The organism is Janthinobacterium sp. CG_23.3 (assembly GCF_046115965.1).
Lineage (GTDB): Bacteria > Pseudomonadota > Gammaproteobacteria > Burkholderiales > Burkholderiaceae_D > Janthinobacterium.
Genome location: NZ_JBJXIB010000006.1, coordinates 1 through 57,516, shown reverse-complemented (window position 1 = coordinate 57,516; position 57,516 = coordinate 1). Strand labels below are relative to the sequence as shown.

Here is a 57,516-nt window from a genome sequence, read left to right as displayed (position 1 = left end):
CGCTGGACCCGGCCGCGCCCGGCGCGCTGTTGTTCAGTGGCGGCGAGCCGAGCAAGGCGATCGGCGCGCTGTCGAAGGATCGCCACATCGTCGTGTATTGCAGTTGCCCCAACGACGTGACGGCCGCCCATGTCGCCCAGCAATTGCACGCCCATGGTTACCACCGCGCCAAACCGCTGCAGGGCGGGCTGGACGCGTGGAACGCGGCGTTCCGGCCGCAGGGCGCCGCGGTCAACGCGGCGGCTTGAGGCAACCGGGGCCAGACCCGGCTGCCGCGTAGGTCGGATTAGCGTCGCGTAATCCGACGCCGAGCCGCTGCCGACGCCAGCCGGCTTACGCCCAGTCGGGCTAACCCGACCTACTAAAATCGCGCCAGCGGCATCCTTGGCGGCGCCCGGCGCGCGCCACCTCGTTCGCTATCCCGCTAAGCTCATTTGAAACCAAGCGCAAAGGCCGGGGTCAGACCCCTAGGGTCTGGCCCCAGCCTTCGGCGTCGCTGAATATTTAGTTTTTGGTAGTTTTACTACTGACATATCAACGTAGTTTTGTCGTGTTTTTGGCGGCTACGGCCATGATATGTACTAAAACTACAAAGATAGCTTGCGTCGTTACCAAGAAATCCATTAAGCTTGGCTTCCCACTTCTTAATTGACATCATGAGCGCTCAGTCCAACTCCGCCTTGCATACTTCGCCTTCCACCTTCATCGATGGTCCGCGCCTGTTGGCGGATGTTGGCGGCACCAATGCCCGTTTCGCGCTGGAGACGGCGCCGGGCGACATCGGTTTGGTGGTCGTACTGCCGTGCGCCAACTACGCGAGCCTGACGGACGCGCTCAAGGCATATTTGGCGTCGCCGGAGGTGGCCGCCGCCGGTGGCGCCGCGGTGCGCAACGCGGCGGTGGCCATCGCCAATCCGGTCGACGGCGACTTTTTGCAGATGACCAACCACCACTGGTCGTTCTCGATCGAGGCGATGCGCCTGGAGTGCGGTTTCGACAACTTCGTCGTGGTCAACGATTTCACCGCGCTGGCGCGCTCGCTGCCGCATTTGTCGGCCGCCGACAAGCGCCAGGTCGGTTCCGGCGAGGCGCGCGCCGACGCCGCGCTGGGCCTGATCGGCCCCGGCACAGGCCTGGGCGTGTCCGGCCTGATCCCGTCGCACGGTTACTGGAGCGCGCTGCAAAGCGAGGGCGGCCATGTCAGCTTTTCGCCGGTTAACCAGACCGAGATCGCCATTTTGCAATTCGCCTGGCGCGAGTTCGAGCACGTCTCGGCCGAACGCCTGATGTCCGGCGTCGGCCTGGAGTTGATCTACCGGGCGCTGGCCGACCGCGCCGGCGTCGCCGCCGAGGCGATCGGCGCGGCCGAGATCACCCGGCGCGCGTTGGCCGGCGAGTCGGCGCTGTGCGACGACGTCATCGAGGCGTTCTGCGGCATGCTCGGCACCGTCTGCGGCAACATCGCCGTGACCTTGGGCGCGCACGGCGGTATCTATATAGGCGGCGGCATCGTGCCGCGGCTGGGCGAGCGCTTCGACCGCTCCAGCTTCCGCGCCCGTTTCCAGCAAAAAGGCCGCTTCGTGAAATATCTTTCGCAGGTACCAACCTTTGTTATCACCGCGCAATACCCCGCCTTCCTTGGGACATCGGCTATCTTGTCGGAAAAACTGGCCGGCGGCTGAGGTCGTCCCCGGCAAGCGTTTACCCGTTTTTGCGCTTTCTCCGCTTTTATCAGGTACAATTGGCGTCGTTGGATGAAATTGCGTCTCTCGTTCGCACTTGCCTGAACATCGCGGAGCGAGATCGCGTTCCACTTTGAAATCAACGGCCCAGCACTGATTCAATAGAATCCGGGCCGTAGTTGGCAGGGTACTACTCTCCTTCTGTAACAGTCCCGCTCTGCGCGCATCGGCCAGGGCGTCGGAAAACAGCTTCAACGAGCAATCCAGCAAGGCGGCGTCCTCCGATGCCAGTGTCCTGTTTTCGTTGAGATGATTTGTTTTGATTTCTTTCTTTGCATACGATTTGCAATACACATCCGCACAGAGTTGCTATGAATACAATTGAGGCGAAAAAAGTCCTCGAAACCGCTTTGCTGTGCGCGCGCGAGTCCTTGTCGATCCACAGCCTGAAAAAGCTGTTTGTCGACGCCGATGACAGTGGTCGTGCGCGCGGCGTGGGGGTGGGCGCCGACACCATCAAGCAGTTGCTGGAGGAGTTGCGCCGCGATTGGGCCGGCAAGGGTATCGAAGTGGTGAGCCTGGCCTCGGGCTGGCGTTTTCAAAGCCGCCCGGAAATGAAGATGTATCTGGACCGCATGACGCCGGAGCGTCCGCCGAAGTATTCCCGGGCGACGCTGGAGACGCTGGCCATCATTGCCTATCGCCAGCCGGTGACGCGCGGCGACATCGAGGAGATTCGCGGCGTCGCCGTCAATTCGCAGACGATCAAGATGCTGGAAGACCGCGGCTGGGTCGATGCCATCGGTTACCGCGACGTGGTGGGGCGGCCGGCCTTGCTGGCCACCACCAAGCAGTTTTTGGAAGACCTGGGTTTGAATTCGCTGTCCCAGTTGCCGCCGTTGCAGCACATCAGCGAGATGGGCGGCAGCGGGCTGGAGATGGAGGCCCTGGAGGCCGCCCTGCAAGAGAATTTTGATAAGGCGGCGACCAACGACGCTGTCAAAGTCGATAAGACTGCGACGCACGACGTCGCGGTGTTTGAAAAGGCGACGCCGCGCGAGGTTCCAATGAGCGACGCCGACGCTATCGCCGCTGCAATACGCGACGCTGCAATACACGACGCCGCGGTACGCGACGCCGCAATGAAAGACGCTGTAATACAAGGTGGTGCAGGTAGCAATACGGCTGTGACAGATGTGACAGCAAGCCCTGATGCCGGCCCCGATGCTTCAGCTGATGAAGCCTTCACTCACGACCCTGCGCCAGAATTAACGGTTGACGCTGCGCCAGGTCAGCACAACCAAGAAACTAATAATGACTAATCCGAACACTCCCGAGACAGTTACCAACGCCGTGATGGGTGCCGCCGATGGCGCCGCAGACGTTGTTGCCAAGCCGAAGCGACGCACCAAGGCGCAGATCGAAGCCGACGCCGCCGCCGCGGCCCTGGCCGGCGACGCGCCCGCCAAACCGAAGCGCCGCGCCAAAGCCGACGCCGGCGTGGTGGAAGCGGCCAGCGCCGACGCGGGCGCCGCCGACGCCGTCGCGCCTGTGAAAAAACCGCGCGCCAAGCCGGCCGCCAAGGCCGCCCAGCCCGACGCCGAAACCGCCGGCGCACCCGCCGCGCCGGCCCCGCGTCCGCGCCCGGCCCGCGAAGCCAAGAAAATCGAAGTCGCCGCCGAAGCCGCCGAAGCGGCTGTCGCCGACGCCGCGCCGCGCCAGGAGCGCCAGGAGCGCGCCCCGCGCGGCCCGCGCCAGATGCGCGCCGAGCAAGCCGACCGCGCGCCGCGCATCAATCTGCCGCGCAACGCCCAGCCGCTCGACGCGGCGCAACCGGCGCCGCTGCTGGAAACGCTCGACGCCGAAGGCAATGTCGTCGCCCCGACCCGCCAGGAGCGCGCGGCGCGCAACGACGTGCGCGGCGCCGGCAAGAACGCCGGCAAAGGCAAGGGCAACAAGGGCAAGGGCCGCGACGCCGGCCAGGCCAAGCCTAGCGACGCCGACGACGTGTTTTCCTTCGTCACCTCGGACGCCTTCGACAGCGACGAGCCGGCCAAGGGCCGCCAGCCGCAAAAAGCGCTGGTGCGCCGCGACCTGACCTCGGACGACGACGCGCCGAAGCTGCACAAGGTGCTGGCCGAGGCCGGTCTCGGTTCGCGCCGCGACATGGAAGACTTGATCATGTCGGGCCGCGTGTCGGTCAACGGCGAGCCGGCCCATATCGGCCAGCGCATCCTGCCCACCGACCACGTGCGCATCAACGGTAAATTGATCCAGCGCCGCGTCAGCAAGAAGCCGCCACGCGTGCTGGTGTACCACAAGCCGGCCGGCGAAATCGTCAGCCACGACGATCCGGACGGCCGTCCGTCGGTGTTCGACCGCCTGCCGACCATGAAGGCCGGCAAGTGGCTGGCCGTCGGCCGCCTCGATTTCAACACCGAGGGCCTGCTGCTGTTTACCACCTCGGGTGACCTGGCCAACCGTCTGATGCACCCGCGCTACGGCATCGACCGCGAATACGCGGTGCGCACGCTGGGCGAGCTGGAAGAGGGCATGCGCCAGAAGCTGCTGGCCGGCGTCGAGCTGGAAGACGGTCCGGCGAACTTCTCGAAGATCGCCGACGGCGGCGGCGAAGGCATCAACAAGTGGTATCGCGTCATCATCGGCGAAGGCCGTAACCGCGAAGTGCGGCGCATGTTCGAAGCGATCGGCCTGACCGTGTCGCGCCTGATCCGTACCCGTTACGGCGCGATGACCTTGCCTAGCAACTTGAAACGCGGCCGTTGGGAAGAAATGGAAGAAAACACGGTGCGCGATCTGCTCACCGCCTACGGTATCGAGAAAAAGATGCCGGCATCGGGCGATCCACGCGCCGCCGCCGCCGCCAAGGGGCGCCCGGCGCGCGAATCGGACGAGCCGAACGGCAACCGCATCGACGCCAGCAACCGCAACGCCGATCCCTACCCGTCGACCGGGCGTGGCGTCGGCCGCGGCCAGCCGCAGGGCCAGTTCCAGGGTTCCGGCCGTCCGGGCGGCCAGGGTCGTCCGGGCGGCCAGGGTGGCATGGGCGCCGGCATGGGCCGTCCGGGTGGCGAAAGCCGCGGTCCGGGCCGCGGCCAGTCGTCGGGCCAGTTCGCCGGCCAGCCGCGTTCCTCGGCGGCCGCGTTTGAAGGCCAGGGCCAGGCTCGTGCGCAGGGCCAGGGCCGTCCGCAAGGGCAGGGTCGTCCAGGCGGCGAGGGTCGTCCAAGCGAAGGCCGCGCCGGCGAAGGCCGCGCCGGCGAAGGCCGCGCGCCACAGCGCACCCGCCAGCCTGATCCGCTGCAAACGACGTTTGGTTTCGCCAACACCGGTCCGCGCCGCGGCGGCGCCGGCGCCGGCCAGGCCCGTTCCGGCCAGCCCCGCGGCGGCATGGATCACAATCGCGGCGGCATGGACCAGGGCATGAAACGCGGTTCGCGCAAGCCGTAAAGGCAGCGCCGGCGCGGCTCGCGGCCGCGCGGTTGACATCTTCGTCGGTGTTGTATGAATGCCCTGGACGGAGTGCGCGGGATTGCTTCGCGCTCCAGAAGGGGTTATAATCTGCAGCCTAATAAAAGTTCTCCGCAAAGTAGCGTGGCGGAGAGTGCTTTCATCTGGTTGGGGAAATACAAGAAGGTGGGCAGATGCCCATTTTTTTTTTGTTGAACCGTTTGTGATGGTCTGTTTGATAAGATAACGGCTATGATCTGGAGAATGACTTGCAGCGTTTGGGATTAATAGAAACGACAGTTACAGGACTGGGCTACGAGCTGGTTGATGTCGAACGAGCCGAGCGCGGCGTGCTGCGCGTGTTTATCGATTTCACCGCCGCCGACGCGGCCGAAAAAGGCCCGATCACGGTCGAGGATTGCGCCACGGTCAGTCACCAGTTGTCGCATGTGCTGACGGTTGAAAACGTGCCGTACGAGCGCCTTGAAATTTCTTCCCCGGGCTTAGACCGCCCGGTGCGCAAGCTGGAAGATTTCGTGCGCTTCGCCGGTTACGAAATCATCGTCAAGCTGACGGTTGCCATGCCGGGTACGAACAACCGGAAGTCGTTCCAGGGGATCTTGCAAGAACCCGTGGGCGATAAATTGTCGTTAGAATTTGAAGGTAAGGATGGTCCGGCGATGTTGGAGTTTACGCTCGCCGATGTGGATAAGGCACGTTTGGTGCCGCAGGTGGATTTTAGGAGTCGCAAAGCATGAGTCGCGAAGTTTTATTATTGGTTGACGCGCTGGCGCGTGAAAAAAATGTCGACAAGGATGTCGTATTCGGAGCGCTGGAATTCGCGCTGGCGCAAGCCACGAAAAAACGCTACGAGGGCGAGGTCGACATTCGCGTCTCGATCGATCGCGACTCGGGTGTGTTTGAATCGTTCCGTCGCTGGCACGTCGTGCCCGACGAGGCCGGCCTGCAACTGCCGGACCAGGAGATCCTCCATTTCGAAGCCAAGGAACAAATTCCCGACATCGAAGTAGACGACCATATTGAAGAACCGATCGAGTCCGTCGAATTCGGCCGCCGCTTCGCCCAGGACACCAAACAGGTGGTCTTGCAGCGCGTGCGTGACGCCGAGCGCGAACAGATCCTGGTCGACTTCCTCGAACGCGGCGACGCGCTCGTGACCGGCACCATCAAGCGCATGGAACGCGGCGACGCGATCGTCGAGTCGGGCAAGATCGAAGCGCGCCTGCCGCGCGACCAGATGATTCCGAAAGAGAATCTGCGTATCGGTGACCGCGTTCGCGCCTTCATCCTGCGCATCGACCGCAATATGCGCGGGCCGCAGGTGATTCTGTCGCGCACCGCGCCGGACTTCATCATGAAGCTGTTCGAACTGGAAGTGCCGGAAATCGAGCAGGGCATGCTGGAGATTAAATCCGCCGCCCGCGACGCCGGCGTGCGCGCCAAGATCGCCGTCTACACGGCCGACAAGCGCATCGATCCCATCGGCACCTGCGTCGGCATGCGCGGTTCCCGCGTCCAGGCCGTCACCGGCGAGCTGGGCGGCGAACGTGTCGATATCGTGTTGTGGTCGGAAGATCCGGCCCAGTTCGTCATCGGCGCGCTGGCCCCGGCCAACGTGTCCTCGATCATGGTCGATGAAGAAAAACACGCGATGGACGTGGTCGTCGACGAGGAAAACCTGGCGATCGCGATCGGCCGCTCCGGCCAGAACGTGCGCCTGGCCGCCGAACTGACCGGTTGGAAGATCAACATCATGACGGCCGAGGAATCGGCCGACAAGTCGGCCCAGGAAACGGCTGCCGTGCGCATCCTGTTCATGGAAAAGCTCGATGTTGACCAGGAAGTGGCCGACATTCTGGTGGAGGAAGGTTTCGCCAGTCTGGAAGAAATCGCCTACGTGCCAATTTCCGAAATGCTGGAAATCGAATCGTTTGACGAAGATACCGTCAATGAATTGCGGACCCGGGCGCGCGATGCGCTGGTGACCGAGGCGATTGCCTCGGAAGAAGGTCTGGAAGGCATGGACGAGGCGTTGGTTGGTCTGGAAAGCATGGACCGCATCACCGCCGGCAAGCTGGGTCTGGCTGGTATCAAGACCGTTGAAGCATTTGCAGCACTGGCATACGACGAGTTCGGCGCAATCCTGGCCTTGTCCGCGGACCGTGCGCGTGAACTGATTACAAGTGAATTTAAAGATGTGACCGACGATGAGATGAAGTTGGTTGACTCGAAATACGACGATCGTGCCAAGGCCCTCCAGGCCAAGGCATGGAGTCTGGCCGAATCCGCAAAGGCTTAATTTGAGTATCTTTATCATCTCCGCGACACATAGAAAAGAGGACTGAATGGCGAGTAACAACGTAGCCCAATTTGCCACCGAACTGAAGATGCCTGCAGATTTGCTGCTGACGCAGCTGCGTTCTGCCGGCGTCGAGAAAAGTTCGACGTCAGATCCATTGTCGAAAGATGATAAGGACAAGCTTTTGGATCACCTGCGCCGCACGCACGGCGCAGTGGCAGACACTGAGAAAAAGAAAATCACGCTGACGCGCAAGGAAACCACCGAGATCAAGCAAGCCGACTCCACGGGCAAGTCGCGCACGATCCAGGTAGCCGTCAAGAAGGTACGCACCTTCGTGCAACGCGACGACGTGCCGGCACCGGTGGTCGAGGCTGCCGCCCCGGCCGCGCCGGTGATCGACGCCGCCGAAGTGGCGCGCCGCGAAGACGAGGCGCGCCGCCAGGTCGAGCTGATCGCGCGTCAGGAAGCTGACCTGCGCGAGAAGCAAGAGCGCCTGGCCAAGCTCGACGCCGAGAAGGAAGCGCAAGCGAAAGCCACGCAAGCGGCCGAGCTGAGCGCCAAGCGCGAAGCCGACGCCGAAGCGAAGAAAGCCGCCGCCAAGGCAGCGACCGCGGTCGCCGCCGGCGCGCCTGCCGTCGCCGACGACGCCGTCGCCGAAGAGAAGAAAAAAGCCGCCGCCGACGAAGCGAAGAAAAAAGCCGCCGTCGCCGCGAAAGAAGCCGCCGACAAGGCCGAAGCGACCGACCGCGCCCGCAAGGCCGTGGCGGACGAAGTCGCCCAGATCAAAGCGATGATGAACGCGCCGCGCCGCGCCATCAAGGCGCCGGAGCCGGTGCCCGTGGTGGCCGCCGTCAAGCCGAAACCGCCTGAAGGCACGCTGCACAAACCAGCCGACAAGAAACCGGGCGACAAGCCTGGCGACAAGAAGCCGGTTGTCGCGGACAAGAAGTCGATCAAATCGGCGAACGTGTCCTCGACCTGGTCGGACGACGCGAAAAAACGCGGCACCACCGGTGGTCCCAAACCGCGCGGCAACAGCGGCCCGTCCGGCCGCGACGGCTGGCGTGGCGGTGCCAAGGGCCGTCGCCCTTCGCACCACGACGACCGCGAAACGAATTTCCAGGCGCCTACCGAAGCCGTCATCAAGGACGTCCACGTGCCGGAGACGATTACCGTCGCCGAACTGGCCCACAAGATGTCGGTCAAGGCTTCCGAAGTCATCAAGCATTTGATGAAGCTCGGCCAGATGTGCACCATCAACCAGGTGCTGGACCAGGAAACCGCCATGATTTTGGTGGAAGAAATGGGCCACAAGGCGTTTGCCGCCGAGCAAGACGATCCTGAAGCGCTGCTGGCCGATATCGGCGAGCACGCCCACTTCGAACTGAAGCCGCGCGCGCCGGTCGTCACCGTCATGGGTCACGTCGACCATGGTAAGACCTCGCTGCTCGATTACATCCGTCGCGCCAAGGTCGCCTCCGGCGAAGCGGGCGGGATTACCCAGCACATTGGTGCGTACCACGTTGAAACGCCGCGCGGCACGATCACCTTCCTGGATACCCCTGGCCATGAAGCCTTTACGGCGATGCGTGCCCGTGGCGCGAAGGCAACCGACATCGTGATTCTGGTGGTTGCCGCCGACGATGGCGTGATGCCGCAAACCAAGGAGGCGATCGCCCACGCGAAAGCCGCCGGCGTGCCGCTGGTCGTGGCGATCAACAAGATCGACAAGCCCGGTTCGAACCTGGACCGCGTCAAGCAGGAACTGGTTGCCGAACAAGTGGTGCCGGAAGAATACGGCGGCGAATCGCCGTTCTGCCTGGTGTCGGCGAAAACCGGCGCCGGTATCGACGAGCTGCTCGAGCAAGTGCTGTTGCAAGCGGAGGTGCTGGAATTGACGGCGCCAATCGACGCGCCGGCCCGTGGCCTGGTGGTCGAAGCCCGCCTCGACAAGGGCAAGGGCCCGGTTGCGACGATCCTGGTGCAGTCCGGTACCCTGAAGCGCGGCGACGTCGTGCTGGCGGGTTCCTCGTATGGCCGCGTGCGCGCCATGCTGGACGAAAACGGCAAGAGCATCGCCGAAGCCGGTCCGTCGATTCCGGTCGAGATCCAGGGCCTGACCGAAGTACCGGTCGCCGGTGAAGAAGTGGTTGTGATGGCTGACGAGCGCAAAGCGCGCGAAATCGGTTTGTTCCGTCAAGGTAAGTTCCGCGACGTCAAACTGGCCAAGCAGCAAGCGTCGAAGCTGGAAAACATGTTCGACCAGATGGCCGAGGGCGAAGTCAAAAACCTGCCGTTGATCATCAAGACCGACGTGCAGGGTTCGCAAGAGGCGCTGGTGCAATCGCTGCAAAAACTGTCGACCTCGGAAGTCCGGGTTCAGGTGGTGCACGCGGCGGTCGGCGGTATCACGGAATCGGACGTCAACTTGGCGGTTGCCTCGAAAGCGGTCATCATTGGCTTCAACGCCCGTGCCGACGCGCAAGCGCGCAAACTGGCCGAGTCGAACGGCGTCGACATCCGCTACTACAACATCATCTACGACGCGATCGACGAAATTCGTTCCGCCTTGTCGGGTATGTTGTCGCCGGAGAAGCGCGAAAGCGTCATCGGCCAAGTCGAGATCCGCCAAGTTATCCTGGTCTCGAAAGTGGGCGCGATTGCCGGTTGCCTGGTCACCGACGGCGTGGTCAAGCGCGGTTCCTCGGTACGTTTGTTGCGCAACAACATCGTCACCTGGACCGGCGAGATCGACTCGCTGAAACGTTTCAAGGACGACGCGAAAGAAGTGCGTTCGGGCTTCGAGTGCGGTTTGTCGCTCAAAGGCTACAACGACATCGAAATCGGCGACGTTCTGGAAGTGTTCGAAGTGCAGGAAATCGCCCGCACACTGTAATAGCACGCTTGGTGCGGGCCTATTCTGGCCCGCGCAAACACGTAGGGCGCACGAGCTTGGCGGCAACCCGCCACAGCGACTGCGCCCTGCGGCACTTTAGAAAGCAGTCATTATCATGGCCAAACATAGCAAAACCATGCCAGCCCGCGGCTTGCGCGTGGCCGACCAGATCCAGCGCGACCTGGCCGAAATCCTCGCCTACGACTTGAAAGACCCGCGCGTCGGCATGATCACCGTCACCGAAGTGCAGATCACGCCCGACTACGCGCACGCGAAAGTGTTTTTCACGATGCTCAAGGACGGCAAGGAAGACATCAAGAACACCGTTGAAGGCCTGGCCGCCGCCGCCGGCTACGTCCGTGGCCAGTTGGGCAAGCGCCTGCACATCCACACGCTGCCGGCCTTGCATTTCGTGTACGACTCGTCGACCTCGCGCGGCATGGAAATGTCGCTGCTGATCGACAAGGCCAACTCGGTGCGCGCGGCCGACGCCGAGCCGGATGTAAAGCCTGAGCTTAAGCCGGAAGCGGCCGACGGCGCCAAGGCGGCGGACGCAGAGTAAGCGCCGGGCGCCATGAAAGCTACTTCCCCTAAAAAGATCCGCGACCTGGTCGACGGCGTGCTGCTGCTCGACAAGCCGGTCGGCTTTTCCAGCAACGACGCGCTGATCAAGGCCAAGCGCGTGCTCAACGCCAAGAAGGCCGGCCACACCGGCACGCTCGACCCGTTCGCCACGGGTTTGCTGCCGTTGTGCTTCGGCGAGGCGACCAAGTTCTCGCAAGACTTGCTGGAAGCGGACAAGACCTACGAAACCCTGGTGCACCTGGGACAGAACACCGACACCGGCGACACCGAGGGCGACGTCATCGAAGAACGTCCGGTCGACGTCACGCGCGAGCAGATCGAAGCCGTGCTGGCACGTTTCCGCGGGCCGATATGGCAGACGCCGCCGATGTACTCGGCCTTGAAGCGCGACGGCAAGCCGCTGTACGAATACGCGCGCGCCGGCATCACGCTGGAGCGCGAGGCGCGCCCGGTGACGATCCACAAGCTCGAATTGCTCGACTACCAGGCGCCGTTCCTGAAATTGTCGGTGACCTGCAGCAAAGGCACCTACATCCGCGTGCTGGGCGAAGACATCGGCAACGCGCTCGGCTGCGGCGCCCATCTGAACGCGCTGCGCCGCACGCAAGTCGGCGCGCTGACGATGGACAACATCATCACGCTGGACGCGCTGATCGCCCACGCCGCGCCGTTGGGCCTGCTCGCGCCGGTCGACGCGCTGCTGTCGTCGTTCCCGGCCGTCATGTTGACGGCGGAGCTGGCCGCGCGCTTCCTGCAAGGCCAGCGCCTGGCGCTGGGCAAAGAGGAAGCGGTGAGCGTACCGGCTGAACTGGGCCGCGTGCGCGTCTACGAGCGGGGTGACGCGCCGCGCCTGCTTGGCACCGGCAACATGCAGGAATACGCGATATTGGCGCCCGAGCGCCTGATCGCCACCGCCCACCAGTAAAGTATTTCGTAGGTCGGCTTACGCCGTTCCGGCTAAGCCGACCTACGGAAGCTTGCCTTGGCGGCATTGGGTTTCCGAAGCCGCGTAAGGCAAGGGCATCACGCCGCGCCGCGCTTTTTTGTACCTATTTGCACGCGATTCTTGAAAGTTGAAAGGGCGTTGCGGCACATCATGCTATACTACGCGGTTCCGGAATTAGGCAAGCAGCTCGCTCTACGTACACACCCGTACACACCCCGCAGTTTTTCAGCAAACACTACGACCATGTCAAATACAAAACGCGCAATTCGTAACATCGCCATCATCGCCCACGTTGACCACGGCAAAACTACTCTCGTCGACAAGCTGCTGCGTCAGTCCGGAACTTTCCGCGACAACCAGCAGGTTGACGCACGTGTCATGGATTCGAACGACCTCGAAAAAGAACGCGGCATTACGATTTTGTCGAAGAACTGCGCGGTTGAGTATCAAGGCACCCACATCAACATCGTCGACACCCCGGGCCATGCCGACTTCGGCGGCGAAGTCGAACGCGTGCTGTCGATGGTTGACTCGGTTCTGTTGCTGGTCGATGCCCAAGAAGGCCCGATGCCGCAAACCCGTTTCGTCACGCGCAAAGCGCTGGCGTTGGGTCTGAAGCCTATCGTCGTCATCAATAAAATCGACCGTCCAGGCGCGCGTCCGGAGTGGGCCATCAACGCCACGTTCGAACTGTTCGACAAACTGGGCGCGACCGAAGAGCAGCTGGACTTCCCAGTGGTGTTCGCTTCGGCCCTGAACGGCTACGCCAGCCTGGATTCGGAAGTGCGCGAAGGCGACATGACGCCGCTGTTCGAAGCCATCCTGAAGCACGTTCCAGCCCGCGAAGACGACCAAGACGGTCCTCTGCAATTCCAGATCACTTCGCTGGACTATTCGTCCTACGTCGGCAAAATCGGTATTGGCCGCATCACCCGCGGCCGCGTTCGCGCGCTGCAAGACGTGATCGTCATGAACGGTCCGGATTCGACCCCGATCAAGGCACGCATCAACCAGGTTCTGAACTTCAAGGGCCTGGACCGCGTGATCGTTGACGAAGCCGTCGCCGGCGACATCGTGCTGATCAACGGTATCGAAGAAATCGGTATCGGTTCGACCATCTGCGCACCTGAAAAACCAGACGCGCTGGAAATGCTGACCGTCGACGAGCCGACGCTGACGATGAACTTCATGGTCAACAACTCGCCACTGGCCGGCCGCGAAGGCAAGTTCGTTACTAGCCGTCAATTGCGCGACCGTCTGGACCGCGAATTGAAAGCCAACGTCGCCTTGCGCGTCGCGCCAACCGACGACGACACGATTTTCGAAGTGTCCGGCCGCGGCGAATTGCATCTGACGATTCTGATCGAAAACATGCGTCGCGAAGGTTTCGAGATGGCCGTATCGCGTCCGCGCGTTGTGTACAAAATGGTCGACGGCGTGCGCCACGAGCCGTTCGAACTGCTGTCGGTTGACGTCGAAGAAGCCAACCAGGGCGGCGTCATGGAAGAACTGGGTCGTCGTCGCGGCGATCTGCAGAACATGGAATCGGATGCCAAAGGCCGCGTTCGCCTGGAATACCGTATCCCTGCGCGTGGCCTGATCGGCTTCCAGGGCGAATTCATGACCCTGACCCGCGGTACCGGCTTGATGAGCCACATTTTCGACGAGTACGCACCGGTCGACAATAACAAGGGCGAAATGGCCGGCCGTCGCAACGGCGTGCTGATCTCCCAAGACGACGGCGCCGCCGTTGCCTACGCCATCTGGAAACTGCAAGACCGCGGCCGTATGTTCGTGGTCCACAACGACCCAGTCTACGAAGGCATGATCATCGGTATCCACTCGCGCGACAACGATCTGGTCGTCAACCCGATCAAGGGCAAGCAATTGACCAACGTGCGTTCGTCCGGTACCGACGAAGCGGTGCGCCTGGTGCCACCGGTTCAAATGTCGCTGGAATACGCGGTTGAATTCATCGCCGACGATGAGCTGGTTGAAATCACGCCGAAGAGCATCCGTCTGCGTAAGCGTTTCTTGAAAGAGAACGAGCGCAAGCGTAGCTCGCGCGAAGGCTAATCGCCTTTGTCTGCCGTCCCGGGGCTTGCCCCGGGAATTCCAGCCCGCTGTTCCCGCATTGCCTCAACGGCCTTGCGGGGCAGCGGGTTTGACGTTGTACCACCCTTTTTTGTAGTGAGTGTATTGTGACCTCCCGTATCCTGCCTTCCCGCCGCATCTCCGTCGCTCCGATGATGGACTGGAGCGACCGCCATTGCCGCCTGTTCCACCGCCAGATTACGCGCCACACCTGGTTGTACACCGAGATGGTGACCACCGGCGCGCTGGTGCACGGCGACGTGGCGCGCCATTTGCAGTTCAACGACGAGGAGCATCCGGTCGCGCTGCAACTGGGCGGCAGCGATCCGGCCGACCTGGCCACCAGCGCCAAGCTGGGCCAGCAGTGGGGTTACGACGAGATCAACCTGAATTGCGGTTGCCCGTCGGAGCGGGTGCAGAAGGGCGCGTTCGGCGCCTGCCTGATGGCCGAGCCGCAACTGGTGGCGGACTGCGTGAAGGCGATGCGCGACGCCGTGAGCATCGACGTCACCGTCAAGCACCGCGTCGGTATCGACCAGTTCGAGTCCTATGATTTCGTGCGCGACTTCGTCGGCACGGTGGCCGCAGCCGGTTGCACGACGTTTATCGTGCACGCCCGCAACGCCATCCTGAAGGGCTTGACGCCGAAGGAAAACCGCGAGATTCCGCCGTTGAAGTACGACTTCGCCTACCAGTTGAAGCGCGATTTCCCGGACCTCGAATTCATCATCAACGGCGCCATCAAAACCACCGAGGAAATCGATTTACACTTGCAGCACGTCGACGGCGTGATGCTGGGACGCGAGGCGTATCACAATCCGTATTCGATGGCGCAGTTCGACCAACGCTACTACGGCGACGAGAGGCCGACCAAGACGCGCGAGGAAGTGCTGGCGGCGATGATTCCGTACATCCAGGCGCAGTTGGCCAAGGAGGACAGCCGCGGCTTGAGGCTCAACAGCATTACGCGCCACATGCTGGGCTTGATGCAGGGCTTGGCCGGCGCGCGCGCTTACCGGCAAACTATGTCGGACTCAAAAAAGCTCGCCAGCGGCGACGCCAATCTGTTGCTGGAGGCGGCCGCCCGCGTCACGCACAACGACACAATCTAGGAAATATCACGGCGCGGCCCGGCTCCCGGGACTGCGCAGCCCGCGCGCGTTCGCGCGGCGGCGCCACCGAGCTTGGCTTTGCGCCGGCTACCGCGTTTCCGGCCTTTCCGCGGCACATAAATTCCCTGTATTTCCGCCTTTTCCCGTGCAAGCATCGGTGGAGGTTCAGTTTCTCCGCAGAAAGTATGTATGCGTTTTTCCAATGTTTTTGTGCTTGCCATCAGGAAAAATTTGCATCTATAATTCAATAACGACAAACATTATTTGCAATGTTTTCATTTAATGCAGCGCTATTTCAGCGCGGTTTTTATGCGGATGTTGCGCCTATTTTGCATGTCCCAAGTACCCCAGGCTGCGTCTGGCCGGCTGCCCTTGCGTCGCACCATGCGCCAAGCGGATTGCCGGCAAGACGTGGCCTTCGTCTTGTATCGCAGCCGTACGTCGGGCAAATTCTATCCACGTGTCACTTACGAAGAGTCGAAATGAATTTAGCAAAAATGAAGGTTGGCACCCGCCTGGGTCTGGGGTTCGCACTGGTGTTGGTGCTGTTGATCGCGGTGACGGGCGTCGGCATCAACCGTATGTCGCAGATCCAGGACCGGCTCGACCACGTGGTCGGCGTGAACAACGTCGTCACGCGGCTGGTCATCGACATGCGCACCAATGTCAGCGACCGCATCACCTCGCTGCGCATTTTGACGCTGATGACGGACGCCGGCGACATGGAACCGGAAATGGCGCGCATCAAGGGCCAGAGCGCCAAATACGACGAAGCCGAGCAGCAGTTGCAGGCGCAGTTCGCGCTGCACGCGTCGGCCGAGGAAAAGGCCTTGCTGGCGGCGATCAAGGAGCACGCGGCCGTGGCGATGCCGGCCATCGCCAAGGCCTCGCAGTTGTGGCTGGCCAACCAGGCCGAAGACGCGACCAAGGTCATGATCAAGGAAATCCGTCCGCCGCAAAAGAAATGGATGGAGGCGCTGGAACAGTTGGCCGCGCTGGAAGACAAGTTGAACGAGCAGGTGCTGGCCGACGCCCGCGGCGCCTTCGACAACGCGCGCACCTTCATGATTATGCTGGGCGTGCTGGCGGTGGCGCTGGGCATCGCGGCGGCGCTGGTGATTACCCGCGGCCTGCTCAAACAGTTGGGCGGCGAACCCGATTACACGGCGTCGATCGCCGGCAGTATCGCCAACGGCGATTTGTCGGTGTCGATCGACACGCGCGCCGCCGACAATACCAGCCTGTTGGCGGAAATGAAGGAAATGCGCAACAGCCTGGTGGGCATCGTCGGCCAGGTGCGTGCCGGTACGGAAACCATCGGTACGGCGTCGCGTGAAATCGCGGCCGGCAATATCGATTTGTCGTCGCGCACCGAAATGCAGGCCAGCTCGCTGGAGAAAACCGCCCTGGCGATGGAGGAGCTGACCTCGACCGTGAAGCAAAACGCCGACAACGCCCGCGAAGCCAATCTGTTGGCGGCCACCGCCTCCGACGTGGCGCTGAAGGGCGGTTCGGTGGTGTCGCAGGTGGTCGACACGATGAGTTCGATCAACGATTCGGCCAAAAAAATTGTCGACATCATCGGCGTCATCGACGGCATCGCCTTCCAGACGAATATTCTGGCGCTGAACGCCGCCGTCGAAGCGGCCCGGGCCGGCGAGCAGGGCCGCGGCTTCGCCGTGGTGGCGTCGGAAGTGCGCAGCCTGGCGCAGCGCAGCGCCGGTGCAGCCAAGGAAATCAAGATTTTAATCGACGACTCGGCCGAGAAGGTCGAGCGCGGCACCCGGCTGGTTGGCCAGGCCGGCGTGACCATGGGCGAGGTGGTGGCCAGCGTCAGGCGCGTCACCGACATCATGGGCGAGATCGCCAACGCCAGCGAGGAGCAGAGCGCCGGCATCGAGCAGGTCAATCAGTCGATCATCGACATGGACAGCATGACGCAGCAAAACGCGGCATTGGTGGAACAGGCCGCCGCCGCGCAAAGCTTGCAGGACCAGGCCTGCGAACTGGCAAACGTAGTCAGCATCTTCAAGCTGGCCGAGGGCGAGGAGGCGGTGCGCGCCGCGTTGCCGGCGCTGGCGCCGCGCGCGCCGGTGAAGCCGCTGGCGTTGCGCGCGGTGGCCCGGCCGGCCGGCCGCCAACCGCTGGCGGTGGCGGCGCCGTCAACCCGGCCGAAGAGGGCGGCTTCCGGCGCCGGCAGCGACGACTGGGAACAATGCTAAGCACCGGCAGCAAAGCGCGTGCATGAGCAGTAAGAGTTCGCTTTAATTAAATACTTGAGGAAACAAATGTCTATGAATACATCCAGTGTAATGGCCGCCTTGCTCGTGTCCTTGTCTTGCACCGCGTCGGCCGCCGACACATCCGCAAGTTTCGACTCGAAAAATTGCAAGGCCGACTATCCGAAGGCGTCGCTGATGAACGAGGAGCAGGGCACGGTATCGATGATGTTCCTGGTCGCCGCCGACGGCAGCGTGGTCGAGTCGAAGCTGGAGAAAACCAGCGGCTTCAAGAATTTGGACAAGGCCGCGCTCAAAGCCCTCAGCGCCTGCAAGTTCAAGCCCGGCAGCAAGGACGGCAAGGCCGACCAGAGCTGGACCAAGGTGGACTACGCCTGGAAGCTGGACTGATTTCCCGGGCGCCGACGTGCTTGCTTTGCTTTGATCGTTCCCGGCGCCTTATTTCCTGCTCGCCTCCATGGCGCGCTTCCCCGCGCGCCACTATCTGTTACCCTATCTTCCCATATCTATCCCGCCGGCACGATGCGCCCGGCGCCACGTTTGAAATGGGTCGCCATGATGAATAGAACCGTTACCCTGGCCGCGTCCGCGCTTGCGGCATGCACGCTGTCGGCCTGCGCTGTGTTACCCAGCGAGCACGATCCCGCCAAGGACCAGCAATACGTCTCGATGGTGAATAGCTTGAGCTGGATCAATCCAATGACCGGCAAGCGCGACGGCCTGCGCTCCAGCTGGCCCTTGAAGGCGCATAAGGGCGAGGTTGAAATCTTCCCGCTGGCCCAGATCAAACATTGCGAGGCGGCCGGGGCGCCCTGTGCCTGGGGCGTGATGGTGGCGCAGCGTAAGCTGAACCGTTTCACCTATGCGCCCGGCGGCGTGACGCTGGAACTGGGCTTGGCGCTGGACGTCGACCGGCGCCAGGAGATTCACCGTGGCACGTTTAACGCGGCGATGGCGATTCCGTCCGATATCGCCGCCTTGCGCTGGAAGAAGGACGAGCAACGTACGCTGAACTTGCAGTACGGCCGGGTGGAGCGCATTGAGTTCGACTACGGCGTGCGCTTCGAAGTGTGCGCGCTGCGCTACGACGCAAGCGGTCGTGCGCTCGACATCTGCGAAATCCCTTATATTTAACTCTTGTAAGAGGGCGCGCCGCAAGGCGATGATGGCGGCGCATGGGATATCCTTCGTAGATGGGGGTCATATGAACAAGCAGAAATCGAACGGCGGCCAGAGCAAGCAATCGGCCGGCGAGGCGGCTAGTCGCGGGTCGGAGCAGGGCGCCAGTAGCGACAAGAGCGATAAACGCGGTAAGGAAGCGGCCAGCACGCCCAAGTCCGGCGGCAAGGGCGGCGGCGCCAAGCAAAAGCGCAAGCATTAAACTTGCGTAGAGTCGAATGTAAGCAACTGTAAATGTGCGGCGTCCGGCAAATTTTTCTTATAGTATTGCTTGTTAGGATAGGAGAATTTGCCATGAAAAGCCTGCTGGCCGCTGTGTCGCTCGTCGCTCTGGGTGGCTGCGTTGTGGCGCCGCCTGGTCCCGCTTATTACGGAAGCCGTTGGGCCGAGCCTTTCGATCCATACCAATGGCACACCGTGTCGGCCGTGTCGGTGTACGCGCCGCAGCGAAGCTACGGCAACGCACCCGTCTATGTGCAACAAACTGTGTATTTGCCGCAGCCACTGTATGCGCCACAGCCGTACTTTTACACGCCGCCGGTAAGCATCGGACTGGACTTCATGTTTGGATGGAGCGGTGGCCGGCATGGCGGCAGGCATCATGGTTGGGGCGGGCGCGGCTACGGCCACCGTTAAGGCCCGCGCCTTACTCTCGGGGTGCAAGCTCGGGGGCGGGTTATGCCAGTGGTTTTTCTAGTCTAGGCTCAGTGCGCGAAAAACACGACGGCTTCGTGCAGCAGCGGCGCCGAGCACAGAATATAGGTCGCAGCAGCCACCAAACCAAGCTGCAATGCGCCGAAAGCGACGGGAAAAAGGTGGGACATATCATGTTCCATAGAGTTTCTGGGAGTGCTTGAATGATATGAGATAGTAATGACTGTGTGAATCGGATGGACGTCCGCGACGGCGTAGGAGAAACGCCCGTCGAGTATATTTATGGCAAGATCATGCCCGGCCGGCAAGAGTATGCCGGCCCGGGTTTCAAACGGGCGCCGCCTATTTTTTCCACAACACGATGTTTTGTTCCGGCGCCGTGTCCGACAAGTCCGAGCGCGCCAGCCACATGCTTAGGCGTTCCGGATGCTTCAAGTTAATTCCCATGCCGTCGATGACGCCGACCTGTTCCAGCATCTTGGAATCGATCTTGGCGATCTTCGACACGGTTGGCGAACCCATCACCATGCGATCGTAGGCCTTGCGCGCCTTGTTTTCCCATTTGTGCAGGCTCGAATCGTCGAAGCGGTTGGCTTCGAAGTACACCGTCAGCGAGCCATCCAGATTGCCATAACCGACTACGCCGGCGCCCTTGCGGATGGTGGTGGTATTGTCCAGATCGAATTCGTCGGTCGGTACGAACACGCCGGCGCGGCCGTCGACGTCCGGACGGCCGATCGGCGTGTCCTTGCTATACGTGCTGAGTTCGAGTGCGCTTTTTTCTTCAGACATGGTATTTCGTGGCCGCGGTCGCAGCGAGACGGCAGGGTCGCTGCCAAGTCCAGCATTGCCGGCCCTCCTGTTGAGTGAGGTAGTGGGGGGAGGGCGTTATTGTCGCCCGGTAAGTCTGGTGCCGCGCGGCTGCATCGCAAAACGGCTACCCCATTGTAGTCCTAATCTAATTCTTTCGTGCAACATCGGTGGCATTTTTTTAATTTGCCTGCTGCCTCCCCTGTGGTAAATATTTAATGCAAGAATGTTGCATTAAAATCGGTCTGACAATATCATGCGGTTATTTTGCAACTCACTTGCATGAGTCGAGTAAGCCGGCTTGCCGCCGCTAATCCAGGAGAGCCACGATCCACATTGAACATTTGAGCAAGCGCTACGACGGCCGCGCCGTGGGCCGCCGCCCTGTTCGGGCTGGCGCTGTGGCTGCTCAGGCGCGTGCGCCAGGGCAACTGAGGGGGCGGGGTCGCAGCCAGCGCGCGCTCGGCGTCGGATTGCGCTCTGCTAATCCGGCGGGGTCGGCCCGCTGACCTTGCCAGCACCGCCGAGGCAAATGCGGCTTTCCGGCACAAGCCAAAAAGTTTCTGTATGCACATATCTGACGGATGTAGAATAGACAAGGTGCCTGGAGTCGCTTGCCGGACGGTGCAATTGGCGGATGCGGCTTGGCGCGCTTGCTCGACCCACTCGCAGGAGTATCGCCATGAATGTTCTTCGCTTTGCGCAGTACGCGGCATGCCTGTTTCTGGCGTCCCCGGCCTTGGCCCAGGCCGACGACAAAATCACCCTCAGTTTCAACGAACGCCCGCCCTACATTATTCCCGCCGCGGACGGCTCGGCCAGCGGTTTGACGGCCTCGCCGGCCGGCATCAACGCGAAGACCTTCCAGCAATTGCAAATGGCGGACATTCCGAACGGCGACTACCGCTACATCATGTGCAGCAAGCAGGTGTCCGACGAGGTCATCGGCAAGCTGAACAAGGCGATCGCCGCCAGGAAGCCCGCCGTCCAATAGCGCTGGCGCAATGAAGCCGACAAGCCAGATGGTTGCATCGCTGCGGCGCGCCGCCTGGCTGCCGCTGCTGTTGCTGTTGTGCGGCGGCGCCTGCCGCGCCGGCGACGCCGTCACGCTGTACTACAACGAGCGCCCGCCGTATATGGCCGGGGCGCCGGACGGCAGCGTCAACGGCCTCACCGCCAGCGTTGCCGAGCGCGCGTTCCGCGCCGCCGGCATCGACGTCAACTGGTTGAAGACGCCGATCAACCGGCAATTGGCGCTGCTCAAGGAGGGCGGCGCGCGCTGCGTGGTCGGCTGGTTCAAGAACAGCGAGCGCGAACGCTTCGCGCGTTTTTCCAAAGCGATTTACCGCGACCTGCCGACGGTGGCGTTGATGCGCAGCGCTTACCCGATCGGGCAAAAGCTGGCGCTGGAGAGCGCGCTGGCCACGCCGGGCCTGCGCGTGTTAGTCAAGGAAAACTATTCCTACGGCGGCTATATCGACGAGGCGCTGCTGAAAATCCATCCGGCGCTGGCCAAGACCAGCGCCGAGAGCGTCAACATGGTGGCGATGATCGAGGCCCAGCGCGCCGACCTGATGTTCGTGGCGGAGGAGGAGGCGCAGTACCTGATCGGCCAGAGCGGTCTGAGCCAGCAGGGCTTCAGCCTGCTGCGCTTCGCCGATCTGCCGAACGGCGAAACCCGCCACATCATGTGCAGCAAGGACGTGGCGGAACAGTGGATGCGCCGGCTGGACCGCGAGATCCGTTTCGAACCATGAAAAAGGGCACAGGCCGCGATGGCCGTTGAGTTGCGGTGTCGTCGGTCGGATGCGGGGGCCGCCGAGGCGAGCGTAATCCGACAATGTTGGCCGAAGCGAGGCGCGCTGCTTTGGGCCAACGTTGTCGGGTTACGCCCGTTGGGCTAACCCGACCTACGAAATCTGCATGGGAATGGGGGCGGGGACGAAAAAAAAGCCGCGTGGGCGGCTTGGATTTTTTCTTGCGCGTTGAACAGTAAATGGGGTGACTGATGGGGCTCGAACCCACGACAACAGGAATCACAATCCTGGACTCTACCAACTGAGCTACAGCCACCACTGAACGAACGCCTGTCTTGGTGCTTCTTAAACAGGTGTCGCATTATACAAACTTTTCCGCGATTTGCAACAGGCGCGGAGGGCGAAAAAAAAGCCGCGTAGGCGACTTGGTTTTCTCTTGCACGTTGAACAGTAAATGGGGTGACTGATGGGGCTCGAACCCACGACAACAGGAATCACAATCCTGGACTCTACCAACTGAGCTACAGCCACCACTGAACTAACGTTTGTCTAGATATTTCCTAGACAGGTGCCGAATTATACAAAGTTCTCCGCGAATGTGCAAACTTAAATGCGGCGCCTTTTAAAGGGGCTGCGGGGCGCCGGCCAGGCGCGCTTCTTCCACCTGCGGATGCAGGCCCAGCAGGGTGGCGAACTTCGCCGACAGGGCCGCGGCGTCGGCGCTGGTGTAGCCGCGTAATTGCGGCGCCTCGTCGCCGCCGCGCTGTAGCGCCGCCGCCGCCAGCAGCCGGGCCAGTTGCCGCGCCACCGCGTCGCCGGTGTCGACCAGCGCGACCGGCGCGCCGTGTTGCGCGATGATGCGCTCGACCTGCGGCAGCACGAATGGATAGTGGGTGCAGCCGAGCACCAGCGTGTCGACGCCCTGCGCCAGCAGCGGCGCGATGAAACCCTCCAGCAGGGCGACGGTGGCGGGCGTATCGAGTTCGCCTTTTTCCACCTGGTCGGCCAGGCCCGGGCAAGGCTGCAACAGGAATTCGACCTTGCTGGCGGCGCTGATCTGCTCGCGCAGCGCCAGGAATTTTTCGCCGGACAGCGTGAATACGGTCGCCAGCACGCCGACCTTGCCGTTGCGGGTCAGGGCGGCGCCCGGTTTCAGGCCGGGTTCGACGCCGACCAGCGGCAGCGCCGGGTAGCGCGCGCGCAGCGCCTTGATGGCGGCGACGGTGGCGGTGTTGCAGGCCACCACCAGCGCCTTGGCGCCGCGCTCGAGCAGGAAGGCGGCGATGGCCAGCGAGCGCTCGACGAGCACCTGCTCGGACTTGCCGCCGTACGGCGCGAAGCCGGTGTCGGCGAAATACATCAGGTGTTCTTGCGGCAGTTGCGCGCGGATATGGCGCAGTACCGACAGCCCGCCCGCGCCGGAGTCGAACACGCCGATGGGCGCGTCTGCGGGGGAGGTAAGGGGGGCAAGTGGGAGCATGTCTTTCTTCGCATTAAAACCAAGGGCGTAATTCCGGGGGCGGACGGGGACACCGCGTCCCCGAGGGGCAGACCCCGGTTTTACGCCGCTGGTTTTTTTCCAGGCCAGCGGCGCGCGGGGAGCTTAAGCGACGGCGACGGGGATTTTTCCCACGCTGCTCAGTTGCTCGATCTTCGCCTGCCACTCTTTCGGGCCGGTGTTGTGCACCGAGGTGCCGGTCGAATCGACCGCCACCGTTACCGGCATGTCGGTGACGTCGAACTCGTAGATCGCTTCCATGCCGAGGTCGTGGAAGCCGACCACCTTGGCCGTCTTGATCGCCTTCGACACCAGGTAGGCCGCGCCGCCGACCGCCATCAGGTAGGCCGACTGGTGCTGCTTGATCGATTCGATCGCCGCCGGACCGCGCTCGGCCTTGCCGATCATCGCGATCAGGCCGGTTTTCTCCAGCATCATGTCGGTGAAGCCGTCCATGCGCGTGGCGGTGGTCGGGCCGGCCGGGCCGACCGCTTCGTCGCGCACCGGATCGACCGGGCCGACGTAGTAGATGACGCGGTTGGCGAAGTCGACCGGCAGGCTTTCGCCCTTGGCCAGCATGTCCTGGATGCGCTTGTGGGCGGCGTCGCGGCCGGTCAGCATTTTGCCGTTCAGCAGCAGGGTCTGGCCCGGTTTCCACGCCGCCACTTCGGCCTTGGTCAGCGTGTCGAGGTTGACGCGCTGCGACTTTTCGGTGTCGGCGGTCCAGTGCACGTCCGGCCACGACGACAGCAGCGGCGGTTCGATGTAGCTGGCGCCGGAGCCGTCGAGCACGAAGTGGGCGTGGCGGGTCGCCGCGCAGTTCGGGATCATCGCCACCGGCTTGGAGGCGGCGTGGGTCGGGTGCATCATGATTTTCACGTCGAGCACGGTGGTCAGGCCGCCCAGGCCCTGGGCGCCGATGCCGAGCGCGTTGATTTTGTCGCACAGCTCGATGCGCAGCTCTTCGGTCTTGTTTTGCGGGCCGCGCTGTTTCAGGTCGAACATGTCGATGTCGTCCATCAGCACTTCCTTGGCCATCAGCATGGCCTTCTCGGCGGTGCCGCCGATGCCGATGCCCAGCATGCCCGGCGGGCACCAGCCGGCGCCCATCAGCGGCACCGTCTTCATGACCCAGTCGACCAGCGAGTCGGACGGGTTGAGCATGACGAATTTCGACTTGTTTTCCGAACCGCCGCCCTTGGCCGCGACCTTGACGTCGACGGTGTTGCCGGCGACCAGCTCCATGTGCACCACGGCCGGGGTGTTGTCCTTGGTGTTCTTGCGATCGAAATGCGGGTCGGCGACGATCGAGGCGCGCAGCTTGTTGTCCTCGAAATTGTAGGCCCGGCGCACGCCCTCGTTGATCGCGTCGGTGACGGTGCCGGAAAAGCCCTCGAAGCGCACGCCCATGCCGATCTTCAGGAAGACGTTGACGATGCCGGTGTCCTGGCAGATCGGCCGCTTGCCCTCGGCGCACATGCGCGAGTTGGTCAGGATCTGCGCGATCGCGTCCTTCGCCGCCGGACTCTGCTCGGCGTCGTAGGCGCGCGCCAGGTGTGCAATGTAATCGGCCGGATGGTAATAGCTGATGTATTGCAGCGCCGCGGCGACGGATTCGATCAGGTCTTCTTGCTTTATGATGGTCATGGTGTTCTCGCTGTGGGGTCGGTATTAATGAGACTTGATTTCGTTTTGCGTGCCCACCATGATGCGGTCGGTGTAGGCGATGGCCAGCGCCGACAGCAGGAAGACCAGATGGATCACGGTCTGGGCGATCAGCACCTGGCTGGTGTAGGCGTTGGCGTTGATGAAGGTCTTCAGCAGGTGGATCGAGGAGATGCCGATGATGGCCATCGCCAGCTTGGTTTTGAGCACGGACGCGTTCACATGCGACAACCACTCCGGCTGGTCCGGGTGCTCGTCGAGGTGCATGCGCGAGACGAAGGTTTCGTAGCCGCCGATGATGACCATGATCAGCAGGTTGGAGATCATGACGACGTCGATCAGGCCCAGCACCACCAGCATGATGGTCGACTCGTTCAGCTTGGTGGGCGGCACCGTGCCGGGCACCGCGACGGCCTGGAAAATATGCTGCAGCGCCGCCTCGTTGCCGAACACCGCGCCGATCAGGTCCTTCAGCTCGACCCAGAAATGGAACACATACACGCATTGCGCGAGGATCAGGCCCAGATACAGCGGCAGTTGCAACCAGCGCGTCATGAAAATGAAGGACGGCAGCGGCCTCAACTTGGCCTGCTGCTTGGTGTGTTGCGGGACTGTCATCGTGGTCTGCTCCTAAGATGCTGCAAGTTAATATGCCCGACATTTTACACGGGCTGCAAGCCCATGCGTACGGTCCCGACACCGGTGGCGCGTCTTGATTTCACGCAAACACCACGAAACAAAGGCGTCAGCCACAATTTTTTCGGCGATGATGGAGTCGTCCGCCTCGGCGCGCGGCCCCGATACGGGGTCAGGCCTTCTCGCCTTGGCGCGAGGCGGCCGACCCCGGCGCTTGCCCCTGGTTTACAAGGCCGCCAAAACGCCTCCAGCAAACCCCGCTAAAAGTTGGTAAAATTACATAAAAATACACATTCCCAGACAAGTTAGCCAAGCCGCAGCGCCCCCGCAGTTGTGCAACCACGCAGCAAACAGGGCAATGTAAGGCGTCCGTAAGCGACACCGCCTACATTGTTAACAAACTATTATTCAATGGAGACAAGCATGGCCGCGACAGAAAACTCAGGGCAGGGCACGCAGCAACAGGGACCACAGGAATCGCGCGTATTCCACGCGCCGGCGGCGTTTAGCGGGCAGGCGACGATATCCGGCATGGCCGCCTACAACGCGCTGTGCGCCGAAGCCGAGCAAGACTACGAAGGTTTTTGGGCCCGGCTGGCGCGGGAAAACCTGGCCTGGCACAAACCGTTCACCAAAACCTTGAACGAAGACAACGCGCCGTTCTACAAATGGTACGAGGACGGGCAGCTGAACGTGTCCTACAACTGCCTGGACCGCAACCTGGAAAACGGCAACGCCGACAAGATCGCCATCATCTTCGAAGCCGACGACGGCCAGTCGAGCAAGGTCACGTATAAAGAGCTGCACGAAAAGGTCTGCAAGTTCGCCAACGGCTTGAAGTCGCTGGGCATCAAGAAGGGCGACCGCGTCATCATCTACATGTCGATGTCGGTCGAAGGCGTGGCGGCGATGCAGGCGTGCGCGCGCATCGGCGCGACCCACTCGGTGGTGTTCGGCGGCTTCTCGGCCAAATCGCTGCAGGAACGCATCATCGACGCCGGCGCGGTGGCCGTCATCACCGCCGACCAGCAACTGCGCGGCGGCAAGCAACTGGCGCTCAAAGCCATCGTCGACGAGGCGCTGGCGCTGGGCGGATGCGACAGCATCCGCAACGTCGTCGTGTATCAACGCACCGGCAGCGCGCTGCCGATGGCGGCCGGGCGCGACGTCTGGCTGCACGAACTGGTGGCGGCGCAACCGGCCGTGTGCGAACCGGAATGGGTCGACGCCGAACACCCGCTGTTCATCCTCTACACGTCCGGCTCGACCGGCACGCCGAAGGGCGTGCAGCACGCCAGCGGCGGCTACCTGCTGTGGGCGGCGCTGACGATGAAGTGGAGCTTCGACATCAAGCCGGCCGACGTGTTCTGGTGCACCGCCGACATCGGTTGGGTCACCGGCCACAGCTACATCGCCTACGGCCCGTTGGCGGTCGGCGCGACCCAGGTGGTGTTCGAGGGTATCCCGACGTTCCCCAACGCCGGGCGCTTCTGGGAGACGATTAAAAAACACCAGGTCAGCATTTTTTACACGGCGCCGACGGCGATCCGCTCGCTGATCAAGGCGGCCGACGTCGACCCGAAAGTCCACCCGGACAATTACGACCTGGGCAGCCTGCGCCTGCTGGGCAGTGTCGGCGAGCCGATCAACCCGGAGGCCTGGATGTGGTACTACAAAAACATCGGCCGCGAGAAATGCCCGATCGTCGACACCTTCTGGCAGACCGAAACGGGCGGCCACATGATCACGCCGCTGCCGGGCGCGACGCCGATGGTGCCGGGTTCGTGCACCTTGCCGCTGCCGGGCATTGCCGCCGCCATCGTTGACGAGGCCGGCCACGACGTGCCGAACGGGCAGGGCGGCATCCTGGTCGTCAAGCGGCCTTGGCCGTCGATGATTCGCACCATCTGGGGCAACCCGGAGCGCTTCAAGAGCAGCTACTTCCCGGAGGAGCTGGGCGGCAAGATGTACCTGGCCGGCGACGGTGCCATCCGCAACAAGGACACCGGCTACTTCACCATTACCGGGCGTATCGACGACGTGCTGAACGTTTCGGGCCACCGCATGGGCACGATGGAAATCGAATCGGCGCTGGTGGCCAACCCGCTGGTGGCCGAGGCGGCCGTGGTCGGCAAGCCGGACGACACCACCGGCGAATCGATCTGCGCCTTCGTCGTGCTGAAGCAGGCGCGCCCGACCGGCGAGGAAGCCAAGAAGCTGGCGCTGGAGTTGCGCAACTGGGTCGCCAAGGAAATCGGCCCGATCGCCAAGCCGAAGGAAATCCGCTTCGGCGACAACCTGCCGAAGACGCGCTCGGGCAAGATCATGCGCCGCCTGCTGCGCGTGCTGGCCAAGGGCGAGACGATTACCCAGGATATTTCCACGCTGGAAAATCCGGCGATTCTGGAGCAGTTGAAAGAGGCGTCCTGACACGCTGACGGCGGGCGCGGCGCTGGGTGTTGTTGGCGCCCCGCGCCGCGCGCAAAGTAGCTTGTCGGAAAACTTGGTGCTTCGCGTAATTTTTGCTATAATTCGCGCTCTTCGTGAGAACGAAGATGTAATGCAGGAGAGGTGGATGAGTGGTTGAAGTCGCACGCCTGGAAAGCGTGTATAGGTTCATAGCCTATCGGGGGTTCGAATCCCCCTCTCTCCGCCAAGGATACAAAAGCAAAAGCCACCCTCGGGTGGCTTTTTGCGTTGTAGCCTTGGCGGAGAGAAGCAAGGCCCCTGCGGGCCTTGCGCGGGGGATTCGAAGGGCTGGGCCTACTGGCCCAGCCCTCTCCGAATCGCCCATTTGCCACCGCGTAGCGGTGGCGCGCCGAAGGCGCAGCGCGCAGCGCAGTTTCTCAAAAGAAAATTGTATTTTGAAAATTTTTCGAGTGTCGGCACTGCCCATCGCCCCCAGCATGGATACTCGCTCCTGCGATCAAAAAGACGGGGAAAAACCAATCAAACTGTCGAACTCGGGCGTCAAACCTACTTGAACTGATCGGCTCCCTAAGCGTGGCCGCAGACGTTGCAAAGCAGGCACTTGCTGCGCCATAACTGTATGGAGCTGAAGCCGACGCATGTGGTACTCTCCGGCAAGTAACGGCATCGGCAGCTTCATTCGACCTTGAAAACCACACTCATCGGGCCACTTCCCATATGGTTTTGGTAGTAAACCATGCCGTGATAAGCGAACGGGGCGGCCTTTCCATTAAATAGTTTGTTTTCACGCACAAATAGGTGGACGTCAATGCCTCGCTTGGCATGCTCGATTACTTCCTGTCCTCGCTTGCTGTGGGGCGTCGTGGCGTTCTGACTTTGCCAATGAAAGTGAGTGGCATCGATCCAGTGGTCCAAGTAGCGGTGATCAAGAGTTCTGCCGCTCTTATTGAGTGTCACGAGCAATACATGGGCCTTTTGGTCGGTGAGCACAACATGCCCCGTATTCCAGTTGCCGGGATTAAACGTACTACTGAACAGCGGCGCAATATCTTCCCGCATGAAGGACCGGTCGAGCGCCATGTCGTGCGGACTGATTACGGCCTTGAGGCGGGCCAAGGTACGCATTTCCTCGGTTGCCGGCAGGTCCGCATAGTCGGCGTTATTAGCACGCAACAGGTAGCTTCCATCGGGCGCTTTCAGCACTACGCGCAACAGATATTGATTCCCCTCGCCTGATGCGTCTTGGCGCTCGATTGCCACGATCGCGCCCGTGATGGATCCCGCGTTCGTGGCTGCAAGATGTTCGAATAAGAGGAAATCACCATCCCGAATCGGATGTTTCCCCCCGTCCATGGAATTGCCCGATGCGTGGGCGAGAAAGTGCCGCTCCGGGTCCAGGCGGCCATGCTTAGGTCCGAGCGCGCGGTATTCCTCGGCATCCGCCGTGGCATTCTTGAAATGGCCGCAAGCGATCTTGAGGTTCGGGAAATAGGGCAATTCCGTGCGATCGATATGTGGTGGGTTCGGAAGCCGGTTGAACTGGATCACATTGCCGGGCGCATCGCCATTGGCGCCACGAACTTCATAAGCCGCCAGACGGAAATCGATCAGCTCTTGCAACATGGACTCGAACTCCGCTTGTTGTTCTGGTCGAAGCGTGAATGCGGCTTGAAAAGTGCCGTCTACAACCTTGAAAAAGGCGCTGGCGTTGGCAGGGCGGTTGCCGCCGATCCAGGCAAGCACGGGGTTTTCTTGCCAATAACGATGCCAGGTAATGTCCGCCGCGTCCGATACTTGACGCTGCGCATCGGGGAGGTCGACGAGCAAGGCGCGCCGCCGCTGCAACACTTGCCAGGACCGTATGGCCAAGGCCGTGGTCGGAATCGGGGCGCGCCAACCGTTTAATTCCTGGAAAGCCTCCAACAGCACCATTTTGAAACTCTTGGTCATTTTGGTGGTTTCCACTTCGCGCAAAAAAGAGCGGTGATCGAGCGCAATGGCTTGTTCGGTCTCGTCGAGGTCGCCGGCGGCGGCGACCAGTTCGAACCAGCTGCCATATTGCTGCCGCAATTTTGGCAAACTGGCTCCGGCGCGGTAGAACTCGCTCAGTGTTGGCCGCCGTCCAAAAGCTTCCTTCAGCGCTTGATACTCCTTTTGAATACCGTCGCCGTTGTCGAGGGCTTTCAGGAATGCTACCAACTGCAAGTCATAATTGATGTAACAACCCTTGGGCAGCTTGAGTCGTTTTTCTTCCAGATCGCGGCCGAATTTTGCCAATTGTTTGTAGCTGGAACCGATTTCAAACAGCGCCTGCGGCTTGTGCAGGAAACTTTGATGGTTGCCGATGAAGTCGAGCACTACCAATCTCTCCTTGCCCGGGCTCTTACGCAAGCCCCGACCCAGTTGTTGAAGGAAAAGGATTTTCGATTCGGTCGGCCGCAACATCATCACCGTGTCTATCACGGGCAAGTCCACCCCTTCATTGAATAGATCAACCGAAAAAATAATCGCGAGGCGGCCATCGCGCAAGCGAGCCAAGGCATCCCCACGGCTCAAGGCTGAGCCCGAATAGACGGCGGCGCATGTGATCCCGGCTTTAGCGAACTGGAGCGCCATAAAATCGGCGTGGGAAATCGATACGCAAAACGCCAAAGTGCGTTCCTGCTTGTGCAGACGCCATGTTTTCAGTGCATGCCGGGCGCGCGCCAGCGTGGCCAGTTTGTTGGATAATTGTTCCGGGTCGAAGCGGCCATTACGCCAAGGCACTTCCGCATAATTGACCGATTCGTCGAAAATACCGTAGTAGTGGAACGGCACCAGCAGGTCGGACTCGATTCCGGCGAATAGGCCACAGGTGAACACCAAATTGTCATCGCATAACGACAAAATGTCTGATTGGTCCGAGCGGTCAGGCGTCGCGGTCAGTCCGAGCATAAAACGGGGGGCGAAATAGCTCAGCAGGCGCCGATAAGTGGACGCCGCCGCATGATGGAATTCGTCAACCACGATGTAGTCGAAATGTTGGGGGGAAAAGCGCTCAAGGTGAGTGTTGCGACTGAGTGTCTGGATCGACGCACACAGCACATCGACCTCAACGTCGCATGTCTTTCCCATATACAGGCCGACTCTTGAGCGTGGTTTAATGCGCAGAAAAGTTTCCGCCGCCTGATTCAAAATTTCTTCTCGGTGAGCGACGAACAATACTCGTCTGGCGTCGAACTGTTCGGCGTCGAAAGCGGCCAGCCAGGTCTTGCCAAGACCGGTGGCCAATACCACCAAACCTCGGCGGAAACCCTCGTCTCTGGTTTCTGAGAGCGCAAGCAAGGCATCTTCTTGGACGCCGGTCGGTAGCGGCGCGGGATCTTGTTCCTGGCTACCGGGCGCGACTGCGAGCGGCAGTGGAACACGACGGGCCTGGTACTGATCGATCCACGCGTCGGTCAAGGGTACGCAGCGCGCGCTCGCAAATAGCTCGTCGAACCTGGCGCGCGCTTCAAGGAAACCTTGCTCCCCGGGATAGTCGATCCGGTAGTTCCATTCCAATCCGTTTTGCAGCGCTTGCCTGCTGATATTGCTGGAACCGATGAAGGCTGTGCCGCATAAGCCGTTTTCGTCATCCAGTTGGGTAAATATATAGGCTTTCAGATGAAAACTGCCACCGGCCGATTCGTATACGCGCACCTGTGCGCCTTGCGCTTGAAGCAACATCAATAGCCGCAATGCCTCCGGATCGGTAACATCGAGATAATCGCTGGTTAGCACGCGAACGCGCCCCACCCTTTCTCTGTTGGCTCCATTGCGCGCCAGCGTACCGTACAAATCGGGAAGCAATAAACGTAGTCCCGTGGCTTTAACGAACGCCACCGCCAGATCGACCTCGGACGCGCGGTTGATGGCGCCGCAAAGGTGCGGCAGAAAGGGATCGTCGCCACCGGTGATCAACTGCTTTTTTTCTTGCGGTGCACGCAATAGGATGGCGTTGAGCCACGGCTCGACTCGCCCCGGACGCTGATCGGTCGATAGCCAGCATTCCACGCCAAGCAGATCAGGCAGCGCGGCGAGCCAGCTGCGTAACCGGATCTCGCTCGCATCGGTGAAATGTCGGCCATTTTGGACTCGCTCGCCATCGCCATGCTTAAAGCTGAGATATAAAGTCCCACCCGGTTTTAGCGCAGTCCATAATTGCGCCAAAATGGCTGGAATATCCAGTGGGGGTAAATGCAATAAGCTGGCGCAGGCCCAAATACCGTCATAGCAGGACTGTTCGCGTACGTCGGAAAAGCGTCGGACCTCAACGTTTATTCCGGTGTGTTCGGAGGCCATACGAGCCAGTTCGGGCGAGGCGTCGAAGGCCCTTACCCGAAAACCACGGCCGAGAAACGCCTGTGTATCCCTGCCGGAGCCGCAACCGGCATCGAGAATCAATCCACCTGGATTGACAGTGGAAAGAAAACGATCGTGTAGGATCGACATATCCACATGGATGGTATTGGAAAAAAAAGCGGCTGCGTTTTGATTGTAGTAGGCGAGGGAACTGGTCATACATGGCCGCTTGAATTTCAATTCCTTAATTATATTCCTTATTGGTGGTTAGTCAGTTCCATGGAGTGGAAGGTAAGCTGACCATGGCACTTGCAGTGGCTCTATACGTATCCCCTGGAGTACGATTTCAATCAGGTAAAATATTCCGCTGCTGCGCACGCATGGCCATCCCTGCCACCAAAATTTCCGGAGCCTTCATTTTGCAATCAATTTACGTGTTCGATTTTCTTCAGACTGTGTCTACGCAACTCAAAGAAACGCTGGATGGCATGGAAGAATCGAAGTTGAACGATGTCGCATTGGCCTCGCTCAGCGGGTTCCAGGCTCAAAGGGATTCGCGCCAAGGCGTCTACGTTCTGCATTACGACGGCGCTCCGGTCTACCTCGGCAAGGCGAACGACGTCAGTGAGCGGCTTTCCCAGCACCTTGAAAAGCTCAAGGGCCGCAGGGGCATCGACCCCGACCGAGTGGGTTACAAGGCGTTGCTGCTGGATAAAAGCATGGGCACGGCCGCGAACGAGGACCTGTTAATTTCCATGTACAAAGGCAAGCACGCGAGCATGTGGAACGGCGCCGGTTTCGGGCCGAAGGATCCGGGGCAAAACCGCGACACCACCAGGCCCGGCTGGTTCGATAGGCATTTCCCTATTGTCGACGACTTTCTGATCGACATCGATGCCGGTTCGGCGGAGCAAATAGGATTGGCCATCTTGCTTGGTCTGATGAAAGTGCAACTGCCGTATGTGTTCAGATACACCGTCCCTTCGGACGATTTGCTGCGCCAGATCAGTCTGGCCGGCGTCAAACACGACGCGCGCAGCCTGCTTCAAGCTGCGGTAACGTTCCTCGGCGTCGGATGGAAGGGCGCCATCATTAGCTACGGCATGGTGCTGTACAAAACGACCAAAGACTACCCTTACGGCGAAGAGTTGACGCCGTAAGCGGCGCGGGCGGGGAGCGCGCTTCAATCCTGCGCGCGCCCGCGTTCCGTTCCGTTGCTATCCCTTCCGCAACATTTTGCACACCCCGTTGGCGACGACCGCCGCCAGTTTCACCGGCACGGCGTTGCCCAGCTGGCGCATGGTTTCCGACCATCCCCCCTCGAAGATGAAGCTGTCCGGGAAGGTTTGGATGCGCGCCGATTCCCGCACCGTGAAGTAGCGCACCGAGCCGTCGTGCCGGCGCAGCATGTTTTCGCCGCCTGGCACGCCGTGGTCGCCCGCCTTCAACGCCTTGGCCGGCTCGTCGAGCGGGCTGCCGGTGTGTCCCGCGTACGAGCGCGCGCCCGGCTGGAAGCGGTGCGCCTGCACCAGTTCCTTGCCCGGGTGCTTTTCCGGGTCCGGCAGGTCGGAGATGGCGTCGCGCACGGTTTCCCACGGCAGCGCCAAGGTGGCGGGGTCGGCGTCGGCCAGCATGCCGAGCTTGCGCTCCAGGCCGTCCGGCTTGGCCGGGCGGTTTTTCGCCGCCACGCGGTGGCGCGCCCAGTATTCGCCGTTGCCCCACTGCGACAGCAGCAGCGCGTCGTGGCTGTGCGTTTCCTCCGGGAATACCCAATCCAGGCCGAGGTCTTCGCGGAAGCCGACGATGAACACGCGCATGCGTTTTTGCGGCACGCCGAAGTTGGCCGCGTTGACCAGCTTGGGCACGACGCGGTATTCGCGCTTGCCGCCCTTGGCCTTGTGTTTTTCCAGCCGGGCAAGGTGGTCCAGCCATTCCTCCTTGGCCTTCGGCTGCTGCGACGGGTATTCGAGTTGCAGCAGGATGTAGTTGAAGTAGTTGGCGAACGCGGCGCGCGTCAGGCCGCGGACGTTTTCGAAGACGAAGGCGCGCGGGCGCACCTCGCGCACCGCGCGGATCGCCTGCGGGAACATGTCGCGCTCGTCGAGGAAGCCGCCGTGCTTGCCGCCCATCGAGAAGGGCTGGCAGGGCGGGCCGCCGGTGACCAGGTCGAGGCCCTGGTGGCCGCCGTACAGGAATTGGCGGACGTCGCCCTCGGTGACGTCCGGCCAGTGGCTCATCGGGGCGACCAGTTTGAGTTTGTTGTTGCGCAGCGTCTCGCAGGCGTGGCTGTTCCACTCGACCACCGCGCGGTGGTCCACGTTTTGCCCGGAGAAGCCCATGGCGAGCCCGCCGGCGCCGGCGAACAGTTCAATCGATTCAAGCTTCACGGCGCCGCCCCTTAGCGTCGGCCGTCCGGGTCTGTGGCGCCGTCGGGCCTTGGGTGCCGCCGCGGCGGCGCTGGGGCGGGTGTGGGGTGCGTGACTTGTTCAAAGCGTTTACTTCTTCCGGTAGTGTGTGTTTGTGCGGGCGGCGCACCGGTTGGCGGGCCGTCGGGAAACGGGCCGCTAGGTGGGCTGCGGGCTCGGCCCCGCCAGGCAGGCAGTAGTATAAAGCACCGCCGCCGGGAAAGTTCCATTTGCCTGTTTTGTGGCAATTTATTTTAGGATTTATTATACTGTATTTATATACAGTTATCCTTAAAGCCAGAGGCGAAGTGCAGGGGGCAGACCGGAGGGGCGGACTGCAGCACTGTTGGGAAATTCCGCTGGAAATCGAAAAGGGAGAGGCACATAATATGGCGGTGCCGGGCGTGGCGGCGTTCGTGGATGAAATGGCGGGATGGACGATTGTTTTTGTTTTGGGCCAGGCGGTCGACTGGCGGCGCGGGGCGCTTGTGGTTGACACGGTCGGCGTCGCGACAAGGAGCGACATCATGTCGCGCGTCCGCTCGAAAAACACCGGGCCGGAAATGCTGGTGCGCCGCCTGGTGTTCGCGGCCGGCTACCGTTACCGTTTGCACGGGAAGAAGCTGCCGGGCAAACCGGATCTGGTGTTCGCCGGTCGGCGCAAGGTCATCTTTGTGCACGGTTGCTTCTGGCATTTGCATGTGGGCTGTGTGCTGGGTGCGCGCATACCGAAGTCGCGGGTGGAGTTTTGGACGCTGAAGCTGGAGGGGAACCGGCGCCGCGACGAGGCGAACCGCGTGGCGCTTGCCGGCTTGGGCTGGAAGGTCTTGACGCTGTGGGAATGCGAGCTGGCCGACCGCGACGCGCTTTGCGCCAAGGTCTACGCGTTCCTCGACGATCCCGGCTGAGGCGCTCGATTGGCCGCCGCGCCAACCTATTGTGTAGGCTTGCCTTCGATCCCAGGACCGTATGTCGAAAGACGCTTCGCGATGTCCGGTCGGCGCCACCGCTGGGTGGCTGGTGCGGTCGATTGCGTAGGTCGTCGAGTGCGTGCTGACGAATACCAGGTTTTTGGTCAGCAGGACATCACTGGCGCAGTCGGTATCAACAAGCGGGTGAAAGCCGTTGCCGTACGAGCTCGGCGAAGTAGCGCGCGCCGATGGGCAGGATGGCGTCGTTGAAGTCGTACTTGGCGTTGTGCAGCGGCACACCTCCCGGTGCGGTCTGCAATACCGTTGCCTATGAACACGAACGCGCCCGGAACAACCTTGAGGAAAGCCCCAAAGTCCTCCGAGATCATCATCGGCGCGACATTGCCGTCCACGTTATCGGTCCCCACCACGGCCTGGGCTGCGCGCACCGCGACGGACGCGCGCTCCGGCCAGTTCACCGTGGGAACGAATTCGTGCGTGTACTCCACCTCGCAGTTGGCGCCGTGCGCCGCGGCGATGCCGTGGCAGATTTCGCGCATGCGGCGTTCCAGCAGGGCTTGCACATACGGCGAGTAGCTGCGCGTATCGCCCTTGATTTCCACGTTGCCCGGGATCGCGTTGCGGATGCCGTCGCTGTGGACCTCGGTGCAGGAGAGCACGGCCGGGTCGGCCGGATCGACCGCGCGAGCCACTATGGTTTGCAGCGCCAGGATGATCTCGGCCGCCACCAGCAGCGGGTCGATGGCCATGTGGGGGCGGGCGGCATGGCCGCCCCGACCGTGGATGCGAATGACAAAGTTGTCCTCGCTGGCCATGATGCCGCCCGCGCGGGTGGCAATGTGTCCGGCTGGCAGGCCGGGGATGTTGTGGGCACCATAGATCTGGTCGACTGGAAACCGATCGAACAGACCGTCCCCGATCATCGCGTTGGCGCCCCGGCCATGTTCTTCGGCGGGCTGGAAGATAAAGCGCACCGTGCCGTTGAAGTCGCGGGTGCGCGTCAGGCTCTGGGCCGCGCCCAGCAACATGGCCATGTGCCCGTCGTGCCCGCAGCCGTGCATGCAGCCGGTATGCCGGGAGATGTAGGGGCGGCCCTGGGCCGTCTCCGTCATCGCCAGGGCGTCCATGTCGGCGCGCAGGCCGATCACGCCCTTGCCCTCGCCCACCGTGAGGCTGGCCACCAGCCCCGTGCCGCCGATACCCCTGTGCACTTGCATGCCCATCAGTTCAAGCGCGTTGGCAATAAAGTTGGCAGTTTTATGCTCGTTGAAGCCGGTCTCGGGGAACTGGTGTAGCTGGTGCCGCCATCGCACCATCTGGGTGCCGAGTTCATTGTCGATGTACATGGTGTTCTCCTGAGGGTGATTGCCGTCGGTGTCAATTATCGCGCCGCGGTCCAGGCCCGCTGGCGCCGGAGCACGGCTTCGGCGCTCTCGCCGGCCAGTGCCTGGTACACCTTGGGCGCCGTGGCGCCTTCGGTGCTGACGACGAGCACGCGCGATTGCTCGTCGAGCCGGACCTGGAGGGACCAGGCCGGATCGGACCGCAACTGCTGCAACGCTGCCAGCCCGGCCGCGCCGGATTCGCCGGAGACAATGGGAATGTCGCCAGCGCTGCCCCTGGCCAGCGTGCGCATGGCCTGCACCGCCTGGTCGTCCTCGATCGTCATGAAGGCGTCCACGCAGGGTTGCAGGAAGCGCCAGGCCAGCGGCGATGTCGCGCCGCACGCCAGGCCCGCCATCACTGATTCGACCGAGCCGGTGGCCCGGACCGCCCGGCCCTGGACCGCGCTTTGCAGCAGGCAGTCCGCTTGTGCCGGCTCGACGACGATGAAGCGCGGACGCTGCGCGCCTTGAAACTCCCAGAAATAGCTCGCCAACCCGGCCGCCATGCCGCCTACGCCGCCCTGTAGGAAAACATGGGTGAATGCCCCGGCCTCGCCGGCGCGGCCAGCGCTCTGTTCAACAATCTCTTCGGCGATGGTGCCTTAGCCTTGCATCACGTCGCGTGGAATCGTCTCGTAGCCTTGATAGGATGTGTCGGACACCACCTGCCAGCCGTTGGCGCCGGCCAGGCGCGCGGCTTCTTCCACCGACTTGTCGTAATTGCCCTTGACGCGCACAATCCGCGCGCCATGGATGGCGATGGCCCGTTCGCGTTCCTCGCCGACGTGGGCGTGCAACACGATCACGCAGCGACAGCCGACGTCCCGGGCAGCGGCGGCCAAGCCGCGGCCATGGTTGCCGTCGGTGGCGCTGGTCACGGTGTACGCCGCGAGCTGGTCCGCATACCGACCTGCCGGGATGGCTGTCGGTTCGAAGTCCGGGTGCAACAGCAAGATCTGGCGCACCAGGGCGATGGGCGCGCCCAGGGCTTTGAAGCTACCCAGCGGGGAACGCAGCGATTCGTCTTTGACGCTCAATTGCGCAACGTTGAGCCCTTGCGCCAGATCGGGCAGGCTGTGCAGCGGAGTGGCGCCGCGCGCGATCCGCGGCCAGTGCGACAACTATTGACGGCTCTCGTGCGCACGTTCAATGTTCATAATCGAGGCCAGTTCAGCCGGGTATGGCGCGCGTACGGCGCGCTGGTTGAGGTTTAACATAGCTGTCCTAGAGGGAGTATCGAGAATAAATAGCCGGCGCGGCTTGGCGCCGCCATGGGGTCGGCGAACGGCGCTTCAGCCTGCGGCTAGGCAGTCCTGGACGCGCTTCGATGCGGCCAGCGAGGCCGGCCCGAGCTTCACGCCTTCGCGTCCGACCGTGCGATGCGGCTACGCCCGCCCAAGGCGGCATCGCCGCCTATCGCGCCAAAATGGCAAATCTGCTGGAGCATCGGCTCGACATTCAGTGAAAGTTTGGTCGCGGCCATGCTTGTTTCCTGGGTCTTCCGTTGATAATAATATGCTTTAACACCGACTAATTTTTCGTCGCGGGCGGGTGGGACTTATCCTGAATAGGATGCCGGGTGAGTTCTGGTCTGGCTGTTGCAGTGCTGTGGCTCAATGTGAAGGGCTTTCTGATTGCGCCAAGAGTGCAGCGTCAATCCAGCAATAAATTCCGCGACAGGTGGCTGAACACCGCGGCGACCCGGCGCAGATGCTTCGACTCCATGTGCGTGAGCAACCACAACTCGGTCTGGCACTCGTCGAGCACCTCGCTCAGTTGCACCAGGTCGCAGCGGCGATTCGCCAGGAACAGCGGCAGCACGCCGATGCCCAATCCACGCCCCACCAGTTCGGCCACCGTCAAGATGCTGTTGACCCGGTAGGCCGGCGCCACCTTGGGAAAATGCTTCTTGCGCCAGAGCACGGACGGATGCTCGGGCAAGGCGTCGTCCGGCGCCACCCAGCGCGCGCGCGCCGCGACGTCGCCGTCGAAGCTCGCCAGCCCGCCTTGCTTCGGCCCGAACAGGGCGACGCGGATCGGGCCGACGTGTTTGCCGACCAAATGTTGCGGCGGGCGCTTGGTGGCGCGCACGGCGATGTCGGCGTCGCGGCGGGTCAGGTTGGCCAGCTCGTTTCCGGTGTGCAGCTCATACGTCAGCAGTGGATGGCTGGTTTGCAACTGCAGCAGCGCCGGCGCCACCAGGCCGTGCAGCACCGTGTCGGTGGTGCTGATGCGCACCGTGCCGGATACTTGCTCCGGGCTGCCTTGTACGGCCGAGCGAGCCGCTTCGAGCTGCGCCTCCATCTGCTCGGCGCGGGCGGCCAGTTCCCGCGCCAGCTCGGACGGCACGTAGCCGCTGCGCGAGCGTTCAAACAGGCGTTCGGCAAGCCCCTTTTCAATGCGCTGTACGGTGCGAAACACCGTCGACGCGTCCAGCGACAGACGCTCGCCGGCCTGCGCCAAGGTGCCGGCCCGTACCAGGGCCAGTACGACCTCCAAGTCGGCGTAACCAATTTTGTATTGCGTCGCTGCAACCATGATGTGCGTTCCCGCCTATTTTCATTGCGTATTCGAAATCATATAGTGAATCCACGACGATTTGAATGGAGAAACGCAATGAAACACCCCGATCATCAATTTACGGCCAGGCAACCATGAACGCGTTACCAAGACTGATCAGCCATAGCTTGTGCCCCTACGTGCAGCGCGTCGCGATTGTGCTGGAAGAGAAGGGCATCGCCTTCGAGCGCGTCGATATCGACCTGGCGAACAAACCGGACTGGTTCCTGGCGGTTTCGCCGTTGGGCAAGACGCCGGTATTGCTGGTCGATGCAGAGGCGATCTTTGAATCGTCGGTGATCTGCGAGTATCTGGACGAAACCAGCGCGCCACGGCTGCACCCGGACAGCGCCTTGCAGCGCGCCCGCCACCGCGCGTGGATGGAATTCGGTTCGGCCATCCTCAACGACATTGGCGCCTTTTACCGGGCGCCGGACATCGAAGCGTTGTCGCACCAGGCCGCCACGATACGCGCGCGGTTCGAGCAGGTCGAGGCGGCGCTGGGCGACGGCGGCTATTTCTCGGGAGGACGCATGTCGATGGTGGACGCGGTCTTCGGCCCGATATTTCGCTACTTCGACGCCTTCGACGACGTCGCCGACTTCGCGTTTTTCAAGCTGGCGCCGCGGGTGCAAGCCTGGCGCGGGGTGTTGCGGGCGCGCCAGTCGGTGCGCAACGCCGCGCCCGCAGATTATCCCGCGCTGCTGCGGGCCTTCCTGCTGCGGCGAAACTCGGCGCTGTCCAGGCTGGTGGCGCAGACGGCCGGGCCGGCGGCGCGGGACGCAAACTTCGTGCTGGAACAAGTAGCCGTCGATCCACGTTGATGCCGGCATGTTTGCCATGGTGCGCGGCGCTATACTGCAGCGTCGCGCGAGTGGTCGGCAGGCGCCAGCGGTCGGGGCAGGTCGTTTCGTGCCAACCCAGCCGCTTGCACGCGCCTATGATGCCACTCAGAACCCCGCTTAAATTGGTCGCCCGCCTGGTCCGGCTTGACATCCATCTATGGGTGCTTCAGGCTTGTGCGGCGATCATGGGGACCGGCGCAACGACGAAGTCGATCGTCGACGATTTGACGCGCCAGGCCGACGCCTGGAATGCGGCCATCCGGGACAAGGATTGGGCCGCCCTGGACGCCAACATGGCCAACGACTTCCGGCACATCCGTGCCAACGGCGACGTCAGCAACCGTGCCGCCTTTCTGGCCTTCATCATGTCACCCAGGCTTGCCGTCGATCCCTGCCAGGCCGAGGACGTTGAGTCGCACTATCGCTATGTCGACGTCTACGCCCGCATGAAGGGAAGATGGAAGGAGGAGTACCCTAGACGCTGACGACTTCGGCGCCGACGAGGAAGCTGGCGATCAGCGCATTGACGACCTGGCCGTGCGTGATCGGCCCCATGTGGCCGCCCTTGGTCTGCACGGCGGATGCGTTCGGCAGCGCGGCGGCCAGCCGCTCGGCCAGGCGGCGCGTCGACGCCGGGCTGTTCAGGCCGGACATGACCAGCGCCGGCATGTCGAGTCCGGCCATGTCGGCCAGCGTGGCCGGCTCGCCCAGCAAGGCTTGGAAGTCCAGCTTGACTTTCTCAATCTGCGCGGTGAACTTGTCCTGCTGCGCGCCGGGCAGCGAATCGAAGGCGCCCGCGCGGTTCCAATAGTCGATAAAGACGCGGGTCGCGTCGCGCGGCGTGGCGGCGGCGCCGATGGCGGCCACGACGGTCTCGATCTCGACCCGCGCCGCGTCGTTGGCGGCGAGCAGGTGGAAGGCGACCGGCTCGAAGACGGCCAGCGACAACACGCGTTCGCGCATCTGGCGGGCCAGCCGCAGTGCGGTGACGCCGCCGTAGGAGTGGCCGACCAGGTGGAAGGACTCGCCTGGGGCGAGCTTGGCGGCGATGGCCGCGTTGACCGCGTCGACCTCGTGCGCCAGCGTGAAGGCCGCGCCGTCGGCAACGTCGGGGAACGGCGACTTGCCGTAGCCGAGCAAGTCGACGGCGATGCAGCGGAAGCTCGCTTCCAGCTGCGCGCTCAGGTCGGACCATTGCTTGCGGGAACTCATGGAGCTGTGGAGCAGGACGATGGCTGGCCGCGCGTCGGGCGGCATGGCGTTGGTGGTCATTGTTGGCGTGAAGTAAAGGACGAGGCGCGGATTATATGCGGGGCCGGTTGCCGAGTCGATATGTCGGGGCAGTTGATCCGGTGTGGGAACGCTTTTTTAACGTGGTTTGTCTTGTCGACGGCGGATTTTCGCCATCTTGACGTTTGACAACCGCGCCCACCTTGCGGATACTCTCTGCAAGGTATGGGTTCCTTTGCCGGTTCACGCGAGGCGGAATTGACATGCAAAAATTGAGATTGGCGGCGTTGGCGCTGGTGTGTTGCTCGCTCGGCTGGGCGGGTTCGGCCGTGGCCGAGGACGGCGTGTCGGCCAGCGCCATCAAGATCGGCATGGCCAACGCCACCAGCGGCCCGGCCGCCGGCCTCGGCCTGCAATTGCGCGCCGGCGCCAAGGCCTACCTGGACAAAATTAACGCCGGCGGCGGCGTCAACGGCCGCGCCGTGGCGCTGGTCAGCGTCGACGACGCCTACGACCCGCTGCAGTCGGCCGCCGCCACCCGCGCGCTGATCGACACCGACAAGGTGTTCGCCCTGTTCGGCTACGTCGGCACGCCGACGTCGACTGCGGCGGTGCCGATCGCGGCGAAGGCCGGCGTGCCGTATCTGTTCCCGTTCAGCGGCGCCGAGTTCCTGCGCAATCCCGTCATTCCGGTCGTGTTCAATTTCCGCGCCTCGTATTTCGACGAGACCGAGGCGCTGGTGGCGCACCTCACCGGCGCGCTGGGCGTGAAGAAAATCGCCTTGTTCATCCAGGACGACGAGTTCGGCGAGGCCGGCAAGGCCGGCGTCGTGCGCGCGCTGAGCAAGCGCCGTCTGAGCGTGGCGTTGGAGGCGCGCTACAGCCGCAACACCATCGACATCGAGGCCGGCCTGGCGCGCCTCAAAAGCCAGGCGCCGGAGGCGGTGATCTTCATCGGCACCTACCGGCCGCTCGCCTCGCTGGTCAAGAAGGCCGGGCAGGCCGGCGTCAAGGCCAGGTTCCTGACCGTGTCCTTCGTCGGCTCCAGTGAATTCATCAAGCACGCCGGCGACGCCGGCAACGGTGTCGTCATCAGCCAGGTTATGCCGTCGCCGGACGACGGCGCCGATCCGCTGGTGAAGCTGTACCACGCCGACGTGTTGCCGGCCGCGCGCAATTACGGCTCGCTGGAGGGGTATGCGAACGCGATGATCCTGGTCGAGGCCTTGCGGCGCTGCGGCCGCGAGCCGACCCGGGCCGGGCTGCTGCGCGCGCTCGAGCAGCTTCAGATGAACGCCGGCGGCATGCCCGTCGCGTTCAGCGCGCAGCGTCATCAGGGCAGCGACCGGGTGTATCTGACGCAGGTGAAGGGGGGCAGGGTGACGCCGGTGGATAAGCTGTAGTGTGGATATACCAAGGGCGTGGGGCAGGGTCGGACCCCGGGTTTGCGCCGCTGGTTTTTTCTCTTATTGCGCCTGGCGCGCCAGCGGGTTGGGCGTCGGCTCGGCGACTTTAACCAGGATGTTGCGGTCGATGTGGTGGAACGGTTCGTCCTGGCCTTTGATCATCATCACGGTGTCTTCTTCGTAGCCCCAGGTGCCGTCGGCGTTGATGGTCACTTTGATGCGGTATTCGACGGTTTTGAACGCGTATTCGAGGAAGGGGTTCGAGCGGATGCCGTAGCTTTCGGCGTCGTTGTAGGCCACCAGTTCGAAGCTGGTGGCGTCGGCGCTGGCGCTGCCGGAGGCCATGGCGATCTGCCCGCGCGGGATCGCCAGGGTCTGGATCACGGTGCCGGTGGCCGGCTCCCACAGCCAGTAGCCAACCTGCTCGTGGTAGGTCTTGACCTGGCCCGGCTTGGTCACGTGGATCTGGTAGCGCAGGCCGTAGAACAGTTGCGGGCCGTTGGTCACCGGGTCGATCGGCTGCAGTTCGATGCGCTCGACGAAGGCTTGCTTGCGCGCGCCGTCGGCCTTGGGTTTGATGTCGAGGCCGCGCTCGCCTTCCCAGATGCCGGCCATCGCGCGCAACGGCCCGAGCCGGTTCAAGGTGTTGATGTCGGTGTCGGAAGGTTCGGTGTAGATATCGTGGGAAAATTGGCTCATTGGTTCAGTTCCTTGCGGTTGGCGACAGTCAGAGCTAACGATTGTAGAGCATGGCTCCGCAGCGGGTAAGCCCCCCAATTTTTCAGGTCCTGCGCGCGCGCAAGCGTCGTTCGCGTAAACGGGGACAGACCACGATTTCCGGGAAACTATTTCCCGGAAATCGTGGTCTGTCCCCGAAGCCGTGTCCCCGAAGCCGTGGAAATGGGTCAGGCCGCCTGCATTTCGCGAAACAGCATCGGCGTCACGCCGAAGCGGCGCTCGAACGCCTTCGACAGCTGGGCCGGCGTCGAGAAGCCGGCGCGCGCGGCGATTTCCTTGAGCGCGACCTGGGCGCCCAGCAGGTCGCGGGCGTGGTCGAGCCGCAGCGTTTCAACGAAGTAGGCCGGCGTGGCGCCGATGGCGCCGGTAAACTTGCGGTGGAAGCTGCGCTCCGACATGGCGACCCTGGCCGCCAGGCTGGGCACGTCCAGCGCCGCCGTCAGGTGGTCCTTCATCCAGTCGACCAGCCCGGAGAACTGCGCGCCGGCGCGCGCCTGGGCGTGCAGCATCGGGCTAAATTGCGACTGGTAGCCGGGCCGGCGCGCGTAGATCACGAAGCGGGCGGCGATGGTGTGGCTGATCGCGCTGCCGAGGTCTTGCTCGACCAGCGCCAGGCACATGTCGATGCCGGTGGTAACACCGGCCGAGGTCCACAGCCGGCCGTCCTGGATGTACAGCGCGTTCGGGTCGACCTGCGCGCGCGGGTTGTCGCGCGCCAGCGCCGCGCAATCGTCCCAGTGGGTGGCCACGCGCTTGCCGTCGAGCAGGCCGAACGCGCCCAGCGCCAGGGCGCCGCTGCACACCGAGCCGTAGCGCCGCGCCGTGGCCGCGCTGTCGCGCACCCAATCGCGCACCGCCCCCTGCGTGCCCATGTGGCGCAGGCCGGCGCTGGCGCCGCCGGCGATCAGCAGCGTGTCCACGGCGGCCGGGGCCAACGTGGCCAGCGCGGCGCTGGCCACGCTGACGGCGCTGTTGCTGGCGACGGCGCCGCCGTGCGCCGACAGGATGTGGACGCGGTAGAACGCGCGCCCGCAGGCGTCGTTGGCGGCGGCGAACACGGCCGCCGGCCCGGTGATGTCGAGTATCTGCATGCCGTCGAAAGCCAGCAGCGCAATGTGGAGGGGAGCGCTCATTGGCGGAATGTAATACGTTTCGCCTGTTTATGCCAATCTTTTCGCGCCGGCGCTACTCCGCCGCGCCGTCGCCGAGGTATTTCCGGTAGATCGCCTCGAAGCGGCCGCTGTCCTTCAAGTGTTTCAGTCCGGCGTTGAAGTCGTCGCGGATGCCGCGGTCGCGGAACACCGGCCGGTAATCCATCGGGTTGACCTTGACGAAGCTTTGCTGGGTGGTCGGGGCGGACACCAAGCCGTGCTCGCGCGCCAGCTTGATGCTGAAGTATTTGAAGATGTTGCGGTCGCTGAGGACGACGTCGTAGCGGCCATAGTTCAACGTCAGCACTTGCAGCGCCTGGTCGTTTTGCTCGAAGTAGCGGCCGGCCTTGGCGACCGGACCGAGCCACTCGGGATAGCGTTTGGCGGCGCCGGCGAACGACAGCACTCGCAAGCCTTGTAGGTCGGCCGGCTTGCGGATTTGCAGGTGGCGCTCTTTGAGGCTGATGAAAACGTTGTCGTAGATGACGGCGGGGTCGCCGTAGAAGGCGCCCTCCGCCGTCATGTCCTGGCCCAGGTCGGTCATCGCGGCGGCCACGTCGCGGTTCTTGACGGCCAGCGGGATGCGCGCGAACGGATAGTACTTCGGCCGCAGCACGTGGCCGCGGTGGGCCAGCGCTTCGCCGATGACTTCCAGTTCGATCCCCGAGTTGCTCTCGGGCAGGCAGAACGGGGGGATTTTTTCGCCGAAGGCCATGCTCACTTGCGCGCCCTGGGCCGGGCCGGCGCACAGGCCGAGCGCCAGCGCGGCCGCGCCGGCCAGGGTGGCCACGCGCGCCGGCCAGTCGCGCGGCTTGCAAAGCTTGGCTTGTGTCACGGTGGTGTTCTTTCCGGTTACGCCGCTGGCTATCGTGTTAGTCATTGGAAGGCGCTGGGGTGATTGTGCTGGCGGCCGATAGTTTCGTCAACAACCGTGTGTCGGTGCGGAAAAATGTTGCTGCGTTTCATGCGGGCGCCGCCGGCGCTGTTGTTGTTAAGCCGCCACCTTCAGGCGGGAAAGTGTTGTAGATGACTCGCATCTGGCAATAAGTTCTTGCAAATGCCTTTGGGCATGAATTAAATTGTCGGCCTTCTACAAGCCGGCAGCCATTGCCGGGGGCGGGGGGACACCCGTTCGCGCCGGCTGGCCGGCGCCAGCACAAGAGAAAGCGGGAGACGCTGCTTGGAACACTCTTTGTAAGCTTATTAAAATTCTGGGGAAGTCAATGATCAAGAAGTCGAACATCCACAAGCGTCTCGCCCGCACCCATGGCGCGATGCTGGCCTTGAGCGCCGCCCTGCCTATCGGCTCGGCGATGGCCCAGTCGGCCGCCGCGCCCGCCGCCGCGCCGCAATTGGAAACGGTCACCGTCACCGCGCAGCGCCGCAAGGAAAACATCCGCGAGGTGCCGGTCTCGGTGACGCTGCTGCGCGACGAAAAACTCGACGTGTTGGTCTCCGGCGGCCAGGACATCCGCGTGTTGGCCGGCAAGGTGCCGAGCCTGAACGTGGAGTCGTCGAACGGGCGCACCTTCCCGCGCTTTTACATCCGCGGCTACGGCAACACCGACTTCAGCACCTTCGCCTCGCAGCCGGTCTCGCTGATCTACGACGACGTGGTGCAGGAAAATCCCATCCTGAAGGGCTTCCCGATCTTCGACCTGGCCGGCGTGGAAGTGCTGCGCGGTCCGCAGGGCACGCTGTTCGGCCGCAACACCCCGGCCGGCGTCGTCAAATTCGAGTCGGAAAAGCCGAAGCTGGCGACAGTGGAAGGCTATTACAACGTCTCCGTCGCCAGCCACAACACGGCCAACGCCGACGGCGCCGTCAACGTCCCGCTGAGCAAGGAATGGGCGATGCGCGTGTCGGCGCTGCGCCAGCACCGCGACGACTACGTCGACAACAGCTTCAGCGGCGCCAAGGACGCGCTGGACGGCTACAACGAACACGCCGAGCGGGTGCAGTTGCTGTACGCGCCGAACGGCCAGTTCAACGCGCTGTTCAACCTGCACCAGCGCGCCACCACGGGCAGCTCGCGCCTGTTTTACGCCAACCTGATTAAAAAGGGGACCAACGACATCGTCGACGGCTACGACGCCGGGCAGTCGCATACCAACGGCCAGAACTTCCAGCGCCTGCGCAGCAACGGCGGCAGCGTGCGCCTGAGCTGGGACCTCGACAGCGTCAAGCTGTTCTCGATCACCGGTTACGAAGGCGTCGACGACTACCTGAGCCGCGGCGACATCGACGGCGGCGCCAAGACCGGCCCCGGCTTCATCCCCTTCCAGGTGGAAAGCGCCGGCGGCATCGGCGCCGTCAAGCAGTACAGCCAGGAATTCCGGGTCGAGTCGAAAAACGCCGGCCCGCTGAACTGGCAGAGCGGCCTGTACTACTTCAACGAAGACGCCAACGGCTATACCGACGGCTTCAACAGCGACAGCGGCGCGCGCGCCACGCACCTGGCCAGCCACCAGAAGAACACCGCCTGGGCGGCGTTCGGCTCGCTCAATTACGCCTTCAGCGACGCCTTCACGCTGCGCGGCGGCCTGCGCTACACCACCGACAAGAAAGACTTCAACACGGTCGAGGCGCTCAACGTGGTGCAGATCGGACCGAACGGCGTGGCCGAGAGCAAGAACAAGGTCAACTGGGACGTCAGCGGCAGCTACAAGATGAACCGGGACGTCAACGTCTACGCCCGCGTCGCCACCGGTTTCCGCGCGCCGAGCGTCGTCGCCGCCAACAGCCAGGTGCCGATCACCGTGGCCGACGCCGAGACCATCCTGTCGTACGAGGCCGGCGTCAAGGCCGACTTGATGAACCGGCGCGCCCGCGTCGCCTTCAGCGTCTACAACTTCGACGTCAAGAACCAGCAATTGACCGTCGTGGGCGGCCTGTCGAACGTGACCCGGCTGATCAACGCGGCCAAGACCAAGGGCCACGGCGCCGAGCTGGACCTGGAAGGCTTCGTCACGCCCAGCCTGAAAATGTCGCTGGGCGGCAGCTACAACTTCACCGAGATCAAGGACGCCAGCCTGTCCGTCGGCAAGTGCGGTTCGTGCACCGTGACCGATCCGCTGAACGCGGCCGGGCGCGTCGTCATCGACGGCAACCCGCTGCCGCAGGCGCCGAAGTGGATCGTCACCAGCACCGCGCGCTACGCGGTGCCGCTGGCCGACGGCGAACTGTTCGTCTTCACCGACTGGGCCTACCGCAGCAAGATCAACCTGTTCCTGTACGAAGCGGTGGAATACAGCGCCAAACCCTTGCTCGAAGGCGGCTTGCGCGTCGGTTACACCTGGGACAGCGGCAAATATGAGGTAGCCGCCTACGGCCGCAACATCACCGACACCAGGCGCGTCACCGGCGCCATCGATTTTAATAATCGCACCGGCTTCCTCAACGAGCCGCGCATTTGGGGCGTCCAGTTCAAGGGCAACTTCTAAGCCCGTCGACGCCGAGTCGCGCACAACCCGCCCCGGCCCCGGCGCCGCGGCGGGTTGTTTGCTTTCAGGGCGCCGCGGGCGCGCCGCGCCGGCGCAGCAGCTGCGCCCACGCCGGCAGGGCCAGGCGCCAGAAGTCGTCGAGGCTGGCCGCGCGCAGCTCCATGCCGAGGAAGCGCGCCGCCGGCAGCAGCGCCGTGCGCAGCAGCTCGGCGGGCGCGGCGCCGGTGTCGAACGCTTGCGCGCCGGTTTGCTTCGAGAGTTTGTCGCCGGCCGGGTTGGTGACGACGGGCACGTGCAGGTAGGCCGGCCGCGGCAGGCCGAGCAGCCCTTGCAGGTAGATCTGGCGCGGCGTCGAGTCGAGCAGGTCGGCGCCGCGCACCACGTGGGTGACGCCCTGGGCGGCGTCGTCGACGACGACGGCCAACTGGTAGGCCCAGTAGCCGTCGGCGCGGCGCACGATGAAGTCGCCGACGGCGTCGGCCAGGTCCTGGCGCAGCGCGCCGTGCCAGCGGTCGGTGAAGCCGACCACGCCGTGCGGCGCCGGCGGCACGCGCAGGCGCAGCGCGCGCACGGCGCGCCCGGCGGCGATGCCGTTGCGGCAGGCGCCGGAATACACCGGCGGCGCCGGGGTCGGCCCGCGCATCGAGGATTTCGCGGCGCGAGCAGGCGCAGGGGTAGATATCGGCGCGCAGGTCGCCGGCCGCCGCCTCGTACAGCGCCAGGCGTTCGCTTTGCCAGGCGACGTCGCCGTCCCAGTGCATGCCGCAGCGCCGCAGCGAGGCCAGGATGGCGCGGTCGGCGCCGACCACGTTGCGGTCCCAGTCGAGGTCTTCGATGCGCACCAGCCATTGGCCGTGGTGCACTTTGGCGTCCAGGTAGCTGGCCAGCGCCGCCACCAGCGAGCCCAGATGCAGCGTGCCGGTGGGGGAGGGGGCGAAGCGGCCGACGTAGCGGCGGGTGTCGCGTTCTGATGTCATTCGAAGCCGGCAGGTGGACTTTAAAGTTAACAGTGTGATTTTGCTATTCTATTCCTTGTGCCGGTTTTTGTCGGGGCGGCGTGGGGGATGCGCCGCACATCGAGGGCGAGGGCCGGGGCGGCAACGGTGTTTTTTTGGCCGGCGCGGCGTTGATACAACAATGCGCGGCGCGCTTGCGCGTAGAATCGTCCAGACACACATTGCTTCGTGTTAACAGATTCGTTCACTGCATTGGAGGAAATATGGTTAGTCAGCAATCCCGACGTCAGAATCAGCGTTGGTCGGCTTACACTTTGCGCGGCATCGCCTTCGGCGTCTTGGCCGTCGCCGCGCAGTGCGCCGGCGCGCTCGAAAACCTCCCCGCCTATAACACCTACCAGGCGGTGCCGTTCGTGGTCGGCGGCGGCGGCTTGGCCAGCGACATGGTCGGCTATTTGAACGACAAGCTCAAAGGCAAGTACCACTTCGATTTGACCGTGCTGCCGCGCGACAAGCTCAACCAGACGCTGGAGAAGGAGCCGAACTTCAAGGGTGTGGTGCTGTTCCTCAACCCGATGTTCGTGGGCGACCCGGACAAGAAAAAATACCATTGGACCCCGGCCGTTATCGCCGACTCGAACGCGGTCATTTCGCTGAACACGAAGAAGGTCGATTATGTCGACCCGGACTCGCTGAAGGGCTTGAAGTTCGCCGGCGTGGCCGGCAACCGCTACGCCGGCCTGGATGATCGCTTCGGCAAGGATATCCAGCGCGAGAACAGTAACGAGGAGTTGTCGAACATCCGCAAGGTGTCGTCCGGCAAGGCCGACGTCACCATTATGGCGTCGAGCACGTACCGCTTCCTGCTCAAGCAGTTGGGCGACGCCAGCCCGGTCAAGTCGACGCTGTACCTGTCGCCGAAGCCGCACGCGAAATTCGACCGCTTCCTGTTCAGCGCGAACGGCGACGCCGCGCTGGCCAAGGAGCTTGACGCGGTGGCCGCCGGCATGAAGGGTGATCCGGCCTGGAAGGCCATCGCCGGCAAGTACGGACTCGAGTGAGCGTGGCGCCGGGCGGCGTGCGGGCGCCGCCGTGGCGGGTCTGCCTGGGCCTGCCGGCCTTGGCGCTGGCGCTGGCGTCGGGGCCGGCGCGCGCCGCGCCGATCGTGCTGGCGGTGAACCAGTGGTGCCCGTATATCTGCGAGCTGGCCAGCGCCCGCCGCGGCATCCTGGTCGACGTCATCACCGAGCTGTTCGCGGCCGAGGGTGTGGCCGTGTCCTTCGTTAACATGCCGCTGTCGCGCGGCGTCCAATCCGCCCGCGGCGGCCAGATCGACGGCGTCGTCGGCATCCTGCCGGCGCTGGCGCCGGACTTGCTCTTTCCCGACCAGCCCGTCATCGACACGCAATTTTGTTTCTTCACCGACGCCGGCAGCGCCTGGCGCTTCGGCGGCTTCGGCAGGAAGTACGGCGGCGTCGCGCTGGGCGTGGCCCATGGCAAGGTGGTCGATGCGCGCCTGGCGCGCGCGTTCGACAAGGTGGCGCGGGTCAGCGGCGAGGGCGTGACCCGGCGCATGGTCGCGATGCTGCAGTTGCAGCGCCTGGACGCGCTGCTCGAGGAGCGCCGCAGCGTGGAGTATGTGCTGGCGACGCAGCACCTGGCGCCGCTGAGGGTGGCCGGCTGCATTGAGCGCAAGTACGAGTATGTCGGCTTCGCGCCGGGCGGCGCGCGTGCGCGCGACTATGCGCAGATGTTTTCCGGGGGGATGGTGAAGCTGCGCGATTCCGGGCGCCTGGCGCAGATCGTGGCCTCGTATGGCGACGCCGGCAAGCGGCAGGGCGTTAGCGGGCGCCATGAAGGCGCCGCGACGGTGCAAGGCGCCGTGGTCGGACCCTCATTCCGCCCAGTTATGGTGCCGTAGGCCGGATCCGGAGGGGGGGGCGCCGGGGCGGACGCGTAATCCGACGCCGAGCCGACGCCGAGCCGCCGCCGACGCCAGTCGGGTTACGCCGTTCCGGCTAACCCGACCTACGTCCTTTGGGCCCGCCCCCGGGCTCGCGGCGTTGGTTTGGATGAACTCAACGCCGCAGCCGTGCGGGCGGCGAGGTCCGCTTAGAAGTGGTATTCGGCGCGGATCATCGGCGTTTTGGCGGTGTTGCCAACGCCGCCGGTGGTGGCGTCGGTGTTGCCGAACTTGTTGTTCCAGTACTGGTATTGCAGGCCGACGCGGAAGGTGTTCTTGGCTTTGCCCATGGCGGCGCCGACGTCGAGCATCAGTTGCATGTCGATGTTGGTTTCCACGCCGGTTTTGCGCCCCACCTCGTCGTTGCCCTTGGCGTCGATGACGTTGGCGAAGCCTTCGAACGACAGCAGCGGCGTCACCGGGATGCCCCACACCGCGTTGAGCATGGCGTGGGTCTTGTAGGTGTAGCGCCCGTTGACGTTGGAGATCGGCGCGAAGGCGCCGCTCGGCGCGTTGCTTTCACGCAGCAGCAACAGGCTGGTGTTGAGGAAGCCGGGCACGTCCCACATCAGCGTGGGGCCGGCCACCAGCATGCGCTTGCGCGAGTTGTAGCCGGTGTCGTTCTTGGTGTTGAGGTCGAAACCGGCGGTCACGCCGACGCCGCGCACCGGGCCGAATTTGATGTCGCTGCCGCGCAGTTTGCCGATGTCGAGCGTGTGGCGGTAGAGGATGTAGGCTTCGCTGGCGCCCGAACGCTGGTTCAACGAACCCGGGTCCTTGCTGTCGGACATCAGGTAGTCGACGTTGACGAAGTTGCTGCCGTATTTGTAGCCGCTGGCGTGGGTCAGCCCGACGATGTTTTTCTTGATGTCGTTCGGGTTGAACGGTTCGCGGTAATCGCTGCCGGCGCGCCAGCTGATCGAGGTGTCGCTCCAGTCGGCGGCGTGGGCGCCGGCGGACAGGCTCAGGATGGCGGCGAAACACAGGCGGGGAACGAGACTCGATGTTGTTTTGTACACTTGAAACTCCTCTTGACGTTGCATGAAAAAAAACATGGCGCTGGCGGCGTCGACAACCAGACTAGCCCGGCAATGATGCGAGAAGCGCCCCCTCGCGGGCTGCCAGGGCGGTTAATACTTGGTATATTCGAGCTGATATAATAGTCGGATTTTCGTGCCGGCAGGGGCTGGCGGCAACGGCGCCGGCCGCCGGCTATCGTGTAAATAGTTTCCCGGTGTTGTTTTTACGCTGAAAGTCTGCGCCGGCGCCATGACCGATGCGGATAATCGGGACAGATGCCGATACGATACATGGCGTTGGCGGCCCGCCGTGGCGCCGATTCCGATGAATTGTTGGTGACCGTTCGAGAACGATAAAAACGACATGACGACCCGCCTGGAACTACACGACATCACCAAGCGCTACCCTTCCGTGGTGGCCAACGACGCCATCCATTTGACGGTCGAGCCGGGCCAGATCCACGCCGTGCTGGGCGAGAACGGCGCCGGCAAGTCGACGCTGATGAAGATCATCTACGGCTCGGTGAAACCGGACGCCGGCCGGGTGCTGTGGAACGGCAGGGAAGTGCACATTGCCAACCCGGCGATGGCGCGCGAGCTCGGCATCGCCATGGTGTTCCAGCACTTTTCGCTGTTCGACACGCTGACGGTGACGGAGAACATCGCCCTCGGCCTGCCCGCCGACACCAAACTCGACGAGCTGGCCCTGCGCATCGAGGCCACCGCCAGCCAGTACGGCCTGGAACTGGAGCCGCAGCGCCACGTGCACACGCTGTCGGTGGGCGAGTGCCAGCGCGTCGAGATCGTGCGCGCGCTGCTGGCCAAGCCGCAACTGCTGATCCTCGACGAGCCGACCTCGGTGCTGACGCCGGGCGCCGTCGAGAAGCTGTTCGGCACGCTGCGCCAGTTGGCGGCCGAGGGTTGCAGCATCCTCTACATCAGCCATAAGCTCGACGAGATCCGGGCGCTGTGCCACACCTGCACGGTGGTGCGCGCCGGCAGGAACAGCGGCGTCTGCGACCCGCGCGAAGAGTCCGCCGCCAGCCTGTCGCGCCTGATGATCGGTGCGGAACCGCCGGCCCTCACCCACGTCGAGCGCGCGCCCGGCGCCAGCATGCTGGCGGTGAACCAGTTGTGCCTGTCGAAGAGCCACCCGTTCGCCACCGCGTTGCAAGACGTTTGCTTCGAGCTGCGCGCCGGCGAGATCGTCGGCCTGGCCGGCGTTTCCGGCAACGGCCAGCAGGAATTGATGGCGGCGCTGTCGGGCGAGGACCCGCGCGCGGCGCCCGCTTCCATCATGCTGGGCGGCGTCGCGGCCGGGCGCCTGGCGCCCGGGCGGCGGCGCGCCCTCGGCTTCGGCTTCGTGCCGGAGGAGCGCCTGGGCCGCGGCGCGGTGCCGGAGATGTCGCTGGCCGACAACGTGCTGCTGAGTCTGCAAACCGGGGCCACCGTCAAGCGCGGCTTCGTGCGCGGCCAGGCCATCGCGGCGATGGCGGCGGCGATCATCGCCCGCTTCGGCGTCAAGGCCGGCGGGCCGCACGCGCCGGCGCGCAGCCTGTCGGGCGGCAACCTGCAAAAATACATCGTCGGGCGCGAAGTCATGCGCGCCCCGAGCGTGCTGGTGGTGGCGCAACCGACCTGGGGCGTCGACGTCGGCGCCGCCGCGCAGATCCGCGCCGAGCTGGTGGCGCTGCGCGACGCCGGCTGCGCGCTGCTGGTCATTTCCGAGGAGCTCGACGAATTGTTCCAGATCGCCGACCGCCTGCATGTGATCGCGAAGGGGCGGCTGTCGCCGTCGATCAAGACCGCCGACGCCAGCGTCGCGCTGGTCGGCCAATGGATGAGCGGCCTGTGGCCGCAGCCGGCGCCGCGGGCCAACCATGCCGGGGGCAAGCATGTTTAAACTCGAAGCGCGCGCCACGCCGTCGGCGGCGATGTCCTGGTGCTCGCCGCTGCTGGCGCTGCTGTTGACGGTGTTGTGCGGCGCGCTGCTGTTCGTCGCGCTGGGCAAGGACCCGCTGGCCGGCCTGGCGGTGTTTTTCTGGGAGCCGATGAAGGACTTGCGCGGCCTGTCGGAGCTGGGCGTGAAGGTGGCGCCGCTGCTGTTGATCGCCGTCGGCCTGGCGGTGTGCTACCGCGCCAACGTCTACAACATCGGCGCCGAGGGCCAGTTCGTCGTCGGCGCCGTCAGCGGCGGCGCCGCCGCGCTCTACTTCGACGACGCCGGCGCCGCCGGCGCGTGGGTGACGGCGCTGGTGCTGCTGGCCGGCATGGCCGGCGGCATGGCCTGGGCCGGCGTCACGGCGTTCCTGCGCGACCGTTTCAACGCCAGCGAAATCCTGGTCTCGCTGATGCTGGTGTATATCGCCCAATTGCTGCTGAGCTACCTGGTGTACGGCGTGTTGAAGGACCCGGAGGGGTTCAATTTTCCGCAGTCGAAGCTGCTGTCGGAGGCGCTGCTGCTGCCGATCGTGCTGCCCGGCACGCGCCTGCACCTGGGAATAATCCTGGCGCTGCTGGCCTCGGTCGGCGGCTGGCTGTTCCTGTCGAAAAGCATGGCCGGTTTCCGCCTGCGCGTCGGCGGCATGGCGCCGGCGGCGGCGCGCTACGCCGGCTTCTCGGCGCGCAAATCGCTGTGGACCTCGATGCTGCTGTGCGGCGCGCTGGCCGGCCTGGCCGGCACCTGCGAAGTGCTGGGGCCGCTGGGCCAGTTGACGCCGTCGGTGTCGCCCGGCTACGGCTTCGCCGCCATCATCGTCGCCTACGTCGGCCGGCTGCACCCGGTCGGCGTGGTCTTCTCCAGCTTCATCATGGCGATGTTTTACATCGGCGGCGAACTGGCGCAGTCGCGCCTGGGCCTGCCAAGCGCGATCACCGGCGTGTTCCAGGGCGTGCTGCTGTTCGCGCTGCTGGCCTGCGACGTGCTGATCCACTACAAACTGCGTGTTAGCCGGAAGCCATAATGGACGCCATCGCCCTCCTGATCGCCGCCAGCATCAACGCCGGCACCCCCCTGATGCTGGCCGCGCTGGGCTTGCTGATCAATGAAAAATCCGGCGTCGTCAACCTCGGCGCCGAGGGCATGATGCTGATCGGCGCCGTGGTCGGCTTCGCCGTCGCCGTCAACAGCGGCAGCCCGGCGCTGGGTTTCGCCGCCGGCGCCGGCGCCAGCGTGGTGCTGGCCGGCTTCTTCGCCTGGATGACGGTGTGGCTGGGCACCAACCAGTACGCCACCGGCCTGGCGCTGGCGCTGTTCGGCGGCGGCGCCTCGACCTACATCGGCATCAACTACGTCGGCAACAGCCTGAGCAACGGCAGCTTCGGCGTGCCCTGGTTGCAGGACCTGCCCTTCGTCGGCCCGGCGCTGTTCCGCCAGCACCCGATGGTGTACCTGGCGCTGCTGCTGTGCGCGGCCATCGCCTGCTTCCTGTACCGCAGCCGCGCCGGCCTGGTGCTGCGCGCGGTCGGCGAGTCGCCGTCGTCGGCGCATTCGCTGGGTTACAACGTGCGCCGCATCCGCCTCGCCGCGATCCTCTTCGGCGGCGCCTGCTGCGGCCTGGCCGGCGCCTTCATGTCGCTGGTCTACACCCCGCTGTGGGTGGAGAATATGGTGGCCGGGCGCGGCTGGATCGCGCTGGCCTTGACCACCTTCGCCACCTGGCGCCCGGCGCGCGTGGTCGGCGGCGCCTACCTGTTCGGCGGCATCACCATTTTGACGTACTCGGTGCAGGGCGAGGGCGTGGCGGTCGCCTCGCAACTGCTGTCGATGCTGCCCTACCTGGCCACCATCGTGGTGCTGGTGCTTATTTCGAGCAACGCCAACTACATCAAATTGAACATGCCCGCGTCGCTCGGCAAGTATTTCAAGCCGGGCGCCTGAGGCGTTGTACGTTGCTGCGCCGTTGTCTCCCCCGCGGCGGGGCCGGAAGGTAGGTGGGGGGAGCCAACACGAGGAAAATCATGTCCAAAAAAATCTTGCGCGCCGCGCTATGCACGCTTGTCTTGTCGCCCGTGGCGACGCTGGCCGCGGCCGCCGCGCCGCTCAACGTCGGCTTTGTGTATATCAGCCCGATCGGCGACGCCGGCTGGACCACGCAGCATGACATCGCGCGCAAGGAAATGGAAAAGGCGCTGGGCCCGAAGATCAGCACCAAGTACGTCGAAAACGTGCCCGAGGGCGCCGACTCGGAACGCGTCATCCGCGACCTGGCGCAGCAGGGCAGCAAGCTCGTCATCACCACCTCGTTCGGCTACATGAACCCGACGCTGAAGGTGGCCAAGCAATTCCCCGACGTCAAATTCATCCACGTGACCGGCTATAAAACCGCCGCCAACGTCGGCAACACCAACGCCCGCTTCTACGAGGGCCGCTATCTGGCCGGCGTGCTGGCCGGCAAAATGAGCAAAACCCACACCGCCGGCTACGTGGCGGCCTTCCCGATCCCCGAAGTGCTGCAGGGCGTCAACGCGTTCGCGCGCGGCATGCGCAGCGTCGATCCGAAGGCGCAGGTGAAGGTGATCTGGGTCAACAGCTGGTTCGACCCGGGCAAGGAGCGCGACGCCGCCATCACGCTGCTGGGCCAGGGCGCCGACGTGGTCACCCACCACACCGACTCGACCGCCGTGGTCCAGGCCGCCGAGGAAAAGGGCAAGTACGCGATCGCCTACCACTCGGACATGAAAAAATACGGTTCGAAAGCGCAACTTGGTGCCGTAACGCATCATTGGGGTGCATACTATACGAAACAGGCGCAGGCGGTCATCGACGGCAGCTGGAAGCCGAGCAGCGTCTGGGGCGGCATCAAGGACGGCATGGTCAAGCTCGAAGGCATCAACGCGGCGGTGCCGGCCGACGTCAGGCAGTTCGTCGCGGCGCGCGAGAAGGACCTCGTCAGCGGCGCGCTGGCGCCGTTCGCCGGGCCGATGAAGGACAACGAGGGCAAGCTCCGCCTCGACAAGGGCACGCTCGGCGACGACGCGCTCAACAAGATGGACTATTTCGTCGAAGGCGTGCTCGGCAAGGTGTCGAACAAGTAGGCGGCGGCAGGGCGGCGGGGGGGGGGGGGGGGGGGGGGGGGGGGGCCCCCCCCCCCCCCCCCCCCCCCCTCCCCCACCCCCCCCCCCCCCCACCCCCCACCCCCCCCCCCCCCCCCCACCCCCCCCCCCCCTTCCCACAAGAAAGGTCT

At 63.6% G+C, this 57,516-nt stretch carries 45 protein-coding genes, 3 tRNA genes and 3 pseudogenes (1 of these 51 only partly in view); 32 read left to right on the top strand and 19 right to left on the bottom strand.

Translation table 11 applies throughout. The features are described 5' to 3' along the window. From ACFDR9_RS03560 to ACFDR9_RS03485, 16 genes are all read left to right on the top strand, one after another. Positions 1-248: the 3' end of a VTT domain-containing protein gene (locus ACFDR9_RS03560; RefSeq protein WP_327076193.1), read on the top strand. 697 nt of this gene lie to the left of the window's left edge; only the last 248 of its 945 coding nucleotides appear in the window; its start codon lies beyond the left edge, outside the window; the stop codon is at positions 246-248. A gap of 408 nt (positions 249-656) precedes the next feature. After that, the gene (locus ACFDR9_RS03555; protein ID WP_026133331.1) at positions 657-1,682 is read left to right on the top strand and encodes a glucokinase; all 1,026 of its coding nucleotides are present in this window, start codon (positions 657-659) and stop codon (positions 1,680-1,682) included. 371 nt (positions 1,683-2,053) lie between these two features. Continuing rightward, on the top strand, positions 2,054-3,004 hold the full coding sequence (gene scpB, locus ACFDR9_RS03550; RefSeq protein WP_409030098.1) for an SMC-Scp complex subunit ScpB: 951 nt from the start codon (positions 2,054-2,056) through the stop codon (positions 3,002-3,004). Beyond that, on the top strand, positions 2,997-5,150 hold the full coding sequence (rluB, locus tag ACFDR9_RS03545) for a 23S rRNA pseudouridine(2605) synthase RluB (RefSeq protein WP_409030097.1): 2,154 nt from the start codon (positions 2,997-2,999) through the stop codon (positions 5,148-5,150). Before scpB ends, rluB begins: the two co-directional genes overlap by 8 nt. 269 nt (positions 5,151-5,419) lie before the next feature. After that, positions 5,420-5,908 (top strand): ribosome maturation factor RimP, encoded by a 489-nt coding sequence (gene rimP, locus ACFDR9_RS03540; protein ID WP_017878642.1) that lies wholly within the window; start codon positions 5,420-5,422, stop codon positions 5,906-5,908. Next, entirely contained in the window at positions 5,905-7,470 is a 1,566-nt protein-coding gene (gene nusA / locus ACFDR9_RS03535) for a transcription termination factor NusA (RefSeq protein WP_026133333.1), read from the top strand. Before rimP ends, nusA begins: the two co-directional genes overlap by 4 nt. Positions 7,471-7,516: 46 nt before the next feature. Further along, on the top strand, positions 7,517-10,369 hold the full coding sequence (infB, locus tag ACFDR9_RS03530; protein WP_409030096.1) for a translation initiation factor IF-2: 2,853 nt from the start codon (positions 7,517-7,519) through the stop codon (positions 10,367-10,369). A gap of 115 nt (positions 10,370-10,484) precedes the next feature. Further along, positions 10,485-10,931, top strand: a complete 447-nt coding sequence (gene rbfA / locus ACFDR9_RS03525; RefSeq protein ID WP_017878645.1) for a 30S ribosome-binding factor RbfA — start codon at positions 10,485-10,487, stop codon at positions 10,929-10,931. A gap of 12 nt (positions 10,932-10,943) precedes the next feature. After that, entirely contained in the window at positions 10,944-11,879 is a 936-nt protein-coding gene (truB, locus tag ACFDR9_RS03520) for a tRNA pseudouridine(55) synthase TruB (protein ID WP_017878646.1), read from the top strand. A gap of 264 nt (positions 11,880-12,143) precedes the next feature. Continuing rightward, complete coding sequence (gene typA, locus ACFDR9_RS03515) at positions 12,144-13,976, top strand: translational GTPase TypA (protein ID WP_026133335.1); 1,833 nt, start codon at positions 12,144-12,146, stop codon at positions 13,974-13,976. Positions 13,977-14,101: 125 nt separating this feature from the next. Continuing rightward, positions 14,102-15,106 carry a tRNA dihydrouridine(20/20a) synthase DusA gene (dusA, locus tag ACFDR9_RS03510; protein WP_269746258.1) on the top strand — a complete coding sequence of 335 codons (1,005 nt, stop codon included), beginning with the start codon at positions 14,102-14,104 and terminating at the stop codon, positions 15,104-15,106. A 497-nt stretch (positions 15,107-15,603) separates the two neighbouring features. Continuing rightward, positions 15,604-17,328 (top strand): methyl-accepting chemotaxis protein, encoded by a 1,725-nt coding sequence (locus ACFDR9_RS03505; protein WP_409030105.1) that lies wholly within the window; start codon positions 15,604-15,606, stop codon positions 17,326-17,328. Between the two features lie 72 nt (positions 17,329-17,400). Next, positions 17,401-17,736, top strand: coding sequence for an energy transducer TonB (locus ACFDR9_RS03500; RefSeq protein ID WP_409030095.1), 336 nt, complete (start codon positions 17,401-17,403; stop codon positions 17,734-17,736). A 165-nt stretch (positions 17,737-17,901) separates the two neighbouring features. Beyond that, positions 17,902-18,480 (top strand): hypothetical protein, encoded by a 579-nt coding sequence (locus tag ACFDR9_RS03495; RefSeq protein ID WP_157406817.1) that lies wholly within the window; start codon positions 17,902-17,904, stop codon positions 18,478-18,480. Between the two features lie 70 nt (positions 18,481-18,550). Continuing rightward, on the top strand, positions 18,551-18,727 hold the full coding sequence (locus ACFDR9_RS03490) for a hypothetical protein (protein ID WP_409030094.1): 177 nt from the start codon (positions 18,551-18,553) through the stop codon (positions 18,725-18,727). A 92-nt stretch (positions 18,728-18,819) separates the two neighbouring features. Further along, positions 18,820-19,161, top strand: coding sequence for a hypothetical protein (locus ACFDR9_RS03485; RefSeq protein WP_409030093.1), 342 nt, complete (start codon positions 18,820-18,822; stop codon positions 19,159-19,161). Between the two features lie 360 nt (positions 19,162-19,521). Here ACFDR9_RS03485 and ACFDR9_RS03480 read toward each other — a convergent pair whose 3' ends face one another. Further along, the gene (locus tag ACFDR9_RS03480; protein ID WP_409030092.1) at positions 19,522-19,971 is read right to left on the bottom strand and encodes a hypothetical protein; all 450 of its coding nucleotides are present in this window, start codon (positions 19,969-19,971) and stop codon (positions 19,522-19,524) included. A gap of 700 nt (positions 19,972-20,671) precedes the next feature. On the opposite strand from ACFDR9_RS03480, the gene ACFDR9_RS03475 reads away from it, so the two are divergent. Continuing rightward, positions 20,672-20,983, top strand: a complete 312-nt coding sequence (locus tag ACFDR9_RS03475; RefSeq protein ID WP_409030091.1) for a hypothetical protein — start codon at positions 20,672-20,674, stop codon at positions 20,981-20,983. A 10-nt stretch (positions 20,984-20,993) separates the two neighbouring features. Further along, positions 20,994-21,746: a substrate-binding periplasmic protein gene (locus tag ACFDR9_RS03470; RefSeq protein WP_409030090.1), complete on the top strand. Its 753-nt coding sequence runs from the start codon at positions 20,994-20,996 to the stop codon at positions 21,744-21,746. 240 nt (positions 21,747-21,986) lie between these two features. On the opposite strand, the gene ACFDR9_RS03465 is transcribed toward ACFDR9_RS03470, so the two are convergent. The 5 genes from ACFDR9_RS03465 to ACFDR9_RS03445 all read right to left on the bottom strand — a co-directional run bounded on the left by ACFDR9_RS03465 (position 21,987) and on the right by ACFDR9_RS03445 (position 25,527). Then, a tRNA-His gene (locus ACFDR9_RS03465) sits at positions 21,987-22,062 on the bottom strand. A gap of 139 nt (positions 22,063-22,201) precedes the next feature. Next, positions 22,202-22,277: transfer RNA gene (locus ACFDR9_RS03460), tRNA-His, on the bottom strand. Positions 22,278-22,368: 91 nt separating this feature from the next. Beyond that, positions 22,369-23,226, bottom strand: a complete 858-nt coding sequence (gene murI / locus ACFDR9_RS03455; RefSeq protein ID WP_409030089.1) for a glutamate racemase — start codon at positions 23,224-23,226, stop codon at positions 22,369-22,371. A 123-nt stretch (positions 23,227-23,349) separates the two neighbouring features. Continuing rightward, complete coding sequence (locus ACFDR9_RS03450; RefSeq protein ID WP_017878658.1) at positions 23,350-24,891, bottom strand: fumarate hydratase; 1,542 nt, start codon at positions 24,889-24,891, stop codon at positions 23,350-23,352. Between the two features lie 24 nt (positions 24,892-24,915). After that, a complete protein-coding gene (locus ACFDR9_RS03445) occupies positions 24,916-25,527 on the bottom strand; it encodes a TIGR00645 family protein (RefSeq protein WP_017878659.1) in 612 nt (203 codons plus the stop codon). Positions 25,528-25,968: 441 nt separating this feature from the next. Between ACFDR9_RS03445 and acs the strand changes: the two genes are divergently transcribed. Continuing rightward, positions 25,969-27,975: an acetate--CoA ligase gene (gene acs / locus ACFDR9_RS03440; protein WP_409030088.1), complete on the top strand. Its 2,007-nt coding sequence runs from the start codon at positions 25,969-25,971 to the stop codon at positions 27,973-27,975. Between the two features lie 135 nt (positions 27,976-28,110). Then, positions 28,111-28,201: transfer RNA gene (locus tag ACFDR9_RS03435), tRNA-Ser, on the top strand. A gap of 449 nt (positions 28,202-28,650) precedes the next feature. Here ACFDR9_RS03435 and ACFDR9_RS03430 read toward each other — a convergent pair. Then, positions 28,651-32,517, bottom strand: coding sequence for a DUF3427 domain-containing protein (locus ACFDR9_RS03430; RefSeq protein WP_409030087.1), 3,867 nt, complete (start codon positions 32,515-32,517; stop codon positions 28,651-28,653). A gap of 161 nt (positions 32,518-32,678) precedes the next feature. Here ACFDR9_RS03430 and ACFDR9_RS03425 point away from each other — a divergent pair, with 161 nt between their 5' ends. After that, positions 32,679-33,458: a GIY-YIG nuclease family protein gene (locus ACFDR9_RS03425; RefSeq protein WP_409030086.1), complete on the top strand. Its 780-nt coding sequence runs from the start codon at positions 32,679-32,681 to the stop codon at positions 33,456-33,458. Positions 33,459-33,515: 57 nt separating this feature from the next. Here the strand turns inward: ACFDR9_RS03425 and ACFDR9_RS03420 are convergent, their stop codons facing one another. Next, complete coding sequence (locus ACFDR9_RS03420; RefSeq protein ID WP_409030085.1) at positions 33,516-34,685, bottom strand: DNA cytosine methyltransferase; 1,170 nt, start codon at positions 34,683-34,685, stop codon at positions 33,516-33,518. Between the two features lie 407 nt (positions 34,686-35,092). Here ACFDR9_RS03420 and ACFDR9_RS03415 point away from each other — a divergent pair, with 407 nt between their 5' ends. Continuing rightward, the gene (locus ACFDR9_RS03415; protein WP_409030084.1) at positions 35,093-35,611 is read left to right on the top strand and encodes a very short patch repair endonuclease; all 519 of its coding nucleotides are present in this window, start codon (positions 35,093-35,095) and stop codon (positions 35,609-35,611) included. A gap of 196 nt (positions 35,612-35,807) precedes the next feature. On the opposite strand, the pseudogene ACFDR9_RS03410 reads toward ACFDR9_RS03415, so the two are convergent. The 4 genes and pseudogenes from ACFDR9_RS03410 to ACFDR9_RS03395 all read right to left on the bottom strand — a co-directional run bounded on the left by ACFDR9_RS03410 (position 35,808) and on the right by ACFDR9_RS03395 (position 39,558). After that, positions 35,808-36,981, bottom strand: a pseudogene (locus tag ACFDR9_RS03410) (M20 aminoacylase family protein). 35 nt (positions 36,982-37,016) lie between these two features. Next, positions 37,017-38,141, bottom strand: a pseudogene (locus ACFDR9_RS03405) (diaminopropionate ammonia-lyase). 233 nt (positions 38,142-38,374) lie between these two features. Then, positions 38,375-38,503, bottom strand: coding sequence for a hypothetical protein (locus ACFDR9_RS03400; protein ID WP_409030083.1), 129 nt, complete (start codon positions 38,501-38,503; stop codon positions 38,375-38,377). 170 nt (positions 38,504-38,673) lie between these two features. Then, the gene (locus ACFDR9_RS03395; protein ID WP_409030082.1) at positions 38,674-39,558 is read right to left on the bottom strand and encodes a LysR family transcriptional regulator; all 885 of its coding nucleotides are present in this window, start codon (positions 39,556-39,558) and stop codon (positions 38,674-38,676) included. Positions 39,559-39,674: 116 nt separating this feature from the next. Between ACFDR9_RS03395 and ACFDR9_RS03390 the strand changes: the two genes are divergently transcribed. Next, positions 39,675-40,403: a glutathione S-transferase family protein gene (locus ACFDR9_RS03390; protein WP_409030081.1), complete on the top strand. Its 729-nt coding sequence runs from the start codon at positions 39,675-39,677 to the stop codon at positions 40,401-40,403. 116 nt (positions 40,404-40,519) lie between these two features. Beyond that, positions 40,520-40,909 (top strand): nuclear transport factor 2 family protein, encoded by a 390-nt coding sequence (locus ACFDR9_RS03385; protein WP_409030080.1) that lies wholly within the window; start codon positions 40,520-40,522, stop codon positions 40,907-40,909. Here the strand turns inward: ACFDR9_RS03385 and ACFDR9_RS03380 are convergent. Further along, a complete protein-coding gene (locus tag ACFDR9_RS03380) occupies positions 40,899-41,696 on the bottom strand; it encodes an alpha/beta fold hydrolase (RefSeq protein WP_409030079.1) in 798 nt (265 codons plus the stop codon). The two genes, ACFDR9_RS03385 and ACFDR9_RS03380, sit on opposite strands and share 11 nt — an antisense overlap. Before the next feature lie 221 nt (positions 41,697-41,917). Between ACFDR9_RS03380 and ACFDR9_RS03375 the strand changes: the two genes are divergently transcribed. After that, positions 41,918-43,057, top strand: a complete 1,140-nt coding sequence (locus ACFDR9_RS03375) for an ABC transporter substrate-binding protein (RefSeq protein ID WP_409030078.1) — start codon at positions 41,918-41,920, stop codon at positions 43,055-43,057. A gap of 63 nt (positions 43,058-43,120) precedes the next feature. On the opposite strand, the gene ACFDR9_RS03370 is transcribed toward ACFDR9_RS03375, so the two are convergent. From ACFDR9_RS03370 to ACFDR9_RS03360, 3 genes are all read right to left on the bottom strand, one after another. Further along, a complete protein-coding gene (locus tag ACFDR9_RS03370) occupies positions 43,121-43,759 on the bottom strand; it encodes an FABP family protein (protein WP_409030077.1) in 639 nt (212 codons plus the stop codon). 206 nt (positions 43,760-43,965) lie between these two features. Next, positions 43,966-44,931 (bottom strand): GlxA family transcriptional regulator, encoded by a 966-nt coding sequence (locus ACFDR9_RS03365; protein ID WP_409030076.1) that lies wholly within the window; start codon positions 44,929-44,931, stop codon positions 43,966-43,968. Between the two features lie 52 nt (positions 44,932-44,983). Beyond that, complete coding sequence (locus ACFDR9_RS03360; RefSeq protein ID WP_409030075.1) at positions 44,984-45,829, bottom strand: substrate-binding periplasmic protein; 846 nt, start codon at positions 45,827-45,829, stop codon at positions 44,984-44,986. Positions 45,830-46,172: 343 nt separating this feature from the next. Here ACFDR9_RS03360 and ACFDR9_RS03355 point away from each other — a divergent pair, with 343 nt between their 5' ends. Continuing rightward, positions 46,173-48,392: a TonB-dependent receptor gene (locus ACFDR9_RS03355; protein WP_409030074.1), complete on the top strand. Its 2,220-nt coding sequence runs from the start codon at positions 46,173-46,175 to the stop codon at positions 48,390-48,392. A 64-nt stretch (positions 48,393-48,456) separates the two neighbouring features. Here ACFDR9_RS03355 and gluQRS read toward each other — a convergent pair. After that, positions 48,457-49,369, bottom strand: a pseudogene (gluQRS, locus tag ACFDR9_RS03350) (tRNA glutamyl-Q(34) synthetase GluQRS). A 293-nt stretch (positions 49,370-49,662) separates the two neighbouring features. Between gluQRS and ACFDR9_RS03345 the strand changes: the two are divergent. Then, positions 49,663-50,409 (top strand): substrate-binding periplasmic protein, encoded by a 747-nt coding sequence (locus ACFDR9_RS03345; protein ID WP_409030073.1) that lies wholly within the window; start codon positions 49,663-49,665, stop codon positions 50,407-50,409. Further along, positions 50,406-51,269, top strand: a complete 864-nt coding sequence (locus ACFDR9_RS03340; RefSeq protein WP_409030072.1) for a substrate-binding periplasmic protein — start codon at positions 50,406-50,408, stop codon at positions 51,267-51,269. Before ACFDR9_RS03345 ends, ACFDR9_RS03340 begins: the two co-directional genes overlap by 4 nt. A 191-nt stretch (positions 51,270-51,460) precedes the next feature. On the opposite strand, the gene ACFDR9_RS03335 is transcribed toward ACFDR9_RS03340, so the two are convergent. Next, on the bottom strand, positions 51,461-52,330 hold the full coding sequence (locus ACFDR9_RS03335) for a BLLF1 multi-domain protein (protein WP_017878681.1): 870 nt from the start codon (positions 52,328-52,330) through the stop codon (positions 51,461-51,463). A 364-nt stretch (positions 52,331-52,694) separates the two neighbouring features. Between ACFDR9_RS03335 and ACFDR9_RS03330 the strand changes: the two genes are divergently transcribed. The 4 genes from ACFDR9_RS03330 (at position 52,695) to ACFDR9_RS03315 (ending at position 57,367) form a co-directional block, all read left to right on the top strand. Next, positions 52,695-54,233: an ABC transporter ATP-binding protein gene (locus ACFDR9_RS03330; RefSeq protein ID WP_409030071.1), complete on the top strand. Its 1,539-nt coding sequence runs from the start codon at positions 52,695-52,697 to the stop codon at positions 54,231-54,233. After that, on the top strand, positions 54,226-55,293 hold the full coding sequence (locus ACFDR9_RS03325) for an ABC transporter permease (RefSeq protein WP_409030070.1): 1,068 nt from the start codon (positions 54,226-54,228) through the stop codon (positions 55,291-55,293). The genes ACFDR9_RS03330 and ACFDR9_RS03325 overlap by 8 nt, the downstream gene beginning before the upstream one ends. After that, entirely contained in the window at positions 55,293-56,210 is a 918-nt protein-coding gene (locus ACFDR9_RS03320; protein WP_409030069.1) for an ABC transporter permease, read from the top strand. Before ACFDR9_RS03325 ends, ACFDR9_RS03320 begins: the two co-directional genes overlap by 1 nt. 80 nt (positions 56,211-56,290) lie before the next feature. Next, entirely contained in the window at positions 56,291-57,367 is a 1,077-nt protein-coding gene (locus tag ACFDR9_RS03315; protein ID WP_409030068.1) for a BMP family ABC transporter substrate-binding protein, read from the top strand. Here ACFDR9_RS03315 and ACFDR9_RS03310 read toward each other — a convergent pair. Then, positions 57,325-57,516: hypothetical protein (locus tag ACFDR9_RS03310; RefSeq protein WP_409030067.1), on the bottom strand; the 192-nt coding region annotated here is incomplete at its 5' end. The genes ACFDR9_RS03315 and ACFDR9_RS03310 overlap by 43 nt on opposite strands.

Bases quoted from the DNA above. Each gene is read 5' to 3' on its own strand.
- ACFDR9_RS03555 (WP_026133331.1), top strand. From the start codon at position 657: ATGAGCGCTCAGTCCAACTCCGCCTTGCATACTTCGCCTTCCACCTTC.
- scpB (WP_409030098.1), top strand. From the start codon at position 2,054: ATGAATACAATTGAGGCGAAAAAAGTCCTCGAAACCGCTTTGCTGTGC.
- rluB (WP_409030097.1), top strand. From the start codon at position 2,997: ATGACTAATCCGAACACTCCCGAGACAGTTACCAACGCCGTGATGGGT.
- nusA (WP_026133333.1), top strand. From the start codon at position 5,905: ATGAGTCGCGAAGTTTTATTATTGGTTGACGCGCTGGCGCGTGAAAAA.
- infB (WP_409030096.1), top strand. From the start codon at position 7,517: ATGGCGAGTAACAACGTAGCCCAATTTGCCACCGAACTGAAGATGCCT.
- rbfA (WP_017878645.1), top strand. From the start codon at position 10,485: ATGGCCAAACATAGCAAAACCATGCCAGCCCGCGGCTTGCGCGTGGCC.
- truB (WP_017878646.1), top strand. From the start codon at position 10,944: ATGAAAGCTACTTCCCCTAAAAAGATCCGCGACCTGGTCGACGGCGTG.
- typA (WP_026133335.1), top strand. From the start codon at position 12,144: ATGTCAAATACAAAACGCGCAATTCGTAACATCGCCATCATCGCCCAC.
- ACFDR9_RS03505 (WP_409030105.1), top strand. From the start codon at position 15,604: ATGAAGGTTGGCACCCGCCTGGGTCTGGGGTTCGCACTGGTGTTGGTG.
- ACFDR9_RS03500 (WP_409030095.1), top strand. From the start codon at position 17,401: ATGAATACATCCAGTGTAATGGCCGCCTTGCTCGTGTCCTTGTCTTGC.
- ACFDR9_RS03495 (WP_157406817.1), top strand. From the start codon at position 17,902: ATGATGAATAGAACCGTTACCCTGGCCGCGTCCGCGCTTGCGGCATGC.
- ACFDR9_RS03490 (WP_409030094.1), top strand. From the start codon at position 18,551: ATGAACAAGCAGAAATCGAACGGCGGCCAGAGCAAGCAATCGGCCGGC.
- ACFDR9_RS03485 (WP_409030093.1), top strand. From the start codon at position 18,820: ATGAAAAGCCTGCTGGCCGCTGTGTCGCTCGTCGCTCTGGGTGGCTGC.
- ACFDR9_RS03480 (WP_409030092.1), bottom strand. From the start codon at position 19,971: ATGTCTGAAGAAAAAAGCGCACTCGAACTCAGCACGTATAGCAAGGAC.
- ACFDR9_RS03475 (WP_409030091.1), top strand. From the start codon at position 20,672: ATGAATGTTCTTCGCTTTGCGCAGTACGCGGCATGCCTGTTTCTGGCG.
- ACFDR9_RS03470 (WP_409030090.1), top strand. From the start codon at position 20,994: ATGAAGCCGACAAGCCAGATGGTTGCATCGCTGCGGCGCGCCGCCTGG.
- murI (WP_409030089.1), bottom strand. From the start codon at position 23,226: ATGCTCCCACTTGCCCCCCTTACCTCCCCCGCAGACGCGCCCATCGGC.
- ACFDR9_RS03450 (WP_017878658.1), bottom strand. From the start codon at position 24,891: ATGACCATCATAAAGCAAGAAGACCTGATCGAATCCGTCGCCGCGGCG.
- ACFDR9_RS03445 (WP_017878659.1), bottom strand. From the start codon at position 25,527: ATGACAGTCCCGCAACACACCAAGCAGCAGGCCAAGTTGAGGCCGCTG.
- acs (WP_409030088.1), top strand. From the start codon at position 25,969: ATGGCCGCGACAGAAAACTCAGGGCAGGGCACGCAGCAACAGGGACCA.
- ACFDR9_RS03430 (WP_409030087.1), bottom strand. From the start codon at position 32,517: ATGACCAGTTCCCTCGCCTACTACAATCAAAACGCAGCCGCTTTTTTT.
- ACFDR9_RS03425 (WP_409030086.1), top strand. From the start codon at position 32,679: ATGGCCATCCCTGCCACCAAAATTTCCGGAGCCTTCATTTTGCAATCA.
- ACFDR9_RS03415 (WP_409030084.1), top strand. From the start codon at position 35,093: ATGGCGGTGCCGGGCGTGGCGGCGTTCGTGGATGAAATGGCGGGATGG.
- ACFDR9_RS03400 (WP_409030083.1), bottom strand. From the start codon at position 38,503: ATGGCCGCGACCAAACTTTCACTGAATGTCGAGCCGATGCTCCAGCAG.
- ACFDR9_RS03395 (WP_409030082.1), bottom strand. From the start codon at position 39,558: ATGGTTGCAGCGACGCAATACAAAATTGGTTACGCCGACTTGGAGGTC.
- ACFDR9_RS03390 (WP_409030081.1), top strand. From the start codon at position 39,675: ATGAACGCGTTACCAAGACTGATCAGCCATAGCTTGTGCCCCTACGTG.
- ACFDR9_RS03385 (WP_409030080.1), top strand. From the start codon at position 40,520: ATGATGCCACTCAGAACCCCGCTTAAATTGGTCGCCCGCCTGGTCCGG.
- ACFDR9_RS03380 (WP_409030079.1), bottom strand. From the start codon at position 41,696: ATGACCACCAACGCCATGCCGCCCGACGCGCGGCCAGCCATCGTCCTG.
- ACFDR9_RS03375 (WP_409030078.1), top strand. From the start codon at position 41,918: ATGCAAAAATTGAGATTGGCGGCGTTGGCGCTGGTGTGTTGCTCGCTC.
- ACFDR9_RS03370 (WP_409030077.1), bottom strand. From the start codon at position 43,759: ATGAGCCAATTTTCCCACGATATCTACACCGAACCTTCCGACACCGAC.
- ACFDR9_RS03365 (WP_409030076.1), bottom strand. From the start codon at position 44,931: ATGAGCGCTCCCCTCCACATTGCGCTGCTGGCTTTCGACGGCATGCAG.
- ACFDR9_RS03360 (WP_409030075.1), bottom strand. From the start codon at position 45,829: ATGACTAACACGATAGCCAGCGGCGTAACCGGAAAGAACACCACCGTG.
- ACFDR9_RS03355 (WP_409030074.1), top strand. From the start codon at position 46,173: ATGATCAAGAAGTCGAACATCCACAAGCGTCTCGCCCGCACCCATGGC.
- ACFDR9_RS03330 (WP_409030071.1), top strand. From the start codon at position 52,695: ATGACGACCCGCCTGGAACTACACGACATCACCAAGCGCTACCCTTCC.
- ACFDR9_RS03325 (WP_409030070.1), top strand. From the start codon at position 54,226: ATGTTTAAACTCGAAGCGCGCGCCACGCCGTCGGCGGCGATGTCCTGG.
- ACFDR9_RS03320 (WP_409030069.1), top strand. From the start codon at position 55,293: ATGGACGCCATCGCCCTCCTGATCGCCGCCAGCATCAACGCCGGCACC.
- ACFDR9_RS03315 (WP_409030068.1), top strand. From the start codon at position 56,291: ATGTCCAAAAAAATCTTGCGCGCCGCGCTATGCACGCTTGTCTTGTCG.